Source organism: Bacteroides sp. D1 (assembly GCF_000157095.2).
Taxonomy (GTDB): Bacteria; Bacteroidota; Bacteroidia; order Bacteroidales; family Bacteroidaceae; genus Bacteroides; species Bacteroides xylanisolvens.
This window is the reverse complement of the sequence record NZ_JH114331.1, coordinates 245,954-303,624: the sequence shown is the minus strand read 5'-3', so window position 1 is coordinate 303,624 and position 57,671 is coordinate 245,954. Positions and strand designations below refer to the sequence as shown.

Genomic DNA, 57,671 nt, shown 5'->3' with positions numbered 1-57,671 from the left:
CTATATGACGGACGAACCCTGTACCGTCATACCGATGAAGAAGCCTCTCGTGAAGCAGGCTATGAAATACTGGAAGATACCAATAACTCTTCCTTGGACTTTTACGAAAGAGAAAAACAATCCCTGCATGAGTAATATGAAACGAATATATATAACCTGCCTTTTCTTGTACATGGCATCCACAGTCTCGGCACAATCTTACGATATTGTGGAACGGCGTAATCCTTGGAATGCCGGAGCAAACGTTACCGGAATAATGGTGGACAGTATCACCGTCTCCTATGCTGAATTATATGACAGGAATAATCATGGCGATTTCCACAATTATTACGAAGCTGATAAATTATGGAACGCAGGTGCGATAGCAAAGTCTATCACACATCTAAAAAACTATTCTCTGACAGGTTCATTTTCGTTTGATCACACTTCCGGTAGAAACATGAGTGGTTCTATGTTCATTCATCCGGGATTCTACCCTGTAGATATACTGGAATTTACTCCCGGCCGGAAAGATTTACAAACTTATGCTTTCATGGGAGGCATAGCCAAAGACATCGCTCCCTGCTGGCGTATAGGCGGAAAAATAGACTTTACCTCCTCCAACTACTCGAAACGCAAAGATCTGCGGCATACCAATTATAGACTGGACTTAAAAGTAGCTCCAAGTATAATGTATCATTCGGATGACTATGCCATAGGATTCTCTTACATTTTTGGCAAGAACAGTGAATCGGTCAAAGCAGAAGAAATCGGCACTGCTGCTACATCGTACTATGCCTTCTTGGACAAAGGACTAATGTACGGTGCGTATGAGACATGGGAAGGCAGCGGAATTCATCTGAATGAATCGGGTATTAATGGATTTCCTATTAAAGAACTATCTCACGGAGCAGCCGTCCAATTCCAATGGAAGGCTTTTTATGGAGAGGTGGAATACAGCCATTCGTCAGGTTCTGCTGGAGAAAAGGAAAGTATCTGGTTCAAATTCCCGACCAATCGGGTCACTTCACACTTGAGCTATCGTTTCTCAAAAGGAAATGCAGCACACTTCTTACGGTTGAATTTGACTTGGTCACGCCAGTTTAATAATGAAAATGTATTAGGTCAGGAAACCTCCAACGGAATAACGACTACTCATGTTTATGGTTCTAACCGCATTTTTGAAAGAAATGTCTTTTCTGTCCAACCCGAATATGAATTTATAAATTCCCGGAGAGAACTACGTTTTAGTGCGAATGTGTCATCATTCAAAAGTCTGACTACACAAATGTTCCCCTACTCCGTTTCACAGACTATGACATGTGGGCGTATCTACCTTGCCAGCACATTCCACACCAAACTGTTTGATCTGAAAACTTCCGGTGTTTTCTCTGTTGGAGATTATACGGAGAAGAGTAAAACAGTTAAAACTGAATCAGAGACGGGTGAACCTCCGTACCGATTGACAGACTATTATAATCTACAGAACGAATACGAAACAGCCCCCCGACTAACGCTTGAAGTTGGACTCCGCTACAAGTTTTATCGAAGAATGTATGCGGAAATCCAAACCGAATATACACATGGCTTCAACCTTAAATACATAGTAGGAGCGAATCGGTGGAGTGAAACCATCAAACTAGGATATACATTTTAAATGAATCAATATAATTATATAAACTAAATTTATCAGAACATGAAAAAGTACTTAATGTTTATGCTCGCAGCAGCACTCTTTGCATCTTGTAGTGATGATGACAAATTACCGAAAGAAGACGAAACACCAGGTGATACTAATTTCGAGGAACATGACGGATATTTCGTCTATTATGGAGAGACTTATAAAACAGTGAAACTTGCTAACGGAACGACTTGGATGGCAGAACCGTTACGTTATGTGCCGGAAGGATATACACCTTCAAGTGACCCGACAGCGGATGCACACATTTGGTATCCGTATCAACTTACCGGAGTTACAGATAAGGTCACTGCCGGTGGAGCGGAAGCCCTGACAGACGAAGCATCCATCAAAAAGTCAGGCTATCTTTATGACTTGTATGCAGCACTTGGCGGCAAAGAAGTAACAGAAGAAAATTGTTATGAATTTGAAGGTGCTCAAGGCATCTGTCCGGAAGGCTGGCACATCCCGACACGCCTGGAATTCGTCGGACTCTGCGGACTTTCAAATAAAGCAGTAGGAGAAACCGGCAACATGACCAAAAATGACGCTCTTTTCTATGATGAGACATATAGTGGAGGAAATATGAATAAATACAACGCTGCGGGCTGGAATTATGTTTTATCAGGTGTGAGAATGCAAAATAATTTTGCCGCTACACCTACATACCAGTTAACAACGTTCTATTCAGGTAATACAACATCAGAAACTTTAGAAAAATATAAAGGACAACCGGCTTTGACATATATTATGTCGTCTACCTGTTACGCGCCACTTTATCTAGACAAGACAGATCCAACAAAACTAACCAATATCCAGTTCTTCGCCCAAATGACAACATTTACCAAAAGATATCCCGAAGGACGCATCAACGTTCCTTACATCAGCATTAAATCAGGTCAGCAACTTCGCTGTGTAAAGGACCAAGCCGCTAATTAAAGGACTAATATCTGTTTCATGCCCTGAAACACTTTGTTTCTCGGTATGAAACGAATGATTTCCCGGCGTGAAACAAATAGTTTTTCAAGTAGGGTTAAAACTCATCACTCATAAAGATGACTATTATAAGCTATAAACAAACGAAAAACAGATTACAAACTATATAAAAACGAAGCAATAACAATGAAAACAAAAAAGCTAACAATCGCACTTGCCATCGTGGTAATGACTTTGATCGGAACTTCATGTGGTAACAAACAACAGAAAAGCGCATCAGAAGCAACTACAGAACAGGCTGCATCTTCCGCTTTGGAAATTGATTCTCTCCTTGCCAACGCCGAAAACCTTGCAGGACAAGAAGTGACCATTGAAGGCGTCTGCACACACGCCTGCAAACATGGTGCTAAGAAAATCTTCCTGATGGGCAGTGACGATACCCAAGTGATCCGTGTAGAAGCCGGGACATTGGGAGCCTTCGATCCTAAATGTGTGAACTCTATCGTCCGTGTTACCGGAACATTGAAAGAACAACGCATCGACGAAGCCTACCTCCAAAACTGGGAAGCACAACTCAAAGCACAAGCTGCCGAAAAACACGGAACCGGTGAAGCCGGATGCGATTCTGAAAAGAAAGCACGCGGCGAAACAGCCAACAGTCCCGAAGCCCGCATCGCAGACTTCCGCGCAAAAATAGCCGACCGCAAGGCAGAAACAGGAAAAGAGTATTTATCTTTCTATTTTATGGAAGCCAACTCGTATGAAGTGGAGTAGTACTGTCCGTAAATGGAGTCGGCTCATACACCGTGACCTGTCATTTTTCTTTTCCGGAATGGTATTGATATATGCCATTTCCGGAATTGTAATGAATCACCGTGACACGATTAATCCGAACTTCTCCATCACACGGAAAGAATATAAAATAGCGGAAAAGCTACCGGACAAAGCAGGAATGAGTAAAGAGAAAGTACTTACTCTACTGGAACCGTTGGGAGAAACCGGCAACTATACCAAATTTTACTTCCCGAAAACGGACGTAATGAAAGTCTTCCTGAAAGGTGGCTCCAACCTCCTGATAAACGTGAAGACAGGAGAAGCGGTATATGAATCCGTCACCCGTCGCCCGCTTATCGGAGCGATGTCCCGTTTACATTACAATCCGGGACAATGGTGGACTTACTTCGCGGATATTTTCGCTATCGCCCTTATTATCATTACTCTCTCCGGCATCATCATGCTGAAAGGGAACAAGGGCATTATCGGCAGAGGAGGAATAGAACTCATTGTTGGAATCTTAATTCCCATTCTTTTCCTTTTCTTCTTTTGAATCGAAATAACAGATAAAATCAAATGGAACAAATTATCGAATGTAACAACCTGACGCACTACTACGGTAAACGGTTGATTTACGAAAACCTTAGTTTCACAGTGCCCAAAGGACGTATCCTGGGACTATTGGGAAAGAACGGTACGGGCAAAACCACCACTATCAATATCTTGAGCGGTTACCTGAAACCCCGTTCGGGAGAATGTCGCATCTTCGGACAGGAGATACAGACCATGGCACCGGCTCTGCGCCGCCATATCGGACTGCTCATCGAAGGTCATGTGCAATACCAATTCATGACCATCACCGAAATAGAAAAATTCTACGCAGCCTTCTACCCCGGCCAGTGGAAAAAAGAAGCGTACTACGAACTGATGAATAAATTGAAAGTAGCTACCGGACAGCGCATCTCACGTATGTCCTGCGGACAGCGCTCTCAAGTAGCTCTCGGACTAATCCTCGCACAAAACCCGGAACTTCTGGTACTGGACGACTTCTCGCTCGGACTCGATCCCGGCTACCGCCGCCTGTTTGTGGACTATCTCCGCGACTATGCCCGTTCGGAAGGTAAAACCGTCTTTCTGACCTCGCATATCATTCAGGATATGGAACGTCTCGTTGACGACTGCATTATTATGGACTACGGAAAGATACTGATTCAGAAACCAATCGCCGAATTACTGGAAAAAGGACGCCGCTACACCTTCACCATTCCCGAAGGTTACGAGCTTCCTGCATCGGATGATTTCTACCATCCTTCCATCATGCGAAACCAGTTGGAGACTTTCTCCTTCCTGCAACCGGCAGAAACAGAAGCCAAACTGAAATCAATGTCAGTGCCCTACACAGACTTGCACTGTGAGCAAGTCAATTTAGAAGATGCCTTTATCGGCCTCACCGGGAAATACTGATTAAATTAAGAATAAGAGTTGGCAACTCGTAACCCATAAATCATCATTCATAAATCATAAATCCTCAAGAATGTACGCTATATTTTATAAAGAATGGATAAAGACACGGTGGTATTTTCTGCTTGCCGTGCTCGCCACACTTGGTTTTACAGGCTACTGTATGCTCCGTATCAACCGGGTGGTAGAAATGAAAGGGGCTGCCCATGTATGGGAAGTCATGCTGCAACGGGATGTCATCTTCATTGATATGTTGCAATATATTCCTCTGATTGCCGGAATCCTGATGGCAATCGTGCAATTTGTCCCCGAGATGCAACGCAAATGTTTGAAACTGACCCTCCATCTGCCTTATCCGGAACTGAAAATGACGGGCAATATGTTACTCTCCGGACTCATACCGCTTCTTGTCTGCTTCGCTTCCAATTTCCTGTTGATGGAGGTATATCTGAACGGAATACTTGCCCATGAGCTCAAAAACCACATACTGCTTACCGCTTTAACGTGGTATCTCGCCGGCATCTCCGGCTATCTGCTCGTCGCATGGATTTGCCTCGAACCGGCATGGAAACGCCGTATCCTGAATCTCATTATCGCAGTATTGTTACTCCGAATCTTCTTCCTGTTGCCTACGCCGGAAGCATACAACAAGTTTCTCCCTTATTTAGTGGTCTATACTTTGTTGACAGCCTCTTTCTCGTGGCTCTCTATCGTACGGTTCAAGGCCGGAAAACAGGATTAACCAATAAAAAAATTAAAGATTTAAAATTAAAAGATTGAGAAATGAGACGTTTCAGTACCATACTATTATATGTAACCATCGCTTTTCTGCTTCTTTGGCAGTTGCCCTGGTGTTACAATTTCTTTGTCGTAAAACCGGAAAAGACTCCCTTTACCCTGTATAGTTTCGTAATTGGCGATTTCGCCCAAATGGGACAAGAAGAAGGGAAAGGAACCGTGCGCCGCGACCTTGCAGGAAACATTTATTCGGAAGCTGCTTTCGACAGCATCCTGCCTATGTTTTATTTCCGTCAGTTGATGTCTGATGAACGTTTTCCGGATACCATTCAAGGAATCGCAGTAACTCCTAAAATGGTGCAGACAGAAAACTTCAACTTCCGCAGTGTGCCTTCGGATATAAACGCACCTTCTATCGGACTTTACCCGCTGATGGAATCTATGTCAGGACGTGTAGACCTGAAAATGCCGGATGACGTATTCCGTATCACCTCCAAAGGGATCGAATTTATCGACATGGCTACCAACAGCGTGAAGGAAGACAAAAGCCTTCAGTTTACCGAAGCTATGACTAAGAAGGATTTTCGTTTCCCGGCAACGGAAATCGTAGGAAATCCGACGGTGAAAAAGGAGTATGACGAAGGTTATCTTCTGTTGGGCGCCGACCGTCGTCTGTTTCATCTGAAACAAGTGAAAGGACGCCCGTATGTCCGTGCCATCACCTTGCCTGAAGGACTGACATTGGAACACCTGTATCTGACCGAGTTCAGAAATAAAAAGACGCTTGCTTTTATGACCGATGTCAACAAGGCTTTCTATGTGTTGCAGAACCGGACGTATGAAATCGTTAAAACAGGAATCCCGGCATTTGATCCGGAAACGGATGCGCTCACCATCATCGGTAATATGTTCGACTGGACAGTCCGTGTGACAACCCCGGCTTCAGATAACTATTACGCATTGGACGCCAACGACTATTCGCTGATAAAGAAGCTGGAGAACGAATCGAACGTTCATTCCATGCCAGGTATTACGTTCACATCTTACACAGATAAATATGTAATGCCACGCTTCGAATAATGTTTCAATATTGAATGTAACATCGGTAAGGGGTTATCAAAAGCCAATAAATTAAATGTGACTTTTGATAACCCCTCACTATTTCCTTTCCAGACATTTAGAGAAAACAAAAGGATTTACAATTATTTCTTCAACAAGTATGTTTTTTTCCAGCAGAAAGGTTTACCTTTGCCGACTCATTCAACTATTTAAACCGCAATTGCTTCTGCATTATACTCAAACAAATACGGTAAAACGAAATAACTCAAACTAAAAACCGTATGAAAGTTTACCAAGCATTTGCTTTCCTAAGTATCTTCATCATATTGTTCTATAATTGTTCGCTCCCCGCTGATGACGAAGAAAAGGGAGAGTTAGAAGGAGGAGAAGACACTTTCACACCCGAACTTCCCTGGGAAGGAGAGATGGACAAATTCACCATCAATTCTAAAGAAGGAATCCATCTGAATGATCCGCAGAAAGACGCCGGAACAGCTTATGTCACCATTCCTTCTACCTCTGTAAAAAACACCCGTTGGGAATTTGGAGTTCACCTCACCTTTAATCCCTCCGCCAACAATTATGCACGATTTTATCTGACTTCTTCCTCAAACATTCTTTCCGATAATTTAAACGGCTATTATATTCAGATAGGAGGAGCAAAAGATAATGTAACTCTTTATCGTCAGAACGGAGAGCAGTCTAAACTACTGGCTTCGGGAAGAGAACTGATGAAAGGAAACTCTTCACCGAAACTATATATAAAAGTAGAATGTGACAATAACGGTTACTGGACTTTTTGGACACGGCTTGAATCCGAGAATGAATACGTAAAAGAAAAACAGATAAAAGATACTGATATACAGACTTCCCGCTACTGCGGTATATACTGCATTTACACCAAAACCCGTTGTAAAGGATTCACGTTCCATCACATACAGTTGTCCAATGACGTAGAAACGAACACATCACCCGACGAAACACCCGATAACCCCGATACGGACCTACCGGACAATCCCGACACTCCCGAATTACCGGAAGATGTGAGAGGTATGCTTCTTTTCAACGAAATAATGTATGATAATGCTACTGACGGTGCAGAATATGTAGAAATCTATAATCCGGGTGAAAAGACTATTACCCTGCCAACTCTCTATCTATACAAAATGTATGAAAGTGGCACAGTATACAGTACTACCATTCTTTGTAACGAGAGTTCCTCCACTCCCCTCACCATTCTATCCAAAGGTTATCTTTGCTTCAGCAAATACACCAGCAAGGTCATTCGGAAACATAAAGTAAATGGAGAGAACCTGATAGAAATATCCAAATTCCCGACTCTTAATAACGACGGAGGCTATCTGGCACTCTCCTGTAGCGAGAAGCCGGAGAAAGGACAAACTTTTGATACTTGCCGTTTTAGAGATGAGATGCACGATTCTGACAACAAAAAGACAACCGGCATTTCGCTTGAAAAGAAATCTCCGGAGTTGTCCTCGCTCAACAAAAACTGGCGTTCGTCCAAGCACGCGACCGGAGGCACACCGGGAATAAAAAATAGGTAAGAGTATACATATCTATGATAAATTCCCTACTTTTGTAGACAAAGAAAAACTAATTCGGATCATTCATCCTCAAACGAATTTAAATAGCAGATATGAGTCCAGCCGTTATATCTATTACTATTGTGGCATACTTTATAATCCTGTTCACTATCTCTTATATAGCAGGACGCAAAGCTGACAATGAAGGGTTCTTCGTAGGAAACCGTAAATCAGCCTGGTATATCGTTGCCTTTGCCATGATTGGTTCCACCATTTCCGGAGTTACTTTTGTCTCCGTTCCGGGTATGGTACAGGCAAGTAGCTTTTCTTACCTGCAAATGGTGCTGGGATTCATAGTAGGACAAATTATCATTGCGTTTGTACTCGTTCCTCTCTTTTATCGTATGAACCTGGTTTCCATATATGAATATCTGGAGAACAGGTTCGGAAGCTCTTCCTACAAGACGGGAGCCTGGTTCTTTTTTATTTCAAAGATGCTAGGAGCTGCCGTTCGATTATTCCTGGTATGCCTGACGCTACAATTGCTGATCTTCGAACCTTTCCATCTTCCTTTCCTGTTGAATGTCATACTTACCGTATTTATAGTATGGCTCTATACATTCCGGGGAGGAGTAAAGTCGTTGATATGGACGGATGTTCTAAAAACATTCTGCCTGGTAGTGTCGGTTGTACTTTGCATCTATTATATTGCTTCCAGCTTGCATCTGAATTTCAGTGGTTTGGTTAGTACGATTTCAGACAGTGACTTTTCCAAGACATTCTTTTTTGACGATGTTAATGACAAACGATATTTCTTCAAGCAATTCCTGGCAGGAGTATTCACCGTTATTGCCATGAACGGGCTCGACCAGGATATGATGCAACGCAATCTTAGCTGCAAGAATTTCCGGGATTCACAGAAGAATATGATTACAAGCGGTATCTCACAATTCTTTGTCATTCTGCTTTTTCTGATGCTGGGAGTACTGTTATATACGTTTACAGCACAGCAAGGCATTGGGAATCCGGAAAAAAGCGACGAGTTGTTTCCGATGATTGCTACCGGAAATTATTTTCCCGGCATAGTCGGAATATTATTCATTATCGGACTGATAGCCTCCGCCTATTCTGCAGCCGGTTCTGCCTTGACGGCACTGACCACTTCCTTTACTGTAGATATTTTACATGCACAGAAAAAAGGAGAGGCGGCACTTAGCCAAATACGCAAACATGTACATATCGGTATGGCAGTTGTGATGGGAGCAGTCATTTTCGTATTCAATCTACTGAACAACACGAGTGTGATTGATGCGATTTACACATTGGCCAGTTATACGTATGGCCCTATCTTAGGACTGTTCGCTTTCGGCATCTTCACCAAGAAACAAGTTTATGATAAATATATTCCGTTGGTAGCTATCGCTTCTCCTATTCTTTGCTATATCCTGCAAAGAAATTCGGAAGCATGGCTCAACGGTTACCAAATTAGTTACGAGTTGTTGATAATCAATGCCCTGTTCACATTCCTTGGACTTTGTTTGTTCATCAAAAAACAAGACAAAGAAACATCTTACACAACTCATACTACAAAACAAGAAGTAAAATAATGAAAACAACAATCAACTGTTTTCTTCCTTTCAGCCGGTTGGAAGAAACTATGCAAACAGTTAAGGAGTTACGTGCATCGACGCTGGTAGACAAAATTTATTTATTAGCATCGCCAATTACCAATGTCTGTATTCCCGGATGCGAACTCATCTCTGTAGAGAAAATGCAGTCTACACAAGCGATGCGAGCTATTGCAGAACATTCTGATAAAACATATACCTTGCTCTATACCAAACACACTGCACTAAAAATAGGCATGTTCGCTCTTGAAAGAATGGTTCAAGTAATGGAAATGACCCAAGCTGGCATGGTATATGCAGACCATTACCAACAGATAGACAGTGTGCAAAAAACAGCTCCGGTCATTGATTACCAACCCGGTAGCCTGCGTGACGACTTCAATTTCGGCTCGGTTTTACTGTTCAATGCCAACGCATTCAAGGAAGTTATAGAAAATACGGAAGAGGAATATCAATATGCAGGCTTGTATGATTTAAGACTCAAAATATCCCAAAAGAGCAAACTGGTACACATCAACGAATATCTATATACCGAAGTAGAAAGTGACAAGCGGAAAAGCGGTGAGAAGCAGTTCGATTATGTAGACCCTAAAAACCGTCAGGTACAGATCGAAATGGAACAGGCATGCACCAACCATTTGCAGGAAATTGGCGGATATCTTTATCCAATCTTCCGTCCCGTAGACTTCTCTTCCCACACTTTTGAATATGAAGCTTCTGTCATTATACCCGTACGCAACCGTATTCGCACAGTCAAAGATGCCGTACGCTCGGCACTGAACCAGCAAACGACCTTTCCGTTCAATGTCATTGTCATCGACAATCATTCGACAGACGGAACCAGTGAAGTTCTCCGTGAACTTAGTTCGGACAAGCGCCTGATTCACGTCATTCCCGAAAGAGATGACCTCGGTATAGGCGGATGTTGGAACATAGGTATCCATCACGAGAAATGCGGAAAGTTTGCCGTCCAACTTGATAGCGATGACGTGTATAAAGACGAACATAGCCTGCAAATCATCATTGATACTTTCTATAAACAGAAATGTGCAATGGTAATCGGCACTTATATGATGACTAACTTTGATATGCAGGAAATTGCCCCCGGCATCATCGATCATAAGGAATGGACACCCGACAACGGACGAAATAATGCATTACGTATCAACGGTCTGGGAGCTCCCCGTGCATTCTACACGCCCATTCTTCGGGAAATCAAAGTCCCGAACACAAGCTATGGAGAAGATTATGCCCTTGGATTGAAAATTTCACACGATTATCAGATAGGCAGAATATACGACGTGATTTACCTTTGCCGCCGTTGGGAAGGCAACTCGGATGCTGCACTGCCTGTTGAGAAAATCAACCAGAATAATCTATATAAAGACCGACTTCGTACGTGGGAATTGGAACAGCGCATCCTGCAACAAGAAACGACATTAGAGAAAATTCAGCAAAAAATCGAACAGTTATTCCAAAAGCAAACTCTTTCTTGGGAACTAGCCAAAGAGAATTACCAAGCATTGGAACAGTATCGGTCACGAACAAAAGAAATATCCAAGTGGTTTGGTAACAATTGTTTAAGTGCGAAACTATTCTTTAATCCGAAACGTATTCTTTCAGCTACCGCACAGACAGATACTGCCTCCATTCACTCACGGCCTTGCTTCCTCTGCCAAACAAACCGACCGCAGGAACAAGAGTTCATCAGTTATAGGAATTATCAGATACTGGTTAATCCCTATCCCATATTTAAACACCACTTTACAATTGTAGATAAGGAACACAAGTCGCAATCCATCGTCGGGCGTTTTAAAGATATGATAGAATTCACCGACATAATGAGAGAATACTTCCTTATGTATAATGGACCGGAATGTGGAGCTTCCGCTCCCGATCATGCCCATTTTCAAGCTTGTAGTAAAGAGGAAAGTATGCAGGGATCATATTACGATCACATAGATTTAATAGATAACGACAAGGTGCAAATTAGTTATGAAGGTTTCCCGTACAGTTTCATCAGGATTCAGGCGAAAAATAAGAAAACAATGTCGAAAACCTTTCATCTGATTTACGACATTTTAGCTGCCAATAACAACGGAAAAGAACCAATGATGAATATTCTTGCCTGGTATGGTTTGGAACGCACCAAAGAGGATTTTAGAGAGCGCTACGAAGAAGAATTTGAATCAGTGGCCGAACACCCTTACAATTGTATTATCTTCTTACGCAGCAAACATCGTCCTGATTGCTATTACGCAAAAGGAGACGAACAAATTCTCATCAGTCCTGCTATTGCTGAAATGAACGGCATATTCCCTATAGTACGTGAAGAGGATATGGAGAAACTGACTCCTGAAAAAGTATATGATATCTATCGGGAAATATCTATATCCAAAGAAAAACTGCAAAAAATACTAGAACGTATTAAAGCTGTATTATGACTCAACCTCAAATAACAGTCGGTATCCTTTCCGGGAAAGAGATTGAATTCTCTTTCCCGGTGAAATTTAGTTCTTCTGTCGGAACGGAAATTTCCGGGACACAGAAAGTTATTTATCAGGATGGGAAGATTCATTGGCAAGGGAAAGAGTACGACGAATTATCCTTCATTCCTCCACAAAATGCACATGCTTTCTTTGAACTGAAAGATGTGACCATCGGAATCAACTTCCATTGGGAACGCAAAGAAGTCCAGAAATTCAAAGGGGAATTAAAGATCATCGTCGAAGGAGAACAACTAACCGCCATCAATGTGATTTCCATTGAAGAATATCTTACCAGTGTAATTTCATCCGAAATGAGCGCAACAGCTTCTTTAGAACTACTAAAGGCTCACGCCGTCATCTCCCGAAGCTGGCTACTCGAAAAAAATAAAGAATTAAGAATGAAGAATGAAGAATTTAAAAGAACTTTGCAAAAAGACAGCGCAGCCAATTCTTCATTCTTCATTCCTAATTCTTCATTTATTAAGTGGTATGACCATGAAGCACATAGAAATTTCGATGTATGTGCCGATGATCATTGCCAGCGTTATCAGGGAATTACACGAGCCTCAACACCACAAGCCATCGAAGCAGTCTCCGCCACGCAGGGGGAAGTGCTGATGTATAAAGGCGCGATTTGTGATGCCCGTTTCTCTAAATGTTGTGGCGGAGCTTTTGAAGAGTTCCAAAATTGTTGGGAAAACGTAAAGCATCCTTATCTAATCAGACAACGGGATAGCAAGACTGAAAAACAACTTCCCGATTTGAACATAGAGGCGGAAGCTGATAAATGGATACGTACCTCACCTGTTGCTTTTTGTAATACGCAGGATAAGAAAATTCTAAGCCAAGTACTAAACAACTACGATCAGGAAACAGCAGACTTCTATCGTTGGAAAATCAGTTATTCGCAGCAGGAGCTTTCAGAACTGATTCATCAACGTTCAGGGATTGATTTCGGACAAATCATTGATTTAATTCCTGTAGAACGGGGAACATCCGGACGTCTTGTCCGATTGAAAATTGTAGGAACCTTGCGAACGCTTATTATCGGGAAAGAACTGGAAATACGCCGTACCTTATCTACTTCTCATCTGTATAGTTCCGCTTTTGTAGTAGACAAGGAATATGAGGAAAAAGGACATAAAGAGGATAAAATCCCTTCACGATTCATCCTTACCGGAGCCGGATGGGGGCATGGAGTAGGACTTTGCCAGATTGGTGCTGCCGTAATGGGAGAGCAAGGTTACAAATATGAAGAAATACTGTCTCACTATTACCCCGGCAGTACGCTCGAGAAACAATATCAATAAAAAAGAATAATACCATGACAACATCCACTACAAAAAGAAATCCCTGGAGCTGGATACCCACCCTCTACTTCGCAGAAGGGCTGCCATACGTAGCGGTAATGACGATTGCTGTTATCATGTACAAGCGTTTGGGATTATCCAATACGGAAATAGCCTTATACACTTCCTGGCTCTACCTTCCCTGGACTATCAAACCGCTATGGAGTCCTTTCGTCGACTTGGTGAAAACGAAACGCGCCTGGATTATTGCCATGCAAGGTTTCATCGCTGCCGGATTTGCGGGGATAGCCTTCTTTATTCCGACTGCTCATTATGTACAGTTGACTCTCGCCTTTTTCTGGCTGTTGGCGTTCAGTTCCGCTACGCATGACATCGCAGCAGACGGTTTCTATATGCTCGGACTCAATAATAAGGAACAATCTTTCTTTGTCGGTATCCGGAATACTTTCTATCGGCTTGCCAATATTTTCGGGCAGGGAATTCTAGTCATGCTGGCAGGATGGCTGGAAACATCACAGAACAATATTCCCTTGGCATGGAGTATTACATTCTACCTCCTTGCCGGATTATTTCTGGCTCTTACTATCTATCATCGACTTATCCTCCCCCATCCTGATTCGGACATTAAACGTCCCGGCCTCACACCGGGTAAGTTGTTAGGAGATTTCCTTTTGACCTTTGTCACATTCTTTCAGAAAAAGAACCTCGGTCTCATGTTCTTTTTCCTCCTCACCTATCGGTTGGGAGAATCACAGTTAGCCAAAATAGCTTCTCCTTTCCTGCTGGATACGACCGATAAAGGTGGACTGGGTTTATCCACAGCAATTGTCGGAATGATCTACGGTACCATAGGTGTCATAGCTTTATTGCTCGGTGGAATCATTAGTGGTTTCCTCGTTTCCCGTGACGGATTCAAGAAATGGATATTACCCATGGCATTAGCCATCAACATTCCCGATCTATTATATGTATGGATGGCTGCCGCCACCCCGGACAATCCTATATTTATAGCCATTTGTGTAGCGATCGAACAGTTGGGGTATGGTTTCGGCTTTACCGCTTATATGCTATATCTGATTTATATAGCAGAAGGTGAACATAAAACGGCACACTATGCTATCGGAACCGGATTTATGGCACTGGGCATGATGATTCCCGGTATGCCTGCCGGATGGATACAGGAACATCTCGGATACACAAACTTCTTTATCTGGGTTTGTATTTGTACCCTGCCCGGTATCGTCGCCTCATTAATGATTCGCAACCGACTGGAGGATTCTTTCGGAAAGAAACAATAAAAAACTCAAAGATATGATACTCATTGCAGATAGTGGTTCTACCAAAACCGACTGGTGCATCGTTTTCAACGGCACCCCAATCAAACGAATGGGAACGAAGGGAATTAATCCCTTCTTCCAATCAGAAGAAGAAATTCAACAAGAGCTGACACATTCCCTTCTACCACAACTACCGGAAGGAACGATCAACTCCGTCTTTTTTTATGGTGCAGGATGCACTCCCGAAAAGGCTCCCGTCCTCCGGCGGGCTATTGCCGACAGCCTGCCCGTCATCGGGAATATCAAAGCCAACTCGGATATGCTTGCCGCTGCCCGCGGACTATGCGGACATGAAGCAGGGATTGCCTGCATCCTCGGCACAGGTTCCAATTCCTGTTTCTATAACGGTGAAGAGATTGTCAACAACATCTCCCCTCTTGGATTCATCCTGGGAGATGAAGGAAGCGGCGCAGTCTTAGGAAAACTACTGGTAGGCGATGTACTGAAAAATCAGCTTCCGCCTGCCATCAAAGAAGCTTTCTTAAAACAGTTCGACCTGACGGCTCCCGAAATCATCGACCGGGTTTATCGCCAGCCTTTCCCGAACCGTTTTCTGGCTAGTCTCTCCCCTTTCCTTGCACAGCACTTGGAAGAACCGGCTATCCGTTCACTAGTACTCAACAGCTTTATCGCTTTTCTCCGCAGAAACGTGATGCAATATGATTATAAGCAATATCCGGTACATTTTATTGGTTCCGTAGCTCACTGTTACAAGGAGATTTTGCAGGAAGCTGCGCAAACAACAGGTATTCAAATCGGTAAGATTCTTCAAAGTCCGATGGAAGGACTGATTCAATACCATCAACAATAATTCTTTTACCTATTGTAATTTATAACCAGTAATTATAAAAATGCAGATAACCGAACAACCGTCACTTTACGATCATCTGGAAAAGAAATCTGTGCGAGAGATCTTAGAAGATATCAACCAGGAAGATCAGAAAGTAGCATTAGCCGTACAAAAGGCTATTCCACAAATTGAAGAGCTCGTCAATCAGATTGTACCCCGCATGAAACAGGGCGGACGCATCTTTTATATGGGGGCCGGCACAAGCGGTCGCCTGGGAGTATTGGATGCTTCCGAAATCCCTCCTACTTTCGGAATGTCTCCCAACTGGATTATCGGACTGATTGCAGGAGGCGATACAGCCTTGCGCAATCCGGTAGAAGGAGCCGAAGATAATGAAAATCGAGGTTGGGAAGAACTCGTCGAACACCAGATCAACGAAAAAGACACCGTCATCGGCATTGCCGCTTCCGGCACTACCCCGTACGTAATCGGTGCTTTACGGGAAGCCCGTAGACACGGTGTCCTGACAGGTTGTATCACCAGTAATCCCGATTCTCCAATGGCGGCAGAAGCAGATGTCGCCATCGAAATGATTGTAGGGCCGGAATATGTGACAGGCAGTTCCCGGATGAAATCGGGTACCGGACAGAAAATGATTCTGAATATGATTAGTACCTCCGTCATGATTCAACTAGGACGGGTGAAAGGAAATAAGATGGTGAATATGCAGTTGACCAATCATAAACTTATAGAAAGAGGGACGCAGATGATTATGGATGAATTAGGACTGGACCATGACCGTGCGCAAAAACTCCTTTTACTTCATGGGTCAGTAAAAAAGGCTATTGATGCATATCAACATTCTTAGTATCTATATACTCACAATAAGCAAGATGTAACACCTCTAAAGCAATATGAAACGTACAGAATAACATTGTAACACCGGTTATATGGAATAGAAACATCTTCTTTGTACATTCTATTTTAAGATGTCCTACCTTTGTAAACAAGAAAATAAATTATGATTAACCATTTTATTTATTAACCATGAAGAAGGTATTTCTATTCTTGTATTTTTCAATAATCAGCCTTTTAATATCAGCAGCAGATACATTCGTTATTTTCACACCAGCTGACCACCATTTCCCATTAATAAAAAATGGAAAGCCTTGTTCTATTCTGATGGATATAAACGAAGACAAAGGAGTTAAAATGGCTATTGATAATCTACAACAGGATTTGTTGAATGTCTGCGGTAGCCAATCCGAAATCAACACAAAGGCTAGTGACAAGCAATGCCTGTTAATAGGTACCCTTCAAACTCCACTTATACAAAAATTAATAGCCTCCGGTAAAATAGATAGAAAAGAGCTGGAAGGCAAAAACGAAAAATATATCCTGCAAGTTGTTACCGCTCCTTTGGAAGGAGTGGATGAAGCACTTGTAATTACCGGAAGTGACAAACGGGGAACAATTTACGGTATTTACGAACTGTCCAAACAAATCGGAGTCTCGCCCTGGTATTGGTGGGCAGACGTACCCGTCAAGAAACAAACGGACATATACATCAAACCAGGTACATACACAGATGGAGAACCGAAAGTGGAATATCGGGGAATCTTCCTGAATGACGAGTGGCCTTGCCTGGGGAGCTGGTCTCAAGAAAAGTTCGGAGGATTCAACAGCCAATTTTATAAACATGTCTTCGAGTTGGTATTGCGTTTGAAAGGTAACTTTATGTGGCCTGCCATGTGGGCAAGCGCATTTTACGACGATGATCCACAAAATGGAGAATTAGCCAACACGATGGGAATTGTAATGGGCACCTCTCATCACGAACCGATGGCACTGGCACAACAAGACTGGAAACGTCGTGGAAAAGGTGAATGGGACTACAATCACAACGCTAAAGAACTTCGTAACTTTTGGACTTCCGGAATGGAACGTGTAAAAAATTGGGAAACCGTTGTTACCGTAGGTATGCGTGGTGACGGCGACGAGCCTATGAGTGAAGGCGCCAATATCTCACTACTGGAAAATATCGTCAAAGACCAACGAAAAATTATCGAAACCGTCACCAAGAAAAAAGCTAAAAACACCCCACAGGTATGGGCGCTCTACAAAGAAGTACAAGACTATTACGATAAAGGGATGCGAGTACCGGATGATATTACTCTACTCTTATGTGACGATAACTGGGGAAATGTGCGCAAGCTCCCTAACCTAAACGAAAAACCACGTTCGGGCGGATATGGCATGTATTATCATTTCGACTACGTAGGAGCTCCACGAAACTCCAAATGGATCAATATCAGTCCGATTCCACGTGTATGGGAACAAATGAATCTTACCTACGAATATGGAGTACGTAAACTATGGATTGTAAATGTAGGAGACTTGAAACCAATGGAATATCCTATTACATTCTTCTTGGATATGGCATGGAATCCGGAAAAATTCAATGCCCAAAACTTACAACGACATACAGAAGATTTCTGCGCCCAACAATTCGGTGAGAAATATGCGAAAGAAGCTGCCCGTATTCTTTCCCAATATGCTAAATACAATCGTCGTGTGACACCGGAACTCTTAAATGCCCAAACATACAGCTTTCATTATAACGAATGGGAACGGGTAGTAAATGAATATAATCTGTTGGCATTGGATGCACATAATCTAGGATTTCTAATGCCGGCCTCGTACAAAGACGCATACGACCAACTAATTTTATTTCCGGTACAAGCATGCGCCAACTTGTACAACATGTATTACGCACAGGCCCAAAACCAACGTCTTGCTGCCGAACAAAAGACGGAAGCTAACCGATGGGCCGACAAAGTTGTAGCCTGCTATGAGCGGGATTCTCTACTAACCCATTATTACCATAAAGTGATGTCTAAAGGGAAGTGGAACCACCTAATGGATCAAGTTCATATAGGTTATACTTCATGGAATAATCCTCCCAAACAAATAATGCCTAAGATCACACGAGTTCCGGAACAGGCGGGAACGTATACTTTCATAGAGACAAACGGATATATTTCTATCGAAGCAGAGCACTTCACACGAGCAATAGCAGAAGGTGAAACGACATGGAATCTTATCCCCGATTTTGGAAAGACATTATCAGGAGTAACGACTCTTCCCGTCACTAAAACTCCAGATAAAATGTGCTTGGAATATGATATTGAAATAGAAAAAGCAGGTAGCGTAGAAGTCACACTTTTACTCGCCCCTACCCTTAATTTCAACGATAATAAAGGATTAAGATATGCAATCTGCCTTGACGGAGATAAAGAACAAATTATTAATTTCAATGGGCATTATCAGGGCGAACTTGGCAAGTGGCAGGCAAATCCGATTATCGAATCCCGTTCTAATCATTTATTAGCAAAAGAAGGAAAACATACACTTCGCATCCGTCCGCTAGATCCGGGAATCGTATTTGAGAAAATCCAAATCAATACCGGCGGATTGCAACCGAGCTATCTGGGAGCACCGGAAACACTGAAATAATTCAAAACATATAATAAAACTGAGAATACATCTGGTTTGAGAATCAATGTTTCTATTATAAATAAGAATAAAATGATAAAACAAAAATTTCTTTTATTAAGTTGTGCGTTAGTATTGTTATTAACGCCTACTAACGCTCAGGAAAAATTATACAAAAATGAATTCCCTATAGCGGATGTGAAGTTACTTGACGGAGTATTCAAACATGCCCGTGAGTTAAATATTGAAGTCCTGCTCAAATATGACGTTGACCGTTTGCTGGCGCCTTACCGCAAAGAAGCAGGATTGACCGAGAGAAAGAAAACCTATCCCAACTGGGATGGTCTTGACGGCCATGTGGCAGGGCATTACCTTTCGGCTATGTCAATGAATTATGCTGCAACAGGCAATAAGGAATGTGGACGGCGTATGGAATATATGATTTCGGAGCTTCAACTATGCCTTGAAGCAAATGCCATTAACAATACAGAATGGGCAATTGGTTATATCGGTGGCTTTCCCAATAGTAAGAATCTGTGGTCGACTTTCAAAAAAGGTGATCTCCGTATCTATAATTCCGCATGGGCACCATTTTACAATTTGCATAAAATGTATGCCGGCCTCAGAGATGCCTGGCTTTATTGTAATAACAAACAAGCAAAAACGCTGTTTCTTAAGTTCTGCGACTGGGCCATTAGCATCACGGATGACCTGAATGAAGAACAAATGCAGACGGTACTTAAAATGGAATACGGTGGTATGAATGAGATTCTTGCCGATGCTTATCAGATTACCGGAAATAAAAAATATTTAGTCGCGGCTAAAAGGTATTCACAAAACATACTTCTTGATCCCTTATCACAAGGTATTGACAATCTTGACAACAAACACGCTAATACGCAAATACCCAAATTCATCGGTTTTGCCAGAATAGCAGAACTTAGTGGAGACACAAAATATACCAATGCCAGCCGCTTTTCGTGGGAAACGATCACAGGAAACCGTTCTTTAGCTTTTGGTGGTAACAGCCGGAGAGAACATTTTCCAAGCGTAACTTCGTGTAGTGATTATATCAATGACGTTGATGGCCCCGAATCGTGCAACTCTTACAATATGTTAAAATTGACTGAAGATTTATTTCGCATGCAACCATCAGCTCACTATGCAGATTATTACGAACGTACTGTTTTCAACCATATTTTATCTACCCAACATCCTGAACATGGTGGATACGTATATTTTACTTCTGCCCGTCCGCGCCACTACAGGGTATATTCTGCACCCAACGAAGCAATGTGGTGTTGTGTAGGTACCGGCATGGAAAACCACAGTAAATATAACCAGTTTATTTATACTCATTCGGATGATTCGTTATTCGTAAACTTGTTTATTGCATCAGAACTTAATTGGAAAAATAAGAAAATATCGCTCAGGCAGGAAACAAACTTTCCTTACGAAGAGCGCACAAAACTGACTGTGACAAAAGCATCATCCCCCTTTAAACTAATGATCAGATATCCCGGATGGGTGGATAAAGGTGCTTTAAAGGTATCTGTGAATGGAAAATCCATGAACTACTCTGCTCTTCCTTCATCATATATTTGTATTGACAGAAAATGGAATAAAGGTGATGTAGTGGAAGTGGAACTGCCTATGCGAAGTACCATTGAGCACTTGCCAAATGTTCCCAATTATATCGCATTTATGCATGGTCCCATATTGTTAGGAGCAAAAACCGGCACCGAGGATTTACGAGGGCTTATCGCAGGCGATGGACGTTGGGGGCAATATCCAAGTGGGAAATTGCTGCCTGTGGACCAAGCCCCCATTCTGATAGTTGATGATATGGAAAACATCACGAGCAAATTAGTTCCCATTAAGAATGAACCTTTACACTTTAAAGCAAATATCAAAGCGGCTAATTCTATTGATATAAAACTGGAACCTTTTGCAAATATCCATGACGCAAGGTACATGATGTACTGGCTAACCTTAACCAACAAAGGGTATCAGACATATATTGACTCTTTATCGACTATCGAAAAGGAAAAGATAATCCTCGAAAAACTGACAGTTGATTTTGTCGCTCCGGGCGAACAACAACCCGAAACCGACCACAAAATACTACAAGAAAAATCAAGAACAGGCAATGCAAACCAACAATTTTTCCGTGAAGCATCTTCGGAAGGTTACTTCAGCTACGAAATGAAAACTAATGCGGAAACTGAGTTGTCTTTAATGGTTCGTTATTGGGGTGCAGAATGGGGAGGACGCAAATTTGATATTTACATTGATGATGAAAAGCTTCTGACTGAGGATAATACAGGGCGATGGAATCAATCTAAATTTCAAGATATAAGATATAAGATACCTAGCTCAATGGTTCAAGGTAAAAATCATATAAGAGTTAAATTTCAATCCATTCCGGGAAATACTGCTGGAGCAGTTTATTTTATCCGTTTGGTTAAAAGAGTTGATGACCCGGCTATTAAGGACTAAGATAAAATGATACTCATAAATAAATGAAATTCAAATTATTCGTATTAACATAATATATCAGAGTAATCACACCAAAATTTGATTCATATCGGGTTCTAATGAACTAAATGATCATTTATTGGGGTGCCCTTTCAGGGCACCCCAATAAATATATAATTGTAAGGCTTTCAGCCTAACTGCTAAATTCCCATTTAACCAATAACTGCCTGGTTGGGAATCAATTGCCACAAATGATTTTATTAGTTATTTTTAAGCAAGAGAAAGAGATAAAAGCTGCATATTGACGAGTTATTGTCAGCGATAGTATTTTGGGTTATTTCCGTATAAAATAAAACAAAAATCACACCCCCATAAACCGACTAATAAAAGGCAAACAAATATAGAGAGCCGAATGCCAATATTCCCAAGTATGCCCTCCATCGCGCACACGAAACTGACAGGGGATATCAGCCTGCCTCATTGCACGATAAAATTCAATATTACGGTACGGTCGAGTAAGAAGTCATCGTCACCACAATCTACAAACCAAGCTACACTGCGCAGTTCATTCTTCCGTTCTTCATCTGCCCCGGTAACATATTTCACACAACTTTTTTCTATAACCGAACGAGTCAGAACAGCCAATTTACCATTCGGATCATTAAAGCGGGCGGCCCCTTCTTCCGGAATATCCATTAATGCACTCATTGCATAGACTGCACAAAAAAGTTCCGTATGGCGTTGCCCATAACAAGTAGCTCCGCCACCACCCATCGAAAGTCCTGCTACAGCCCGATTCCGTTTATCACCTATCACACGAAAACGTTTCTCTACATAGGGCAGAAACTCCGTAAAAAAGAATGTTTCATACGCCCAACCCGGCATATCGAAATACCCATTCTGAAATATATTCGGATCTCCTCCCCCCCGCATCGGGGCAGACAATAATCATTTCACAAGCTTCACCGCTGGCCGTAAGACAGTCCATCACGTCTTTTACGTGCCCGCGGTTCATCCATACATCATTTTTTTCCCACATACCATGCAACAGGTAGAGCACAGGATACATTTTCTTTTTATCCTGTTCGAAACTCTTAGGAAGATAAACAGTATACGCACGCTTTGCTTTTAATACGTCACTGTAGAGCGTATCTGTCATCACTCTACTCTGATAGTTTGTTTGTGCATATAACGACAAGCAACAAACTGATACAATAAAAAATAAAATCACCTTCTTCATATTACCAATTATCTGTTCTGAAAGGAGAAGCCAGCAATCCTTCTTTATTACAAAGATTAGCTTCTTCCGGATTATCACTCCAAGCATATCTGACAGCCACCGGTTTTGCTACGTCTTTGCTGCTAACGATTATCCTACCGCCTTTAATAACAGCATTCGCCCAAACAAACTTTCTGTCTTCGCCTGCAATGGCAAAGTGCTTTAACACTCCTTCCTTGCTGGTGAGCCCACTGCCTGTTTCCGTAAATGTCAGGATGATTTTATCACCTTCTATCTTCATCTCTTTATAAACAGGTCCCGAACTTACCAACTTTTCCCCATAAGCAACCTTACGAGCCCCCAAGAATAACCTGTGCGCTACAGCTTTCTTATTCAACGGGTGAATATCATTCCATTCTCCCACATCATAAGTTACCGCCAATGTAGTATGAGGCACATTCATAGCAATTTGCAACTGTGCTTCCCGGAGCCTTGCCCAACCACCATCCGAAGGCTGCATCTGCTTCTTCATAAAGTTAGGTAACTGAACCAATAAAAAAGGCATCTCCGGCATTTCCCAAAGTTCCCTCCAGTTAGTAATCAATGATTCCAACAATGTGGCATATCCCTGCGGATGTCCAGCGTTAGTTTCGCCCTGATACCAAATTGTTCCCTTGATTTTATAATCTTTAATCGGATAAATCATTCCATTATAAAGTCCCGACCCCGCAGACTTTAAGTTAGCCAGTCGTTTAACATACTTCCCTGCTTCATTCAGGTTCATGCCGACTCTATACTTCCAAGTACCGACCAAATTTATTTCCGCCTCATCGCCGACTATCTTATATGGTTTCTCTTCCACAAAACCACCGTTAGCCGAATTAGCCGTCAGTTTCACTGTTATATTATTCCTCCCTTCACGCAAAACGCCTGCCGGAATGTTATATTTGCGCGGTGGATACATATACGCTGTGGAACCGACAAAACATCCATTCACAAAAACAGAGTCGCTGTCTATAAGTGTCCCCATATACAACTTCGCATGCCTACCGACCATAGAAGCAGGGACCTCAAAGTCTTTTCTGTACCACACCACACCGTTTACATCCATTCCGTTTGTTCTCCAATTACCCGGAACCTGTATCGTCGACCAATCAGAATCATCAACATCGGTTGCCATCCATTTACCGGCTCCCTTATCTCTCCTGACTAATCGCAAACTATCCAATGCCTCTCTGTCAATGAGCAATTGTGGAAATTCTTTCAGATGTTCCTGGCTAATCCAACTTTCTATGGCGGAACCTCCAAGGCTAGAAACAAGCATCCCCACAGGAACTCTATATTTTTGATACGCTTCCTGCGCAAAGAAATAGGCTAATGCAGTCCAGTTCATCACTTCAGAAGCAATAGCCGAATGCCATACAGCGTTACCGGCAATCGTTTCCTTTAAATCTTCTACTGAGTTTTGAGTAGGTACTTTATAATGACGGATCATATGGTTATTCGACACATTAATCTCGGGAAACATATCTGTCAGGCGCGAAATAGGCGTCTCCTGATTTGATTGCCCGGAACATAGCCAAACATCTCCCACCAAAATATCACGAATAATGAGCTCGTTCACTTCCATCACAAAAGGACCTCCCGCCTTTTGAGGAGGCAACATTACCGACCATTCACCTTTCTGATTCGCCTCCGTATCATAATGCTTGCCTTGAAAACGTACAGTGACCTTCTCACCGGAATCCGCCCACCCCCAGATTTTCAATTCCGTATCACGTTGCAACACCATTTTGTCACTGACTAATCGAGGAAGCCGTATAACAGCAGAAAGAGGTTGCGCAATCAATGTGACTGCCAACACCATCAATAGTATGAATGCATTTTTTACAGTAATCATAATTATCATAATGTGTTTTATCAGTTATGTAAGACACCCGTTTAATACTTCCACTTTTCAAACAGATATTGCAAAAGTACGTTGCTCTCGCACAAAAAGCAAAAAAATTCCTTCCCCAATAAGCCGTATGTAACATACATCATAGTATTGGTAACACAAACACAGGAAGAGGCAACCTACGGACAAAAAATCGGATACATATTTTATCTTTCGTAACAAATAAATAATCTATCTTTGCAACAAATACATCCAACCGATTTGAACAAAGGCTTTCGAATCATGAGAAACCCATATTAATTCCTATACAAATACTATAATATGAATAGAAACACACTCTTCCTGTTACTCCTGTTAACTAGCAATTTAGTTTCAGGACAAGATTTGAAACTTTGGTACAGCCAACCGGCAAAGAACTGGTCGGAAGCTCTTCCTATCGGCAATTCCCGCCTTGGGGCGATGGTATATGGAGGAACCGAGCGTGAAGAACTGCAACTGAATGAAGAAACTTTTTGGGCAGGCTCTCCTTATAACAATAATAACCCGAATGCAGTACATGTCCTGCCTATTGTGCGCAAACTGATATTTGAAGGAAGAAACAAGGAAGCACAAAGGCTCATTGATGCCAACTTTCTAACCCGGCAACACGGAATGAGCTATCTGACATTGGGAAATCTATACCTGGAGTTCCCCGGACATAAGGATGCCGACGACTTCTACCGCGACTTGAATCTGGAAAATGCAACAACTACTACCCGCTATCAAGTGAATGGTATAAACTACACCCGCACTACTTTCGCCTCATTCACGGATAATGTCATCATCATGCACATCAAGGCGAGTCAACCTAATGCACTAAATTTCAATGTGTCATACAACTGTCCGCTGAAAAATGAGGTCAATGTTCAAAATGACAAACTGATTATCACCTGTCAAGGAAAAGAACAGGAAGGCATGAAAGCCGCGCTACGGGCAGAGTGTCAAGTACAAGTAAAAACAGATGGCATTATCCACCCGGCAGGCAATATTCTTCAGATAAACGGTGGTACAGAAGCAACTCTTTACATATCGGCGGCAACAAACTATGTAAATTACCAGAATGTGAGCGCAGATGAATCCCGACGGACTACTGATTATTTGGAAGAAGCAATACTTATTCCTTATGAAAAAGCTCTTAAAGAGCATATCGCCTTCTATAAAAAACAATTCGACCGTGTCCAACTTCATTTGCCGTCAAGTGAAGCATCTCAAATAGAAACTCCCCGACGAATTGAAAACTTCGGGCAAGGCAATGACATGGCAATGGCAGCCTTGCTTTTCCAATACGGACGTTACTTGCTGATTTCTTCTTCACAACCGGGAGGACAACCTGCCAATTTGCAAGGAATATGGAACAACAGTACTCATGCACCTTGGGATAGCAAATACACCATCAATATCAATACAGAAATGAACTATTGGCCGGCAGAAGTCACTAATTTAAGTGAAACACATAGTCCGTTATTCTCTATGTTGAAAGATTTATCCGTCACAGGAGCAGAAACAGCCCGAACCATGTATGATTGTTGGGGATGGGTGGCACATCATAACACTGACTTATGGAGAATCTGTGGTGTAGTCGATTTTGCAGCAGCCGGCATGTGGCCTAGCGGCGGCGCATGGTTAGCTCAACATATCTGGCAACATTACCTCTTTACAGGAAATAAAGAGTTCCTGAAAGAGTATTATCCCATCCTGAAAGGAACAGCGCAGTTCTACATGGATTTCTTGGTAGAACATCCTACCTATAAATGGCTGGTGGTGTCGCCTTCTGTGTCGCCAGAACACGGTCCCATCACGGCCGGTTGCACAATGGACAATCAGATTGCCTTTGATGCACTGCATAATACCTTATTGGCTTCATACATCGCAGGTGAAGCCCCCTCTTTCCAAGACTCCCTCAAACAAACACTAGAGAAGTTACCACCTATGCAAATAGGAAAACATAACCAACTACAAGAATGGCTTGAAGATATTGACAATCCCAAGGACGAGCACCGTCATATTTCACATTTGTACGGGCTATATCCGAGTAATCAAATTTCTCCATACTCAAATCCCGAGTTATTCCAGGCAGCAAGAAACACATTGCTTCAACGCGGTGATAAGGCTACCGGTTGGAGTATCGGCTGGAAAGTCAACTTCTGGGCACGTATGCTGGATGGAAACCATGCCTTCCAAATCATCAAAAATATGATTCAACTATTGCCCAACGATCACTTGGCTAAAGAATATCCGAACGGGCGTACCTATCCCAATATGCTGGATGCCCATCCGCCTTTCCAGATTGACGGTAATTTCGGTTATACAGCCGGAGTAGCGGAAATGTTGCTCCAAAGTCATGACGGTGCCGTGCATTTATTGCCAGCATTGCCTGATGCATGGGAAGAAGGAAGTGTGAAGGGGCTGGTGGCACGTGGAAACTTTACTGTCGATATGGACTGGAAAAACAATGTGTTAAATAAAGCGATCATCCGATCGAATATAGGCGGTACGCTCCGCATCCGGTCTTATGTCCCACTGAAAGGGAAAGGCTTAAAACAAGTAAACGGGAAAGAGTGCTCAAATAGATTATTCGCCACCACTCCTATCAAACGACCTCTTGTAGCCAAAGGGATAAGTGCGCAATCTCCCAAACTGCAGAAGGTTTATGAATATGACATCGAAACAAAGGCGGGTAAAACCTATATTGTAAATACAATCGAAGGAAAACAATAATACAGAAGAAGGGATAAATCTTTTCCCATGTTACATTATTTACAAACGATGTTACAACATCCGATTGTACCCCCGAAGCCTAATGAAAATATTCATTTTTTATTAGGTTATATTTAGGTTTTTAGTTTTCTTTGTACAACAAACAACGATCTATAACTATGAAAAATGTATTCACTTTTCTATTATTATTGTTTTCTTTGTTATGCAACGGACAATCTCCTAAGTTATTCACTACTGACAAAGAGCTCTCCAGTAGTCTGATTAATCAAATATATCAAGACCGGAACGGTTTCATTTGGATTGCAACAGAAGATGGTCTGAACCGTTATGACGGTGCTAAATTTACCATATACAAACATGAGCCCAATAATGAACATTCGTTAGCCCACAATTTTGTTCGTACTGTTTTTGAGGACAGCAAAGGTCATTTGTTTATCGGTACATATATGGGAATTCAAATGTATGATCCGGCCACAGACAATTTTACCCCACTTGCAATAAGGGAAGACAATGGAGAAATATTTGAAAGCAATATTGTTTCCTTTATCGAAAGGAGAAATGGAGAAATATGGGTATCCGGAAATATGTTGTGCAGGTTGAATATCAAAGATTACCTGTTGACTGTTCAAAAAATTGATATCCCCATGACATCAACAGGATTTATGATTGAAGACAAGAAACAGAATGTCTGGATAGCAAAAGGCGAAGAAGGAGTATATCGTCTTGATTCTAATAACCAACTTACTTTGTATTTATCTAAAGACAACGGATATGTCAAAAGTATATGTGAAGATTCACGTGGGAATATTTATGTAGGAAGTATGAGAAAAGGACTATTCGTCTATAACAAAAGACAAGACTCCTTTATACCTATTGATTTTAAAGAAAAGAGAGAACTTCCTATCTGTTTCCTCTATTCCGGACCGCAAAATGAATTATATATCGGAACTGACGGTAAAGGTATGAGTGTCTACAATAACCAAACTCATGAAATCTCCGAATACAATTTTGACAACAACTATTTTGATTCAAAAAATTCAAAAATACATTCTATCCTAAAAGACAATTCCGGTAACTTATGGTTGGCTGCTTATCAGAAAGGAGTCATGCAGATACCTGCCCGAACAAACAGTTTCAAGTATATAGGACATAAATCCATGGATAAAAACATAATCGGTTCCAGTTGTATAACCTCATTCTGCAAAGACAACAACGGTATGTTATGGGTGGGAACGGATAACGACGGTATTTATGCCCTTACAGAAAAATTGGAGCCGGCAAAACATTTCTCACACACCACCCATCCTCATTCAGTACCCTCAACTGTTATTAAATTGTATGAAGACTCCGAACACAATATGTGGATTGGTTCATTTATCAACGGTATGGGAAAACTGAACAAACAGACAGGATTATGCGATTACCAGTACAAACTGGTAGATAAGAACAACAACTATATACAACGTGTATATGATTTCGCAGAAGATAAAAACAAGCGTCTTTGGATTGCGACAATGGGATTCGGTTTGTTCTACTATGACCTGAAAACGAAAGAATTTACATCCGTACAATCTCAGACATCTCTAATCAACGAATGGATAGGTTGCCTCCATTATTCCGATGATAATAAGCTGTATGTCGGAACTTATGACGGCGTCAACTGTATAGACCTTGACAGTCCTGATTTTCAAAGTCATAAGATACTCTCACAAAATGTTATTTATTCAATCTTTGAAGATGCCGACGGAGTTGTCTGGTTGGGCAGTTCCGAAGGATTATCCGGTTGGAATAAAAAAACGAAAGAACTAACCACTTATACGACTGCAGACGGATTGCCCAGTAATACAATATATGCCATACAAGGAGACGGAAAAGATTTTCTTTGGATAAGCACCAATGCCGGAATTTCCCAATTCCAAAAGAAAAACGACAAATTTATCAATTATTATGTCAGCGACGGATTACAGGGAAATGAGTTCTACAAGAATGCCTCCTTCAAAGATAAACAAGGTATTATCTGGTTTGGCGGAATGAATGGTATCACCTATTTCAATCCGCAAGACATTATCAATCCGGCAAAAACATGGAATATCCGGATTACCGACTTTTTCCTGCATAACAATCCGGTTAGAAAAGGAATGAAATCCGGTATTCACAATATTATCAACTGCCCTGTATTCAACGCTAAAGAGTTTTATCTATCCCATAAAGACAATGTGTTCAGTATCGAGTTTGCCACTCTGGAATTAAATGCCCCCGAACACATCAACTACCTTTATTCTATCAACGATGAAAAATGGATTAGTTTGCCCAAAGGTGTAAACCGTATCTCATTCAGCAATCTGAAACCCGGTACCTATAACTTTAAAATCAGAGCAAAAGACAACACTGTGTATTCAAATATAAAAGAAATTACCATCTTTATATCTCCTGCATGGTATGCTTCATGGTGGGCCAAAGTTATCTACTCCTTATTATTACTGACCATTATATTTATCATTATTCTTCAGATCAGACATCGGTACAGAATGCATCAGGAAATGCTGCAACATATCCATGCCGAACAAATCAATGAAGCAAAATTGCAGTTCTTTATCAACATCTCTCATGAAATACGCACTCCGATGTCTCTAATCATCAGTCCTCTACAGAAACTGATTAAGAATGAGGAGAACAATGAACGCCTGAAAATATATCATATTATCTACAGAAATGCGGAACGTATTCTGAATCTTGTCAATCAACTAATGGATATTCGGAAAATTGATAAAGGACAAATGTTCCTGATGTTCCGGGAGACCAACATTATTCCTTTTATTGAGGATTTATGTACCACTTTCGGTCAACAGGCAAATACAAAAAATATCCAACTACAACTTCACAGTACACTCCGGGAACTGAATGTATGGGTAGACACAGGTAATTTTGATAAGATTATCCTGAATATTCTGTCTAATGCCTTCAAGTTTACTCCTGAAAAAGGAAACATAGATATTACCATCCGTACGGGAGAAGACAATACACTGCCCGATCCCTTGAAACAATATGCCGAAATAATTATCGCGGATACCGGAACAGGCATCGATGAACAGGAAAAAGAACATATCTTCGAACGTTTCTATCAGATCCGTAACAGCCAACAGAATCCGAAAGGCGGAACAGGAATAGGATTACATCTGACTCGTTCATTAGTGGAATTACATCATGGAATTATCTATGTAGAAAATAATAAAGAACAACCGGGTTGCCGTTTTATTATCCGATTACCGTTGGGTAACAAGCATCTACGACCTGAAGAAGTTGACAACAATGAGCAAAAGGTAACAGTAACCGTACCAACTGTTCCTGTCATCTCTCCCATTATAGAAAATGAGGAAGAAAAGAAAGTCAGGGTAAAAACTAAATATCGCGTATTAGTTGTAGAAGACGACGAAGAAATCCGAAATTATATAGCGAAGGAGTTCGGGGACAAATTTCATATCATGGAAAGCCGTAATGGTAAAGAAGCATTAGAGCAAATATTTAAAAAGACTCCGGATTTAGTCATTAGTGACATCATGATGCCCGAAATGGACGGACTTACCTTATGCCGGAAGATCAAGCAGAATGTAAATCTCAATCATATCCCAGTCATTTTGCTTACTGCGAAAACGAGGGAAGAAGACAACCTTGAAGGTCTGAATACAGGAGCCGACGCCTATATCATGAAGCCATTCAATATCGAAATTCTGCAAAAGACGGTAGAAAATCTGATTAATACACGGCAGCAGTTACGCAAAGTATTTACAGGACAGCAAAATCTGGAAAACAAGGTTCAGAAACTGGAAGTGAAATCACCCGATGAGAAATTGATGGAACGTATTATGAAAGTGATCAATGAAAACATCGGTAACCCTAACTTGACAATAGAGACAATCACCACCGAAGTAGGTATCAGCCGCGTACATCTTCACAGGAAACTCAAGGAGCTCACCAACCAGACAACCCGTGACTTTATACGTAATATACGTTTAAAAGAAGCCGCTCGTCTATTGTCCGAAAAACAGCATACCATATCCGAGATAGCCATGTTAACAGGATTCACTGATCCTAATAATTTCTCGACAACATTCAAAGAATTGTATGGAATGCCGCCTTCAATGTATATGAAAGAGCAGTTGAGCAAAAAAGAAGAGTAACCCAACTGCTCTCTAGCATGTTTATCTGTTAAACTTGTACCAATCAAAGTTAAACAGTTTGCAGCCTTTACGTCCTTTGAATACAAAATAAATATCTTGTATTCCTGTGACCGGTTTTACAATATCAGCCTGCAATGTTTTCCAGCATTCCCAACCTCCCGTTGAAGGAATAGTCAGTTCCGCAATTAATGGTCCGCTTATACTGTCTGTACGTACTTCAAGTGTCCCGCCACGAAGGGCACTGGCAACGGTAGCAGTGAACCGTTTGGGGGATTTATTGCCGAAATCCACTTCACGTACCTTTATATAATCTCCATTATGAATTTCAGATATATATATACCGGTTTTCGCATTGGGTTCGGACTTCACACCTTCAGAAAAAGCGATTGTTTCAGCTTCCACCCTTTCGTAAGGATTGAGCGTACCTACCGGTGACACCCCTTCCCGGGTAGCATTAATAATCGGGAAAGTGCCGTCAGCGTTATACTTAAATTGCTCCACCGCCGCACTTCGCCCGAAGCCTCCACCACCCGGCAGCTTACCCGTATGATAGAAGAAATAAGAATTGCCTTTATAGTCTATCACTCCACAATGGTTAGTAAACGAGCCCGTATCTTGTAAAGGCATGATTTCTCCCATATACTTCCACGGCCCAAGAGGTCCGTCACTCATGGAATAGGCAATATGTTCGGGTACACCTCCGGCAGCATAAAGAAGATAATATTTTCCTTCCCGTTTATGAAGCCATGGACCTTCTGTATAAGTATCTTTATACTTAACATCTTTGACACGTTTTTCCGGATTGGGTGCACCAAAGCTCTCAACAGTCTGTTCCAGTTTGCCCACTTCACCTTTCAAGGAAATCATGTCGTCATTCAGTTCTGCATAATAGATATTCGGATTTCCCCAATACAGATAAGCACGACCGTCATCATCAATGAAGACCGTAGGATCAATATAGTCCCAGCTTCCGTCATGAAGCGGTTTGCCGATGGCATCTTTAAAAGGACCGACAGGCGAATCGCCTACCGCCACACCGATTGCCATCGTATTGGAAAGTTTGGAATGCAGGCAGACATACCAATAAAACTTACCATTACGCTCTACACATTGTGCTGCCCAGGCACGGTCGTCCGCCCAGTCGAATGATTCGATGGCAAGAGGAGAGCCGTGATCGGTCCAGTTCACCATATCTTTGGTAGAATACACACGCCATTCCTGCATCCAGAAAAAATCCGCTTTGTCTTCATCGTGTCCCGTATACACATACAAGGTGCCGTCGTGCACCATAGGAGCAGGGTCTGTAGTAAAGCAAGTTTGCACAATCGGGTTCTGTGCCGACAGTCCTCCTTCGGTCATAACCGAAACGAGCAACAATGTGGCTGCGATAAATGTAGATTTCATTTTCATGCTATTTTCAGTGTTTAAATAAATGTGGTACAAATTCTTTCAGGCAACGTCTCCACGTGAGCCATTCATGCGCTGTGCCTTGCGATTCGTAATAATCAACCTCGATACCCAGTTTCCGGAGTGAATCCACCATCTTCTTTGTTCCCATTTGTTCCTCCGTGCCACAGCCGAGAAAGAAATAATTCACTTTCTTATTGAACTTGTCCGCATCCGCAAACACTCCGTTAAAACAAGTCTTCATATCCAGACCGAAAATCGCCCCGCTGAAACTTCCGATATAAGAAAACTTATCGAGATGAGGCAGAACCGTATTGAAAGTCTGATGTCCTCCCCACGAGAGTCCTGCCATAGCACGGTGTTCGCGGTCGGTTTTCGTACGGAATGTCCGGTCTATCATAGGAATCAGGTCTTTCAGAATAACGTCATAAAAGGTGGCGCCATACAAAGCCCGCTCCTCGTTCACATCTTTTCCCGGACGCGGCCGGAACGGAGCTTCCACATCACCGCTATCCATCACCACGAGCATCGGCACACACTGACCGGATGCAATCAGGTTGTCCATAATATGATTCATCTTTCCCTGCGTGCTCCAGCCGGTTTCATCTTCACCCATGCCATGTTGCAGATACAATACCGGATAGCGCTTCTTCGGATGAGTTTCATACTCTGCCGGCGTATATACCATACACAGACGGAACTCTTTCTGCGTTTCGGAGTAATACGTACAGGAACGAACCTGCCCGTGAGGTACCTGTTGAGGACGATAATAATCCCCCTCCTCACCTTCAGGGATTTCGATGCCACTTGCCATACGGCAACAACCGAAGAACGTATAACTGGAAGGATCTGTTACCGACACCCCGTCTGCAATCAGGAAATAATAATGGAATCCTACAGGCAGAGGGTTGGTCGTTGCCGTCCAGAGTCCTCCGGCATCTTTCCACATATCATACTTCTTTCCGCAACAATCCACTTGTAGCCTGTTAGCCTGCGGAGCATAGAAACGAAAATGAGCACGCCCCTCTTTATCCACCCGGGGATAGTCATATCCCGGAATATTAGTGGATGCCGGTTCGGTAGTAATCCCGGAGTTTGGTTCCTTCTCCAACAAAAGGAGTCGTTTCTCGGCATACCGCACTCCCAATTTCCTGTATCCTTCTGCCGTGAAATGCAAATTATCTTCTGCGGCAGGACAGCCCGAAGAAGGAATCACGTATGCGGTCAGAATCACTTGCGGCAGCGTATTGATTATCTCATTCATGCTTGCACATCTGCCATTCTGGTCGGCATGCACCACTTCTCCCGCCAACAAGGGAACATCTTTTGCCTGAAGATTCAAATCCCTCAACAAATTCTCATAGACTCTCTTTACTTTTTGAGGCCACTCTTTATCACCGGTATTAGACTCGCCTTGATGCAAGAGGATACCTTTAATCACACCGGCTTTCTGTGCTTCTACAGCCAATTCTTTTAGTCTACGGTAAGGATTATTACCATACGCTTTCGCGGTATTTTTCAGCCATTCCGGTTGAGAGGCAATATGCTCTTCGCAATTCTCCTCATCAAACAGTTCAATCCTGCAACCACCTACAGCTACATTGATGACACCTACCTTAATATTATCAGGCAGCCTTTCCACTAACGTACGTCCGAAATAATCGGCCGGTGTTAACCCTGTATGGCAACGTACCAACGGAGGAACAGCCTTATACCACTGTCCTTTGACACGTCCCAAAGACGGACAATCAACAGCCGCCATCATCAGAAAGCGTTCATTGACATTGCACGTATCCTGGGCCTCGATCTTTGCATTCCCTTCCATATTGGATTGTCCTAGACAAAGATAAATATGGAAATTCGGGTCTTGTGCAAAGGCAAATATGCCTGCACATAATAAACAACATAAGACAATAATCTTCTTCATTTGCGTATCTATATCATAAATATTAATTAATGCGTAACCTTGCGATAAGGACTTTCCTGAAGATTCAATCGACTGACTTCATCACTACCACAATCAATTATAATTTTATGCAATACAATAGCAGGGCTTAACGGACGAATAATTAATGCATGTATTCCTTCTTTCAGATTAACATTGGAAAAATCCACCACCGACTCTATCAACCGCGCAGCACCGGCGGGATACATCTTCGTATAACAATTAGCCCAAGTCATCTCTGAATTGTAATTTACTATTTGTTCTTTACCACCATCCAAACTGATAGCATAACTATGTCCTCCTTTTATAAAAGGCAAAGTACTATCCAAGATTAATCTTACACGTATATTTTTCATCTCAGAATTAAGCTTCATGCGATATGTCAATGAAGCTCCTGTTACAGGTTGTGTATAGGGCATCAACGACAAACCAGAAAGAGTACGTCCCAAGTCAGGAATAACTGTCCACTCCGTCTTATTCCCTTGTGTACATTCTGCAAAACGTTCCGCTTCCATTACTACCACCCCACCTTTCTCCTTATACTCATATCCTCCCGGCTTATATGCAGAGACATCCACTCTTATGATTTCGGGCATTATATTTCCTCCTTTAGGCTCATCCCAGCTTGTATAACCGATGTGCGTCTGATCCATTAAATGATTCCATTTTCCATCAGCTATATTGTTATTATAGTCATAGCAAAGTTCCGCATCATACCTGAAACAATACTCCACTCTATCTGCCCATTCATTGGCACGTGGATCACCCTCAGATGCTAACTTATGATTCATAGCAACCGCATAATACATCTCATAAAGGTTTGCCATGGCCTGAACAGGAAAAAGAATGAGTTCTTTATATGTATCCTTCAATTCTTCCGGTAAAGTCATAAACTGACGATAGGCATGCGCCTCCAAAGCAAGAAATTCATCTGTTACAGCCTTAAATTCTCCACTGGAAAGATTATAAGTTTGGCTATCCAACATTTCTGCAGTTACGCGAGCAGCATATTTACAATACAGATTTAAGATGCGAGCGGCTTCTACTGCATAGTTATCCCCAAACTGTTGTTTACAGAAACTACAAGTATATTCCTGTAAATTATCAGCCGTAAGGTGTCCAGGATTCCATGCCATATTCAAGAAAAAATCAACAGGAAATTCATTCGGTTTCAAGTCCCCCACATTTAGAATCCACATTTTATCCACACCATAAGAATAAGTCAAATATAATTGTTCCCACATATGCTGGATCTGTGTCATATTCAGCCATTGATAGGCACGTGGTGCTCCATGTAAATCTACATGATAATACATACCATATCCACCAGGATGCCGTTTATCCTTTAAATCTGGTAAACGACGTACATTCCCCCAATTATCATCACAAAGCAAAATCATGACATCATCAGGTATTTTCATTCCCTTATCATAATATTCCAGTACTTCACTATAAAGTGCCCACAATTGTGGAGTCTTACAAGCAGGTTTACCTGTTACATCTGCTATTATTTTACGCTGTCCTTTTACGATTTCCTCCAATAGATGCGTATCTGTATCGGGTCCCATCGGAGCATCACCGTCACCACGCATAGCGATAGTAATTACTTCTTCCTTTCCATTCATTCGCTTGATACCCTCACGGAAAAAACGTTCTACTCCCTCTTTATTCCTCTGATAGTTCCACTCACCATACAACTTACGATTACGGGCATATTCCTGGTGATTACGTGCCATCGGTTCGTGATGGGAAGTCCCGATTATAATCCCCATTTCATCAGCTAAAGGACTATTCATCGGATCATCTGCATAAAATGCTGCACTCCACATGGCCGGCCATAGAAAATTAGCTTTCAAACGGAGGAGAAGTTCGTAGACATGCACATACATCTTACTGTTAAATCCTCCGAACTTTTCAGTTGTCCAACCTCCCATACAAGGCCATTCATCATTAATGAAAATGCCACGGTATTTTACAGCCGGTTCACCATCAGTATAAACACCTTCTTTAATATAAATAGCCTGATGCTTTACCGGCGGAACATCAAGCCACCAGTACCAAGGAGAAATCCCTATTTGTTTTGACAATTCATAAATACCATAAATCGTTCCACGCTTATCACTTCCAGCAATCAGCAGCACATCTCCCTGTAAACCTTCCAAAGGAGCATGAAGAGTGGTGATTATATATTTTTCATTCTTACCTCTCAATTCTTTACCATCCAGTTTTCCTGTTTTTACTAATTGACGTATAAGTGGGCTTTTGTCAAACGAACCTATGATAATACGCACTTCTTTTCCCGCAATATTCGATAATTCGGGTTTTACAGTAGTCACTTTTTCAAAATCCGTTTGTAAATTACGCACCGCTAACAGCACCCCACGATGTTCTGCATCATCACACCAAATAGAGAACGATCTGTTTTGTGGTGTAACCAAAGGTAACTTGGCATCCGCTGATATAAAAGTGACAAATGGTTCCGCAGCATTCAAAACAGATACACATAAGAATAGAAATATAATTATTATCCGACTCAAAAACATGTTCTTCATTATTTTCTAGTTACATACTGTCCTAAAAACAATTATCCGCAAGATACTACTTGTAAAATGCGGATAATCGAATTTAAGAGAATTCTTATTTTCTTTCGATAACAATGTTGTCGAGATACAAGTCACCGGCACCTGATGAATTGGCTTTCAATTCAAACGTATTTGCCCCTTTTCGTAAGGAAACCGACATTAAGGCTGTATTCCATACAGTATTGTCATTATCAGTTTGTGCAAACTCCGGAGTACCTACTTTGGTATTGTTTATATACATATCTACGGTATTGACTGTAGCCGACGGAGCACGGTAGCGAATACGGATTGTATATACACCATCTTCCAGTGCAGTAACAGCATCACGTACGGCAGCTGCAGAACTAGCACCAAAATTTATATATCCCTGTGCTGTGTAGTTACGTATCGGCTCCGAATCTCCTTTTGTCACTCTCTTAGTCACATTTTTAAAATCAAAGCATTCAGCCTCATACTGATAAGCGCCCTGATAAATTTGTGGAGAAGCGGGAATCTGGATAGATGCTGCAGTAGATACAGTTAAACGATCGGTGGCTTTTCCTGAACAATTGACCGTCAAATCCAATGGTCCGTTATGAGTGACAGTCAGCGTATATACATCTTCTTTCCAATTCTCGGAAACTTGTGCAGTACCATTGGCTCTGGAAGACACAGAATGAGTTGGTTTGGATGTACATCCATATATCTTGATTACCTCCGTCTTGCTCGAACCACTAGGGTCATAGTTATTCATGTAGAAGGTGAGCTTATTGGCATATTCTTTTATAACACTTACAGTATATTTGGAGTAAGCCAATTCCATCTTGTCACATGTATTGTATTTAAACGGAATTGCAGCATTCCGTATTCCGGCAAGTCCGTTATAAACCACCCAACCATTTTCTATACGTCCTGCATAAAGTTCTCCCGTATACTCTTGCGGGAACCAACGGTTGAATTTTCCAACTTTAGTATTTACATCGCTCCAAGATCCTTCGAAAGTTGATTGGTTGATTTTATACTGGAATGAATTAGCTACATCGTCACACAATTCGAACGCAACAGGAATCGTAGGATAACGGCCCGTTTTCTTAAAGTAACAATGATTATCCCAAAGATTACCATCATCATCGCGAAGGTAAAGCCCTTCATGCAAATTCTTCGGGCTGCTGTATTTAGCATTATCATCACCGGAATAGACATCTTGAAGAATCACCACTTTCGTGCGGTCAATAACTTCTTTCCGGGAAGGAATACGAATTGTTTTATCAATAATCTTACGGAACATATCTATATTGATATTGACAAATTGCGGAAAACATTCCCAATTACGGCTCTGATAACCATCACCTACACTGACTGCATTCGTCTCCTTAAAACATTGCTGCCATATAAGTTCAGGTCCGTCAATAACAGTCTGACCTGTCAGCATCACATGCTCTATAATAGGCAGCGCACCGGCAGCCGGCGGGAAATCCTTATCGCCATTCTGTCCTTTCTCCTCTGTCCAGCCGCATTGGTCGAAACGGATGCCGTACTGACCTGCAAAACCGGAGAGCCACGTGCCTAAACAAATTCCTTCGACATTGAAGAAGCCACTTTGCGTGGTGTATTTTTCACACATAATGAAATTTTCAGAGTACAACTTGGCAGTTTGGGCAAAATCAGAATTACGCTTCACAAGAGCAATAGGATTAATATTAGCCGACCAAGTATTACCACAGAAACTAACTACCAGATATCCTCCATATTTATGAGTAAGTTTCAAAAGTTGATTCCAGTGAGCCACTCGTTGTAACCACGATACAGAGAACTGGTCATCATACCCCCAAAACTGCTCACAATAATTGAAACCAAGAAAGTTGGGATATTCTCTGAAAAACTCATCATATACCCGAACCTTATCGTCACTTTCAAATTGACTATATAAGCTGACATCCTTAAAATGACTAAAACCGCCGCTTGAAGGCTGCACCATCGCCCACACATTATTTTCAGCACACGTCCTCAACCACGACTTTGCTATCTCATAACCATACTCGCTTACATTATAGATCCCAGTAGCCTCATCATGGCTTACAGACAACGAGATATTAAAAATGGTAAACGGACGAATATCTGCAGGGATAAGGTCTATGATTTTCTGAGGATCGGCATAATTCCATGAATCGATATGAACAAACCATGCCGGTTGTTCAGGAGAAATAGGACGGCGTAACGCCCCCGTTACCGGAGGAATTTCGGGATTATCTCCTTTAAAAAGATTCAGTTCGATGACAGGTGTCCGGTCGGTAAAAGTGAAACTGACAGATTCGTCACCAATAGCACTCACTTGTTTAAACTGACTGGTAAGTTTGCCGCTCACCGCCTTGTCAAGGGTACGAGACTTAGCTCCGTATTTTACAGTCCAATAGCCGTCAGTGTTGATATCTACTATCGGTGCAACTGTATTGTTTTCATCCAACACCTTGACTTTTTCATCATTCTCAAACGTTAGCCAGGCATCATCAAGAGTCCAATAATATTCATCATGTTCTACTTTGGCACCTACTTTTGGAGAATAAACTACATCCTCTCCTCCGCCTTCCAATGCTGCTATCTGAGCATACATACTGAAGCTTGTACCATCCGACAACTCAATCGTATAACTCGCGCCATTATTCACCGGATTGTATGTCTTTACAGCCAGGTCCTGTTGTTTGGCCTCAATAAGCTTACGTAATGCCTTGACATTAGTATTAATATTCTCGACAGCCGTACCGGGTTTCGGTACGGAAGGAGCGTCAGGATCAATGACATCGTCATCTTTACAGGAACCAAGAATACATGCACAGCATACTATTCCGAGAAAAAGTAGGTATGATAGCTTACTTTTCGTATTTAACAAATTCATCATATTCCAACTAGTTATTATTATCATTTAAATGTCAATCTGACTGAAGTTATACTGTTAGCAGATAACAACACCGTTATACCTTCAGCAGATTCCATCAAACCAGTATCAATCACTTCCATATTTTTTGTTTCGTTCGTTTCAACGGCACTTGCTTTTTTTATTCCTGCTAATGGTATTTCCAGCCATTGAGAAGCACCATTCAGATTCAATAATACGATGGTCACTTCACCGGTCTTTTCATCCCAATAGGCAGTAGCACATACTTCTTCATTATTTGTAACTGCCTTAATACGAGTTGTTTCTGTTGCATATTGAGCATAATGAGCCATAATATAACCATTCTTTGTGATTTCTCCTTCACTCGTCGGACTCCGTTTGTCCGTATCGCCCATCAAACCATAAAAGCGCTTCAAATACCAATATATATAAGCACTGCAATACCCCTCCATACACATGTGAATCTCTTTACCAAGATGATTGAGACTGTATTGCCATTTCAGGAATTCCCATTTCGAAGAATCATCAGAATTCTCACCGTCATTAAAAAGATGTTCTGTCATCCACCATGTCTTTCCTTGAATACGTGAATACACACCACAGATGTAATCGTGGCGGTTCTTAACATATCCGCTACTCAAATCTGTAAACCCTTGATAGAGATGTCCGGCTAGAATATCCGTTTGAGCAAATGCTTCGGCGTTGTTGATAATAGGATCAGTATATTCAGGCTGCATACCACAGGCTTCCGGTGACATCAGTTTCACTCCTGTTTCCCGTATCCTTGCTCCGTATTGTTTTACAAAATCCACTACTTCAGAAGGAGTCCAGTACGTAAATTCCATATCCGGTTCGTTCTGGACAGAAATCGCATAGAGGTTCACCCCTTTTTCCTTCATAAATGTAACATAACGGATAAGATGGTTTGCATACGCTTCATAGTTTTCTTTTTTAAGGTGTTTCATTTCCTTTCCATTCACCGTGATTTTATCTGCAAGCGCATCTGTACAATCCCATGGACATGCAAAGATAATTGCTCCGTTAGCTTGTGCTGCCTTTGCTGCTTCTACATCTGCACTCCAATCTGATTCGTTGGGATAAATCATCAAGCGAAGGATAGAATACCCCAATCCGCCGGCACCATACATTTTATCTAATTGTGGTGCAGAAATAAGATTGTCACCACACCAGATCTTCGGATTGTACATGCCGCCAAATCCTACAACCGGCTGATATTTCACCATAGGATCAACAGTTAGTGTAACCGACTTGAATGGCGGTTCTTGTTCTACCAGCAAATCAACAGTTGTTTCATTAGTTTTATCGAACAAGTGAATGGTTTGCGTACGCTTTTTCATCGTACTGTTTGCCCCACAAGATACACGAACCTTCGTGTACTGTTTTTCCCCACTACTATTCCCACCTGATGTAGGAGTAACGCTTTTTACGATCTCTCCTTCACCGATAGTTATCTCCCAAGAAGTCTTCGCCCATTCCACCACAACATCCGTCTGACTTTCCCCAGTACTCACAGTAATGGATTTTTTAAGAAAGAGCGCATACGCGCCCTTTCCTTCATCCATTTCTTTTTTTTCATCTTCCCCTCCCGAACAAGCCCCCAAGAGGATATTCGCAAGAAAGAGACAAAATAATAATGTAATATTCTTCATATATAAATAGTCCTTTTAATCCAGAGGAGAGGATTATTTCAATCCGTCCACTATACCTTCATACATTTCATTACGGTTATAGTCCGATGTCCAAGGACACAGTTTATAACCAGTATTGGTCTCTGTAATACCCGATATAGAGATTCCGTATTGCTTGTCTGCAGGAATAAGTCTTCGATACTCCTGCATGATAAAAGCCATATAAGAAGCAGCGGCAGCTCTATCTTCTTCTGTTAATTTATTAATCGCAATAAAGTTGCCATCCAGTTCTTCAACCATCATGCTAAGATCGGATACCCGTATCAGTTTACCAGTCTTACCTAATTTATCAAACAGATTGGTGATCATCGTTTTATTGCCTTCCTGGAAAACAACATCTTTGGAATAAATTGCATTGAGAAGAATATTGTACCCGTCAATTTTGGTAACGTTGTCTGCTTCCCAAGCATCAACTAAAGATATGAGTTCATCAGCCATATTCCCCATTTCATCATATTGACCAAATGTGTTGCTGACAAAAAGCTCAAGATCTACATTGGCATTCTTCACTGTATCACGGGCAATCTTCACGGCGGTACGTGCATAGTCTACTTCACCCAAATATTCACCCCAGTTAAATGTATTATCATTAACAGTCTTATCCAAAGGATTACCAATTATATTCCAAGCTTTTACACTCTTCGTTTCATTCACACCTGCATACACCATACCACCAATCCATTTTTCCATTTCTTTAGTGAAGATTTCCTTTTTCTCTTCTGGAGTCTTTTCGATATGTTGCGGCTTGGCTTCCCATGTAAAAATCAAATTATCGATGTATGCTGTCCAGTTAGTAGAACTGGATCCAATTGAAAATTCTATCTCATTCAGGTCTTTCATTGCATCGGGTATTTCAATTATAGTAGCTGGAACTTCATCCTTCTTCGGGTAAGTACCTTCCTTTACAAAGGTCACATAGATGCCTCCACGTTTCCACGTATTATTGTCATCACAACCATATGCTAACGCATTCTGCTTAAGAGGGAAAGTTTGACCATTTATTACCACACTCATTCCACCACCATATTTACCTGCAATGAGGCGCATATCCATAGACATACCGCTATAATCTCCTAGTGTCTTACCTTCGCTTAGTTTTACTGTAAATTTCGGGAATGAATAGGCTGCATGATCAATAAAAAGTACCTTACCACTCTCGTTGGCTGGATCCTGTACTACAGTGGCTGTTGCACCATTAGTCATAGGATAGGTTTTATTTAGTTCATCCCCTTCAAAATTGATAACCGTGGTACCTTTTCCTGATACTTCATAGTCCATAGAAATATTATCTATATAAAATTGTGCACTAGTGGATGCAGAACCTATCGCTAAATCAAATTCTGTCAGACTTCCAAAACTTTCGGGTACTACCAATCCGGGAGCAGTAGCATCTTTCAGATTAATTGTTCCTTCACGTTTCCATTTATCACCTCCGTCACAGAAATCATTTCCATTTTTTCCTACATTAAACTCCGTTCCATTGATCAAGACTCGTAAACCTTGTCCCCAAATCCCATCAGTTCCTACAAAACGCAAATCTACATTCAATCTAACGTAATCTCCGAGTTTTCTTCCTGCAGGCAAAACTACGTGAAATTTAGGATAGGAATAAGCAGCTTTCACATCATTTGTTCCCACATGTAAAACATGACCGCTTTCACCGGCAGGGTCTTCCTCAACTATAGCCGAGCTATTACCTGTCATCGGATAAGTCGTACCAATAGCATCATTTTCGAAATTAAATAATTTCGTTGTTCCTTTCTGAACTTCTACCGGAATATCTATCGGCTCGATAAGCTTATTATAATATGCGGCACGCTGTCCTTGGTTTGAACAAAGTACCCCTCCATAAAGAGTCACGCCAGCCTCCGCTGCTACATCGGCAGCCGTTTGCATGCCACCAAAATTGTAAGTACCGTCCTCCTTTAGTGTATTTAACGGATCGTAAGAACCGTTCATATCCACTGCATCAAAATTGGTAAACACTGTACTGAATGCAATTTCTTTCTTTACAAATTCGCTTCCCGGTACATTTACAGCTAACTGAAAAGGTGTGCCACTACGGTCAATATACGACTTCAGCAGGTCAAATTGAGCTAAATATTCGTTGATAGCTGCATTCTGTGGTTTCTCTACTTGAAGCTGGCAATTATATTCGTCTGTACACGACATTATCGACGCAGCGATCAGTGTAAAAGCAATTATCTTGTTATTGATGTATTTCATATACTCTTGATTTTAACGTTCATATCAAAACATCATTTTCTCACTACTTCGAGTGACTTACCACCATACACATTACGTGTACGTAACACCAAAGTGTCTTTTGTTGCAAGCTGAATGTTATTGTCTGTCAAATTGACTGTATAGTCAAGATAAATGGCATTCCTGTCTTTTCCGCCAAGACTATTTTTCTCACCTTTGCTGACAAACTTGCCACTACCGCTTACCACTACATTCTGCGAACCAGAGTGTACAGTGCACGAACCATCTTCTGCAAATGACAAACGAACAGTATAGCTAATATCCTTACCACTTTCATCCTTGGTTTTCAATGTCAAAAGATTGTCTTTCATACTTTTAGTAGAAATATTCACAACTTCATCATTTTCCACAAACTGTTCATGGCGAATAATATCTTTTGATGTACCTGCTACAGTAGCATGATCAATACCACGACGCAAGTACTCTCCGTGCCAAGGATTCACATACTTCACTGCATACAAGACAAAATTCTGCGGCAATATGCTCCAATCACCGGCATTAGTTAACACCGGATTTTCAACAACTGGCTTCCCTTGCAAAATAGAATCCGCCCCCTGAACATTAGTCATCAACAAAGGAATGACATAATTCTCACTGATCGATTTTTCATCAGCAAAAAAATCATCCGTCAACTGCACTTCTACTCCCGCCATTATTTGCCCTTTAGGAATCGCAATTCGATCGGAAGCCAACGTGTAATAAGAAGCCGGCATAGGGACAAGAGGCTGATCTGTATCTTTAAAATAAAGATTGTCACACAAGGACTCATCCACTTTAAAGTTTATCACCACATTGTTTCTATTAGTATATCCTCCACCCCAAGCAGCTTTTATTACCATTTTATGCTGATTGTCAAGAGTATTATCCACAAATTCACTCTCACCAAGCTCAATGGTACGAAGTCCGTATTGGTTGGCAAAATATACTGTCTGGTAATCGAAATCAGGAAATTCATTGTCACTACTTTCGCATGACGTCCAAGTAAGGATCAATAAAACCAGTCCGATATATGCTAAGTTCTTTTTCATAACGTACTTTTAATTAAATATAATTCTATAATTATTTCCACCCTCTATTTTGTACAAGGTTGCTGAACTTGAGTATTTCAGAATTTGGAATCGGGCAATAATACATGTAATCTTCATAATTACGTTCTTCGACAACGAATTCATTAAAAGAATGTCCATCTCTGTCCCAGTCGATACCACGTACCGGCTCGTTCAAGTTTTCTTTCCAACGACGTATATCCCAGAAACGGAAACCTTCAAAACAGAGTTCCAGACGACGTTCATTACGGATAAGATTAGCCATTTTGTCTCTATCGCCCGCACATTGTTCCAGATAAGGATCAGAAGTACCGCCTATACCGGCACGCTTACGAATAGCCTTGATTACATCATAAGCCGAATAACCATTTCCATTATCTCCTTTAGGTCCCCACGCTTCATTAGCCGCTTCAGCATAAGCCAAATACATCTCTGTATAACGAATACGTGGAATATAATGCTGCTGATTCGTAACCGATCCGAGCGCACGATTTACATCCATACGCAGTCTTTTCTTCATATAATAACCGGTACGTGTAGATCTCTGCTCTTTCACATCTATACCGTCATCAGTGCCCGATTTACGCCCTGTATATATAGGTACATCGCCTACTCCAGCTATACTTCCGTTATAGATAATATATTTTGCCAAACGAGGATCACGTCCATTATAAGGATTATTCTTATCATAGTTACTGTTAACAATGTCCGAGATAGGATACCCATTAGCCATAGGGAACGCATCAACAAGGTTTTGTGACGGATTCATATTGCCACTACCATTCAAAGAAGGCGGAAAGTTATTTGCCTCCTGTGAATTGGCAGCCTCACTATTACTAACATTTTCACGCCAAATAATCTCTTTAGGATTAATGCCTTTTTGCAAGTTCTCTACTACCTCTTTTGAATAATATTCCACTCCTTTATCATCCAATCCGCCCAATCCTCCATTGTAGTTGAGTACAGCGGCAGCCGCATTAGCAGCATCGGCCCATGAAGCAGGATTAGAGGCATCCTGAAAAGCCGGACTAGCAGCCAAAAGAGCTGTACGAACACGATAAGCACGTGCAATCAGACCATTGAATAACTGACGGGACTTCTCTCCCATTACAGTATTATATTTACCTTTATCCTGAGTAATACTCTGAAAATCGGCAGGTACCTCATTCACATCATTATACTCCCAAGGAAGTAATTCTTCGGCTTTTTCCAAGTCACTATATATCTGCTGTACACAATCAGCAAACGAAGCACGAGGTAAATTAAGGTCCGAGTTTATAGTAAGATACTCTGTCAAACGAGGTACACCGAGCAATTCTCCGTTTTCTCCAAATCCAGCATGTGCACGAAGCAAATAGTATAAAAACATACCGCGAAGTCCATAAGCTTCCCCCTTGGTACGACGAGCAAACAATTGTGCTTTCTCTGCATCATCCGACCACCTTACCTTATCCACATTTTCCAGGAAAAGATTGATATACTGGATAGAACTGAACGAATTGGTCCATTGATTGATAGGCGTCCATAGCCGGGAAGTCCAACCACCGGTAGCCATCGTGAGAAATGCATTGTTCTTCTGATTAATGACAGCATCATCTGTTGCATATTCACTATTATCATAGTATCCCGGAACGCAACGGTACACATTCACCAGGAAGCCTTGTGCATATTGAGCATCGTCGTACATCTGTTCCACATCCTTGAAGTTCTCGATGGCCGGCTCGAAAAGGTCATCGCAACTATTCAGCATCAAGGCAGCAGCTACCAAAAATATTATTTTCTTTTTCATATTATGTACTATCTTTTTTAGTTAGATTTAGAATGCGGCCTTAAAGCCTAGATAGAAATTCCGGTATTGGGGAGCCCCCAAACTCATCTCCATATACTCACGTTCTTTTGCTATTGTAAGTAAGTTGCTTCCACCACAATACAAGCTAAGTCCACGTATGAAAGTTCCGTTGAAAGTATCTGTAGGAAAATCATAAGTAAGCTGCACATTACTCAAACGGAAAACATTATTCTTGTACATCCAGAAAGTAGAATTACGGAAGTTATTATCACCATTGCTGGTAGAAAGACGAGGATAAGTAGCTGTTTCTTTCGTTTCTTCAGTCCAACGTCCCATAACGATTTCTGAGAACTTGCTCGTACCTCTGTTCCAGTAATAAGAATTATTTTTAAAAGCCACCGCACCGGTTTGTCCCGATCCCATTGCAAAAAGAGTAAAGTTCTTGTATTTCAATGTCAAATTCAAACCAAAAGTAAATGGTGATGTAGACCACCCGCCTGCACCCAGATCAATCTGGTCATCACTATTGATTACACCATCACCATTGATATCCTTATACTTCAGGTCACCGGGACGAACTGTGCCGAATGTCTGCTTGGCATGTTTCTCGATATCAGCCTGATCTTGAAAGAAACCTTCGCAAACATATCCATAAGTTGCATCAAGTGCACGCCCCTGGCGCAACAAATAAGACTCATTCGCCACTTCATCACGAATAGAAGCTTTTGAAGAAAATACCATTCCATTAAACCCGAGAGTCACGTCGAAATCACCTATCTTTTTATTTGCACTTAGTGAAAAATCAAAACCAGTACGTTTGTCTTCATTATAATTGATCCAAGGTAAAAATGAAAGATCTGTACCTAAATCGAAAAACGAAGGATAAATAGTAGAAGCACCTTGAGTTAGAAGTCCACTAGTCTTCTGAGTAAAATAGTTCGCATTAATTCTCAACAGTCTATTGAATAAAGTGGCGTCTATACCTGCACGAACTTCCTCACGAGTGATAAAGTCAAGATTCGGATTGTCACCTCGTTTTGAACCGGTCGTATTACCACCCACCGTTCCGTCATACCATTGAAACCAACCGCCTTTGTCAGAAAAATAGCCCTTATACATATAGTAATCAGAAATATCAAGATCCTGATGCAACTTGGCATAAGAAGCCGTAATCTTCAGATCGTCCACAAAGCCTACACTTTCCATAAACTTCTCTTTACTGAGTCTCCATCCCAAAGTGACCGATGGAGAAAAAGCGTTGCGATTTCCTTCCGGCAGCTTAGCTGAATGTACCAAAGCACCACTAAAGTCTGCATAATATTTATGTTCGTAATTATAAGAAGCACGCAATCCCAGATTTACGTTGCTGGTACGATGATAATCACTACTCTCATGACCTTCATCAGCCGAACTTTGTGTCTGGTATCCCCATCCCAACAAGGTCGCAGATACATTATGGAATGTCTTAAATGTACGGTTATAATCAAACTGTGCACTGAAAGTCATGGTCTGGTCGTAAGTCGATTTACCTACATATTCGTTAGTTGATTTTGTATCATCATTGAATTTGGTAAGTCCGATAATCATATCCTTACCATTCACATTAGACCATTTAGGCTCATAAATAGCATACTTTTCAGCATAAGCTTCTGAATAATAAGAAGTGTAATCTACGCTATAAGCAGTTTTGAAAGATAAACCCTTTAACAAGCCTCCAAGATCCGCCATCACCGCCACATCAAACATAAATCTACGTGCTTTTTCCTTCGTATATCCAGCAGCAAGCAATTCGGAAAACGGGTTTGTCGTGTCTGCCGAAGTACCTCCTAACAGATACTTACCGTCTATAAGATGATTGCTGTTAGTTATATATTCCTGTATATATGCAACATTAGGATCCATCATATCAATGGGTAATAATGGTGCAAACCAGTTGGGGCGCAATGTAGAAGCCGCTCCCCAAAAGTCACCACGGCCTTGATAACTATTGTCAAAGATAATAGCAGCATTAGTAGTTGCTTTAAGCCATGAAGCCAGTGCCATATCCACATTACCACGTACATTAAAACTCATATCATAAGCTTTCTTTGACTCACCGTATTTCAACAGGCTATTAGCATAATTCATACCGAAGTTCAAGTAATAATGAGTCTTTTCATTACCTCCATACACTTCACCCGTAACATCAGAATTAGTATAGAACTTTCTTAAATAATCTGAACTATAAAAGTCTATGTCCGGATAACGATAAGGATTAGTACCCATTGCCGTGTTATAAATAGTACCGGCATCATACCTTTCTGCTATACCGTCATTACGACAGGCTTCATTGTACATGGTCATATAACAATCTGCATCCAAGTACTTAGGATAAGCCTTCGGGACATTCACCCCTACATTGGCACGAACATCGATATGCATGGGTGAATCTTTGCCTCGCTTGGTAGTGATAAGAATTACTCCTTTCGCGGCACGGCTACCATAGAGTACCACGGCTGCCGCATCTTTCAGCATAGATATACTTTCCACTTCCGAAGCCTTTACACTTGATGCACTACGAGGCACACCGTCTACCAGTACCAACGGTCCTTGTCCCCAAAGAGATGATCCATTGTAACCACCGACAAAACTTTCAAGGCCCACAAGGCTATTATTGTTAGCAGTCTTCTTTGTCAGCTCTGACGTGTTGACAGTAGAAATGGCATGAGTCAAATCTTCCTGAGCAACTTTGCCGAAAGCCACATTCACTAAGCTGTCCTTGCTTTCCTCCTGTGCCTGCACACCTGTCATGCTAAGCAATGACATGGCAAAAACAGTACAGCCGATATATATAAACTTTCTATTCATATTTCGCGTCATTATTAGTTAATACGTCATGATTACCATCCCGGATTCTGGCCAAAGCCTTCATACAAGTAAACATCTGCTTTGGGTAATGGCAGCCAATAGTGTCTGTCGGTATACTTTCTCTCCACTAGTACCACTTCTTTCAAGTTCATGATTTCATTCTCCTCCGGATGCTCTTTGTTATAGCTTGCGGTAGGTACACGGTCAAACTCAATCTTTGTCTTCAAGGTATAAGGACTCTTATCAAGAAGCATCCAACGACGGAGATCCATAAAGCGAAAGCCCTCAAAAGCAAGTTCTACGGCACGCTCGCGGCGAATCTCACCAAGAAAGTCTGTCGTATTTCCAGTAAATCGATCAAGTACGTGAGCCACACCGGCACGATCACGAATCTCATTGATAGCATCCTCAGCCGTCATATAGAAGCTAGAAGCTTTACTTTGCGGAGAGCCATAACCTACAGCCGTTGCCTCCGAGTACATCAGATAAACATCCGCTAAACGCATCAAACTTAAAACAGCGTAGTGAGCACCTCTGACGTTAGCATTATTCACTATTTTTAGACAGAGTTTACTATTCATATAACCTGTAAAACACCCTTTCTGCGGATCTTTCTCTTCACTGTCCGCTCCATTCGTATACAACTGGCAATATTGTCCGTTTCCAGTTTCTCCGCACCATTCACCGTCAAATATGATGTCTTTATAAAAACGCGGATCACGATTTTTCCAAGGATACTTAGGATCATATCCTGATTCTGCATCGGCTTTTGTCATATCTTTGATCGGATAGCCATTAGCCATACCAAAATAATTTACATAATTAGCAGTCGGATAACATTTAATACCAGCATTGATATGAGAACGCGGACGAAAATCCGTATTCATGTTATAGTTCCAACGACCATCATACTGCACTAAATTTTCGCGGAAGATAGCTTCTTTCACCCCGTTAAGCTTACCGCCGGAATTGTATACGACAAACAGGTCGTTATAATTTTCCATATCTGCTAATTCATAGCGTTTAGTATCCTCAACAATCTTCAAAGCTTCGCCAAAAGCTTCAGCTGCACGCTTACAACGTCCCGCATCATACTCTTTGTCACCTCCGGAAGCCCAGTTCATTAGCGGACTACCCGCCCAAAGCAATGTCTTCCCTTTATAGGCCAAGGCCATAATTTTATTAATACGAGTATCATTCAAACCAAGAGTAGCTCTACCGGCTGTGGTTTGGTCCCAGTCAACGGGAAGCAAAGGAATAGCATGGTCAAAATCAGCCACACATTTTTCAGCACACTCTTGCCAGGTAAGTCTGGATAATGCAGGAGCAACATCCGGCGGTAATACTTGGTCAACATAAGGCATTCCACCCCACCATTCCATCAACATAAAATGAAACCATCCACGGAAAAAATAAAGTTGTCCTTCAATAAGATTACGTTCTTCTTCTGTAGCACTTACCAAATTACCAAGATTAGCTATACCAATGTTAGCCTTACGGATACCATACCAGCAAAGTTTCCACAAATTACCCTTATCACTGCGTTCCTGTGAATTAGCCTTTCCACCACGTATAGAAGAAGGATAAGAATAATAACAGGTAGTCCATCCCCAGAAATCACCATAGTCAATATTACGGGCAAAGAGGCGAAGCTCCTGTGGCTCCCAATAATCTTCCTCACCAAAATTAAAACTAGTATGATACTCACTGTTTGATACAACAGGTATACAGTTATAGAGTTCCTCGGTAAATCCCTGGAAATTCTTGAAATTCTTATATGGATCATTCTCTTCAATGTCACTATATGGAGATTTGTCCAAATAGTCAGTACAAGAAGTAGCTCCCAACATACCGGCCAAAGTGATGACCGACGTAAGGAATATTTTATTAATATACTTATTCATAGTCTTTACTTAGTATTTATAAAGTAATGTCGATACCAAGATTGAAACGGCGCATTGTCGGATAAGCACCATCAGAAGAACTATATCCGGTATTAGATTCGCGATCATCCGGCATTTTAGTCCACATATAAAGATTATCACCGTTCAGATATATACGGCAGTTTTTGATCCCCATCTTCTTCAACCAGTTTGATTTTTGGAAAGTATAGGACAATTCAACATTTTTCAAACGCAAATAAGAACCATCGTACCAATATCTAGTGCCTGATGCTGCTTGATCAATAGTGGTTCCCCAACGCGGTGCGGGCAGAGTAGCACTCCCATCGGGAGTCCAATAATCACCTTCAGCATAAGCTACATGGGCAGTGCTACGGAACGTCGGGAAATTGACTTCACGAGTCACATTGTTTACTCCATAGAACTGTGCAAAAATGCTAAATCCCTTCCATTCAGCTCCAATTGAAGCATTGTAAGTATTCTGAGGCATCGTAGAATACTGATAGGGAGCACGGTCATCAGCATCAATTACACCGTCGCCATTAAAATCGACAATGTTATAATCCCCAGGAAGTTTTGCATCATTACCCGTTGTCCAAACCGGACTTCCAATCACGTCATCCCATGTAGCAAGATTACCATGATCAATATAAGAATATACCTGATTAATGGCATGTCCCGCCCCTTTCTGGTAATCAGGTTTCAAAGGTGCATCATCACGGAATTTCACTTTGTTGACGGCATGAGTCATGCTAGTATTGAGCCAAGCACGAATACCATTATTAAAAGTATGGTTCAATCTCAACTCCAACTCATAACCATGACTGCTCACTTTACCGAGATTAGCATAAGGAGCATCAGTTCCAAAATAAGAAGCTATCGCTCTATCGCTTCCCTTCACCAAAATATCAGTACGAGTGTCATTGAATATATCCACCGAACCGGCAACCGCCCCTCCTAAAAAAGCATAATCAATACCTAAATTTCTCTTTTCTACAGTTTCCCATGAGATATTAGGATTCCCCAGTCGACTGATTGTGTAGTAAGTATAAGGAGTATTAGCAGGCTTAATATTACCCATTAGTGTGTTACCTCCATAATCCAACTGATTTTTATATAAGAAACGACCATCTGTAAATCTTTGCCAAGGCTGAACCACCGCATCATCTCCCACTCTACCCCAAGAAGCTCGTAACTTCAACATATCGAGAAATTTCAGATTGTTCTTAACAATTTTTTCCTCGCTAATCATCCATCCTAATGAAAAAGAAGGGAAAAAAGCAAAACGGTAATCAGGACCGAACTTCTCTGAACCATTATAGGCACCATTAGTTTCGAAGAAGTAGCGCATAGCATAATTATAAGTTAAACGAAACACCCAATCTTCACGATAAATAGGGAACACACTGCCCGACGCTTCTTTCAAACGACTGAAAAGAGCAAGAGCAGTCACTTCATGTTTACCGAAATTTCGTGCATAATCCATTTGCATGGAATAATAAAGCTTACGATAAGTAGCACCAGTATTCACGCTACCAGCCTGATGTTCCCAATAGATAGGATTGATAATAGCATCCAAACCGGTACCAAGCTCCGGTTGTTCCAAAATAATTTCTCCAGTATCAGGTCTAACCCACATACGCTGAGAATTATGATACATATCATTGACACCACGTTTATTTTCAACAAATGTATAGTCCATTGAGAAATTAGCTTTGAATTTCAGCCCTTTGGTAAGCATATGCAAATCTTGCTCAAGGATAAAATCTGAAGTCATCTTTGTAGTCGTACGTTTCTCCGACCCTGCTACAGCCAGTTTGTATACGGAGTTAGGCACATCGGCATCACGAGGTTGATACCATCCCCACATACCGTTAGAATAAATCGGACGCATGGCATCAGGAGCACTTTTATAGGCTGCTGCCCAAAAAGTTGCATCTTGGTCATTATAGTCCCATGGTACGGTACGCTGAGCATTCGATCCAAATAGATTGGTAGAAAACTTTGTAGTTTTAGTCAATTGGAAATCCAAATTACTACGCACATTAATACGATTATAGCCAAAGCCATAATCATAGCCACGACGGTTATCATATACTTTAAACAAGTCACCCTCACTTACAAAATCAGCCGCTGCAAAATAACTGACAATTTTTGTACCTCCGGAAACATTGACACTGGTATTGTAAGACATGGCTGTACTATTAAACAGTGCTTTTTCCCAATCAGTATTAGGATAACGATCCCATTCTTCCGCATTGGCAGGATGACGATACTTATCAATAATGGAAGTCGGAGTATAGTCATTCCAGCCATTAGGATTAAGACAAGCCTCGCGTTCAATAGAGTTATTCAACAGATAAAAAGTATCGTATGCATCATACTTCTCCGGTAGTTTGGATGCCACCTTTGCTGTTACATTAGCTTTGATTTGCACACTAGCTTTTCCTTCCTTACCACGTTTGGTAGTTATAAGAATTACACCATTGGCACCCTTCACACCATAAACAGCCGTAGCAGAGGCGTCTTTTAGCACTGAAATATTCTCTACAGACGAGATATCTACCGAACTCATCTCACGTTCAATACCATCCACCAATATTAAAGGTTCACTATTATTCCACGAGCTCTGTGTACGAATGATAATCTGAGGATCTTCTGCACCAGGCATACCAGAAGAAGCAGAAGTAATAACTCCCGGCAAAGACCCTGTCAATGCTGAACCAAGACTAGTTACACCACCGGCACGTTCCAGTGTCTTGCCACTTGTCTGCGTGATAGCACCTACCACTGACGCTTTCTTCTGTTGTCCGTAACCTACAACTACTACTTCTTCCAGTTGTTTGGTATCATCTTCCAACGTCACTTTTATCATCCCTTTGGAAGATACTTTCACTTCCTGTGGTTTCATTCCTACATACGAAACAATAAGGACGGACTTCTCACTGGGCACAGTCAACACAAAATTGCCATCTATATCTGAGATCGTACCTACTGAATTATTACCTTTTAAAGTTACCGAGGCTCCAATGATTGTCTCACCATTACTGTCAAGAACCGTTCCCCTCACCGTTATCCCTTTCTGTGCTGATGCTGTTACAAAACTAAACAACATAAGGAGAAACAGGTAAGGAATTTTTTGAATTTTCTTCGTTACATTTTTCATTACCATTAGTTTAAGATGTTAATTAACTACATTGTTTTCTAATCATCATTCTTTTTTTAATTGCATTAGCTATCATTATAAATATCACTCATAGTTACTAGTATTAGATTTATATAAAAAAAATAATTATTTGCAAGTAGCGTATAATCCAATTGTAGTACCGGTAAATCCACCAGCCGTTGTAGTAGAGAGATAACTGGGATCTACATCTTTACAAAGCAGTTTCCAGCTTTTTTCACCATCAATAGAATAATAGAAATCGTAACCAATTCCTTGAGATACTAATTTCAAATATACTTCATTTGTATCTGCGTCTATTTCATCTGAAGCCAATGTCTGTTCCTTTTCACCGATTTGTTTCAGAGAAATATTTTTATTCTCACCCACTTTATTCAAGCAGAAGAAATATTGATGTGTCTCATCTTTAAACAACAGCATTCCGGCTGTTTCCTTATCGTTAGAAGGATTGAACAACATACGTGTAGCACATTCAAATTTATGATGTTGTAACCGACGACAAACAAATGCCGGAGTTTTCTTTTCGGTAGCGCTAATATCTACACACTTCAAGGTCAGGTATCCGGGTGTTTCCGTCAACGAATATAAATCGGAAGCAGAAGCTCTCAAAGTCATCCAAGTCATATCAAGTACAGGAGAATCAAAGTTCGCTATTAACTCGAAGTTACCATAAGTAACTGTCGTATCGCGTTTCGCACCTTCACGTTTTACAATCATAGGTACTAAATCATCGCCTTGTGTCATGTACGGGAATCCATCTTCACTCCATTTCACCGGCATCATAAATGTTTCACGTCCCAAATTCTCAAACTGATTATTAATAGGGCGACAAGCCAGAAAAACAGCCCACCAATCTCCCTCTTTTGTTTGAATCAAGTCTGCATGACCAGCACAGGTTACCGAATTAGGACGGCCAGAATTCAAATGTCTTTGCGTCAGAATCGGATTGTTTTTCCATGGAAGAAATTTACCCATCGGAGAATCACCACGGAAAATCACTTCCGAATGCCAGTTACCCGTTCCACCTTCGGCGGACATCAAGAAATACTTTCCATTTATTTTATATAAATGAGGACCTTCTATCCAAATTGGTTTGTCTGCCGGTTGAGCTCCTTTGTTTACAAGAATCTTACGAGGACCGATCGTCTTATCTGTTTTCACATCAAACTCTTGTATGCGTATAGTACGGTGGCCGCTATATTCAGGTTTATTATCCGGAGCCTCATCATTATTAACAATATATGCCTTACCATCTTCATCAAAAAAGAAAGAAGGATCAATACCTCCGACCTCCGGCAACATGACGGGTTCCGACCATTCACCAAACGGGTCTTGCGTCTTAACAAAGAAATTTCCGGCTCCGACATTGGTTGTTACCATATAATATGTCTTGTTATACGGATTATAAGAAATAGCCGGAGCAAAAATACCGCCACTCACTTTCTGTCCTTCCATATTCACTAATTGCGAAGCACGGTTCAACACATGCCCTATCTGTTTCCAATTCACCAAGTCTTTGCTGTGAAAAATAGGAACACCGGGGAAATAAGTGAATGTAGATGTTACTAGGAAATAATCACCTTCTCCATTTGTACAAACACTAGGATCAGAATACCATCCCGGCAAAATAGGATTATAGAAATAGTCTTCATCTGACAGAGGATTGGAAATATAAAAATCATCATTTCCTTTATAAGAAAAATAGTCAAAGAGAGCCACAGATTTTCCAATAGCCGGTAATTGTTGTTCTTTCTTTGAGTTACATGACATCATTGTTATCCCCAACATAAATATGGAGAGCCGGACGATTGACATTAATTGTATTACCTGTGTATTCTTCATAATACCTCTTATTTTCTTTATAATCAAATATGAATTACTGATCTTTTTCTGCAAAGATATGCCAGCTTATAAAACTACAAACATAATTATGTTACGGGCTTCTTTTCCTAAATAACATCTTCATTTTCAATGTTACATCTATCTTTCCCCTTGTAGCACACCCAAATAATTACACTGATTATAAGCACATTACAATCTTATTTTTTTTGAATAAAAGCTATTCAAATTCCCAAGGTTCTTCGTCAAATTTGGTGGTAATCTCTTTTTTATTTCGACGGTTTCCCTCTTCTTCTTTCTTAATCCTATAAAAAGTTGTAGATATGTTTGCTTTTTAGTAACTTTAAAGACACCACATCATTAAGAGTTACAATGCAACAAGCCATATCTACAACGTACAAATATACATCAAAAAAAGAAAATACTCCTACAAATAGGGGATTATTCCATGATTTCAGATTCAGTCTTGGCTACGATAATCTGCAACAAGATGGTATCTCTGAAGCTGTTGGCTCATTGACGGTCTTTTTACATACGG

Annotated in this window: 34 protein-coding genes and 1 pseudogene (1 of these 35 cut by a window edge); 20 read left to right on the top strand and 15 right to left on the bottom strand. The window is 41.3% G+C overall.

Annotation, left to right across the window (positions count from 1 at the left end; translation table 11 throughout):
- The 18 genes and pseudogenes from BSAG_RS20325 to BSAG_RS26135 form a co-directional block, all read left to right on the top strand.
- Nucleotides 1–135 carry the final stretch of a DUF4876 domain-containing protein gene (locus BSAG_RS20325; protein ID WP_004314886.1) on the top strand. The gene continues 1,098 nt to the left of window position 1, outside the view, so the window shows 135 of its 1,233 coding nt (coding positions 1,099–1,233); its start codon lies beyond the left edge, outside the window; its stop codon occupies nucleotides 133–135.
- Nucleotides 128–1,636, top strand: a complete 1,509-nt coding sequence (locus BSAG_RS20330; RefSeq protein ID WP_004314887.1) for a DUF6850 family outer membrane beta-barrel protein — start codon at nucleotides 128–130, stop codon at nucleotides 1,634–1,636. Before BSAG_RS20325 ends, BSAG_RS20330 begins: the two co-directional genes overlap by 8 nt.
- A gap of 39 nt (nucleotides 1,637–1,675) precedes the next feature.
- Nucleotides 1,676–2,596 carry an FISUMP domain-containing protein gene (locus BSAG_RS20335; RefSeq protein ID WP_008770372.1) on the top strand — a complete coding sequence of 307 codons (921 nt, stop codon included), beginning with the start codon at nucleotides 1,676–1,678 and terminating at the stop codon, nucleotides 2,594–2,596.
- A gap of 183 nt (nucleotides 2,597–2,779) precedes the next feature.
- The gene (locus BSAG_RS20340) at nucleotides 2,780–3,367 is read left to right on the top strand and encodes a hypothetical protein (protein WP_004314889.1); all 588 of its coding nucleotides are present in this window, start codon (nucleotides 2,780–2,782) and stop codon (nucleotides 3,365–3,367) included.
- Nucleotides 3,354–3,920 carry a PepSY-associated TM helix domain-containing protein gene (locus BSAG_RS20345; RefSeq protein ID WP_008770373.1) on the top strand — a complete coding sequence of 189 codons (567 nt, stop codon included), beginning with the start codon at nucleotides 3,354–3,356 and terminating at the stop codon, nucleotides 3,918–3,920. The genes BSAG_RS20340 and BSAG_RS20345 overlap by 14 nt, the downstream gene beginning before the upstream one ends.
- 23 nt (nucleotides 3,921–3,943) lie before the next feature.
- The gene (locus BSAG_RS20350; RefSeq protein WP_004314891.1) at nucleotides 3,944–4,831 is read left to right on the top strand and encodes an ABC transporter ATP-binding protein; all 888 of its coding nucleotides are present in this window, start codon (nucleotides 3,944–3,946) and stop codon (nucleotides 4,829–4,831) included.
- 70 nt (nucleotides 4,832–4,901) lie between these two features.
- The gene (locus tag BSAG_RS20355; RefSeq protein WP_004314892.1) at nucleotides 4,902–5,570 is read left to right on the top strand and encodes a hypothetical protein; all 669 of its coding nucleotides are present in this window, start codon (nucleotides 4,902–4,904) and stop codon (nucleotides 5,568–5,570) included.
- A 41-nt stretch (nucleotides 5,571–5,611) separates the two neighbouring features.
- On the top strand, nucleotides 5,612–6,646 hold the full coding sequence (locus tag BSAG_RS20360) for a DUF4857 domain-containing protein (RefSeq protein ID WP_004314893.1): 1,035 nt from the start codon (nucleotides 5,612–5,614) through the stop codon (nucleotides 6,644–6,646).
- 260 nt (nucleotides 6,647–6,906) lie between these two features.
- Nucleotides 6,907–8,190, top strand: coding sequence for a lamin tail domain-containing protein (locus tag BSAG_RS20365; RefSeq protein ID WP_004314894.1), 1,284 nt, complete (start codon nucleotides 6,907–6,909; stop codon nucleotides 8,188–8,190).
- A gap of 92 nt (nucleotides 8,191–8,282) precedes the next feature.
- Nucleotides 8,283–9,776 (top strand): sodium:solute symporter, encoded by a 1,494-nt coding sequence (locus BSAG_RS20370; protein WP_008016221.1) that lies wholly within the window; start codon nucleotides 8,283–8,285, stop codon nucleotides 9,774–9,776.
- On the top strand, nucleotides 9,776–12,241 hold the full coding sequence (locus tag BSAG_RS20375; protein WP_004314897.1) for a DUF4922 domain-containing protein: 2,466 nt from the start codon (nucleotides 9,776–9,778) through the stop codon (nucleotides 12,239–12,241). The genes BSAG_RS20370 and BSAG_RS20375 overlap by 1 nt, the downstream gene beginning before the upstream one ends.
- Entirely contained in the window at nucleotides 12,238–13,596 is a 1,359-nt protein-coding gene (locus tag BSAG_RS20380) for a SpoIID/LytB domain-containing protein (RefSeq protein ID WP_008016220.1), read from the top strand. The genes BSAG_RS20375 and BSAG_RS20380 overlap by 4 nt, the downstream gene beginning before the upstream one ends.
- 14 nt (nucleotides 13,597–13,610) lie before the next feature.
- On the top strand, nucleotides 13,611–14,894 hold the full coding sequence (locus tag BSAG_RS20385; RefSeq protein ID WP_004316120.1) for an MFS transporter: 1,284 nt from the start codon (nucleotides 13,611–13,613) through the stop codon (nucleotides 14,892–14,894).
- A 13-nt stretch (nucleotides 14,895–14,907) separates the two neighbouring features.
- The gene (locus BSAG_RS20390) at nucleotides 14,908–15,744 is read left to right on the top strand and encodes an ATPase (RefSeq protein WP_004316121.1); all 837 of its coding nucleotides are present in this window, start codon (nucleotides 14,908–14,910) and stop codon (nucleotides 15,742–15,744) included.
- 40 nt (nucleotides 15,745–15,784) lie between these two features.
- Nucleotides 15,785–16,591, top strand: a complete 807-nt coding sequence (murQ, locus tag BSAG_RS20395) for an N-acetylmuramic acid 6-phosphate etherase (protein WP_004316122.1) — start codon at nucleotides 15,785–15,787, stop codon at nucleotides 16,589–16,591.
- A 179-nt stretch (nucleotides 16,592–16,770) separates the two neighbouring features.
- A complete protein-coding gene (locus BSAG_RS20400; RefSeq protein WP_004316123.1) occupies nucleotides 16,771–19,239 on the top strand; it encodes a glycosyl hydrolase 115 family protein in 2,469 nt (822 codons plus the stop codon).
- Nucleotides 19,240–19,311: 72 nt separating this feature from the next.
- Nucleotides 19,312–21,192 (top strand): annotated as a pseudogene (locus BSAG_RS20405) (glycoside hydrolase family 127 protein); the annotation flags it as partial.
- Nucleotides 21,193–21,717 (top strand): DUF6805 domain-containing protein, encoded by a 525-nt coding sequence (locus BSAG_RS26135; RefSeq protein WP_371825049.1) that lies wholly within the window; start codon nucleotides 21,193–21,195, stop codon nucleotides 21,715–21,717.
- Nucleotides 21,718–22,173: 456 nt separating this feature from the next.
- Here the strand turns inward: BSAG_RS26135 and BSAG_RS25895 are convergent, their stop codons facing one another.
- From BSAG_RS25895 to BSAG_RS20410, 3 genes are read right to left on the bottom strand one after another with little or no spacing between them, the layout of a single operon-like run.
- On the bottom strand, nucleotides 22,174–22,581 hold the full coding sequence (locus BSAG_RS25895) for an alpha/beta hydrolase (protein WP_004316125.1): 408 nt from the start codon (nucleotides 22,579–22,581) through the stop codon (nucleotides 22,174–22,176).
- Nucleotides 22,562–22,936, bottom strand: coding sequence for an alpha/beta hydrolase (locus BSAG_RS25890; protein WP_004316126.1), 375 nt, complete (start codon nucleotides 22,934–22,936; stop codon nucleotides 22,562–22,564). Before BSAG_RS25890 ends, BSAG_RS25895 begins: the two co-directional genes overlap by 20 nt.
- Nucleotide 22,937: 1 nt before the next feature.
- Nucleotides 22,938–24,815, bottom strand: a complete 1,878-nt coding sequence (locus BSAG_RS20410) for a sialate O-acetylesterase (protein ID WP_004316127.1) — start codon at nucleotides 24,813–24,815, stop codon at nucleotides 22,938–22,940.
- A gap of 318 nt (nucleotides 24,816–25,133) precedes the next feature.
- Between BSAG_RS20410 and BSAG_RS20415 the strand changes: the two genes are divergently transcribed.
- A complete protein-coding gene (locus tag BSAG_RS20415; protein ID WP_004316128.1) occupies nucleotides 25,134–27,569 on the top strand; it encodes a glycosyl hydrolase family 95 catalytic domain-containing protein in 2,436 nt (811 codons plus the stop codon).
- Nucleotides 27,570–27,727: 158 nt separating this feature from the next.
- Complete coding sequence (locus tag BSAG_RS20420; RefSeq protein WP_004316129.1) at nucleotides 27,728–31,747, top strand: two-component regulator propeller domain-containing protein; 4,020 nt, start codon at nucleotides 27,728–27,730, stop codon at nucleotides 31,745–31,747.
- A 21-nt stretch (nucleotides 31,748–31,768) separates the two neighbouring features.
- Here BSAG_RS20420 and BSAG_RS20425 read toward each other — a convergent pair whose 3' ends face one another.
- The 12 genes from BSAG_RS20425 to BSAG_RS20480 form a co-directional block, all read right to left on the bottom strand.
- On the bottom strand, nucleotides 31,769–33,157 hold the full coding sequence (locus BSAG_RS20425) for a glycoside hydrolase family 43 protein (protein ID WP_008770379.1): 1,389 nt from the start codon (nucleotides 33,155–33,157) through the stop codon (nucleotides 31,769–31,771).
- A gap of 7 nt (nucleotides 33,158–33,164) precedes the next feature.
- Entirely contained in the window at nucleotides 33,165–35,081 is a 1,917-nt protein-coding gene (locus BSAG_RS20430; RefSeq protein WP_004316131.1) for a sialate O-acetylesterase, read from the bottom strand.
- A gap of 26 nt (nucleotides 35,082–35,107) precedes the next feature.
- Nucleotides 35,108–37,651, bottom strand: a complete 2,544-nt coding sequence (locus tag BSAG_RS20435) for a glycosyl hydrolase 115 family protein (protein ID WP_004316132.1) — start codon at nucleotides 37,649–37,651, stop codon at nucleotides 35,108–35,110.
- Nucleotides 37,652–37,736: 85 nt separating this feature from the next.
- Nucleotides 37,737–40,556 carry a glycoside hydrolase family 98 domain-containing protein gene (locus BSAG_RS20440; protein ID WP_008016210.1) on the bottom strand — a complete coding sequence of 940 codons (2,820 nt, stop codon included), beginning with the start codon at nucleotides 40,554–40,556 and terminating at the stop codon, nucleotides 37,737–37,739.
- A gap of 20 nt (nucleotides 40,557–40,576) precedes the next feature.
- Nucleotides 40,577–42,223 (bottom strand): glycosyl hydrolase, encoded by a 1,647-nt coding sequence (locus BSAG_RS20445; protein ID WP_008016208.1) that lies wholly within the window; start codon nucleotides 42,221–42,223, stop codon nucleotides 40,577–40,579.
- Nucleotides 42,224–42,256: 33 nt separating this feature from the next.
- Entirely contained in the window at nucleotides 42,257–44,488 is a 2,232-nt protein-coding gene (locus BSAG_RS20450; protein WP_004316137.1) for an endo-1,4-beta-xylanase, read from the bottom strand.
- Nucleotides 44,489–44,520: 32 nt separating this feature from the next.
- The gene (locus BSAG_RS20455) at nucleotides 44,521–45,555 is read right to left on the bottom strand and encodes a DUF5627 domain-containing protein (protein ID WP_004299668.1); all 1,035 of its coding nucleotides are present in this window, start codon (nucleotides 45,553–45,555) and stop codon (nucleotides 44,521–44,523) included.
- 31 nt (nucleotides 45,556–45,586) lie between these two features.
- Nucleotides 45,587–47,362 carry a RagB/SusD family nutrient uptake outer membrane protein gene (locus tag BSAG_RS20460; RefSeq protein WP_004299667.1) on the bottom strand — a complete coding sequence of 592 codons (1,776 nt, stop codon included), beginning with the start codon at nucleotides 47,360–47,362 and terminating at the stop codon, nucleotides 45,587–45,589.
- Nucleotides 47,363–47,389: 27 nt separating this feature from the next.
- Complete coding sequence (locus tag BSAG_RS20465) at nucleotides 47,390–50,209, bottom strand: SusC/RagA family TonB-linked outer membrane protein (protein ID WP_004316138.1); 2,820 nt, start codon at nucleotides 50,207–50,209, stop codon at nucleotides 47,390–47,392.
- Between the two features lie 32 nt (nucleotides 50,210–50,241).
- A complete protein-coding gene (locus BSAG_RS20470) occupies nucleotides 50,242–52,113 on the bottom strand; it encodes a RagB/SusD family nutrient uptake outer membrane protein (protein WP_004299665.1) in 1,872 nt (623 codons plus the stop codon).
- A 16-nt stretch (nucleotides 52,114–52,129) separates the two neighbouring features.
- Nucleotides 52,130–55,282, bottom strand: a complete 3,153-nt coding sequence (locus BSAG_RS20475; RefSeq protein WP_004316139.1) for a SusC/RagA family TonB-linked outer membrane protein — start codon at nucleotides 55,280–55,282, stop codon at nucleotides 52,130–52,132.
- A gap of 120 nt (nucleotides 55,283–55,402) precedes the next feature.
- Nucleotides 55,403–57,136 (bottom strand): glycoside hydrolase family 43 protein, encoded by a 1,734-nt coding sequence (locus BSAG_RS20480; RefSeq protein WP_004316140.1) that lies wholly within the window; start codon nucleotides 57,134–57,136, stop codon nucleotides 55,403–55,405.
- Nucleotides 57,137–57,671 lie beyond the last annotated feature (535 nt).

Excerpts from the sequence above, each read along its gene's own strand:
- BSAG_RS20365 (WP_004314894.1), top strand. The coding sequence starts at position 6,907 with ATGAAAGTTTACCAAGCATTTGCTTTCCTAAGTATCTTCATCATATTG.
- BSAG_RS20440 (WP_008016210.1), bottom strand. The coding sequence starts at position 40,556 with ATGATGAATTTGTTAAATACGAAAAGTAAGCTATCATACCTACTTTTT.
- BSAG_RS20355 (WP_004314892.1), top strand. The coding sequence starts at position 4,902 with ATGTACGCTATATTTTATAAAGAATGGATAAAGACACGGTGGTATTTT.
- BSAG_RS20410 (WP_004316127.1), bottom strand. The coding sequence starts at position 24,815 with ATGATTACTGTAAAAAATGCATTCATACTATTGATGGTGTTGGCAGTC.
- BSAG_RS20385 (WP_004316120.1), top strand. The coding sequence starts at position 13,611 with ATGACAACATCCACTACAAAAAGAAATCCCTGGAGCTGGATACCCACC.
- BSAG_RS25895 (WP_004316125.1), bottom strand. The coding sequence starts at position 22,581 with ATGCCGGGTTGGGCGTATGAAACATTCTTTTTTACGGAGTTTCTGCCC.
- BSAG_RS20475 (WP_004316139.1), bottom strand. The coding sequence starts at position 55,282 with ATGGTAATGAAAAATGTAACGAAGAAAATTCAAAAAATTCCTTACCTG.
- BSAG_RS20345 (WP_008770373.1), top strand. The coding sequence starts at position 3,354 with ATGAAGTGGAGTAGTACTGTCCGTAAATGGAGTCGGCTCATACACCGT.
- BSAG_RS20470 (WP_004299665.1), bottom strand. The coding sequence starts at position 52,113 with ATGAATAAGTATATTAATAAAATATTCCTTACGTCGGTCATCACTTTG.
- BSAG_RS20460 (WP_004299667.1), bottom strand. The coding sequence starts at position 47,362 with ATGAAAAAGAAAATAATATTTTTGGTAGCTGCTGCCTTGATGCTGAAT.
- BSAG_RS20445 (WP_008016208.1), bottom strand. The coding sequence starts at position 42,223 with ATGAAGAATATTACATTATTATTTTGTCTCTTTCTTGCGAATATCCTC.
- BSAG_RS20425 (WP_008770379.1), bottom strand. The coding sequence starts at position 33,157 with ATGAAAATGAAATCTACATTTATCGCAGCCACATTGTTGCTCGTTTCG.
- BSAG_RS20465 (WP_004316138.1), bottom strand. The coding sequence starts at position 50,209 with ATGAATAGAAAGTTTATATATATCGGCTGTACTGTTTTTGCCATGTCA.
- BSAG_RS20420 (WP_004316129.1), top strand. The coding sequence starts at position 27,728 with ATGAAAAATGTATTCACTTTTCTATTATTATTGTTTTCTTTGTTATGC.
- murQ (WP_004316122.1), top strand. The coding sequence starts at position 15,785 with ATGCAGATAACCGAACAACCGTCACTTTACGATCATCTGGAAAAGAAA.
- BSAG_RS20450 (WP_004316137.1), bottom strand. The coding sequence starts at position 44,488 with ATGAAATACATCAATAACAAGATAATTGCTTTTACACTGATCGCTGCG.
- BSAG_RS20340 (WP_004314889.1), top strand. The coding sequence starts at position 2,780 with ATGAAAACAAAAAAGCTAACAATCGCACTTGCCATCGTGGTAATGACT.
- BSAG_RS20360 (WP_004314893.1), top strand. The coding sequence starts at position 5,612 with ATGAGACGTTTCAGTACCATACTATTATATGTAACCATCGCTTTTCTG.
- BSAG_RS26135 (WP_371825049.1), top strand. The coding sequence starts at position 21,193 with ATGATGTACTGGCTAACCTTAACCAACAAAGGGTATCAGACATATATT.
- BSAG_RS20375 (WP_004314897.1), top strand. The coding sequence starts at position 9,776 with ATGAAAACAACAATCAACTGTTTTCTTCCTTTCAGCCGGTTGGAAGAA.
- BSAG_RS20435 (WP_004316132.1), bottom strand. The coding sequence starts at position 37,651 with ATGAAGAACATGTTTTTGAGTCGGATAATAATTATATTTCTATTCTTA.
- BSAG_RS20400 (WP_004316123.1), top strand. The coding sequence starts at position 16,771 with ATGAAGAAGGTATTTCTATTCTTGTATTTTTCAATAATCAGCCTTTTA.
- BSAG_RS20415 (WP_004316128.1), top strand. The coding sequence starts at position 25,134 with ATGAATAGAAACACACTCTTCCTGTTACTCCTGTTAACTAGCAATTTA.
- BSAG_RS20350 (WP_004314891.1), top strand. The coding sequence starts at position 3,944 with ATGGAACAAATTATCGAATGTAACAACCTGACGCACTACTACGGTAAA.
- BSAG_RS20430 (WP_004316131.1), bottom strand. The coding sequence starts at position 35,081 with ATGAAGAAGATTATTGTCTTATGTTGTTTATTATGTGCAGGCATATTT.
- BSAG_RS20370 (WP_008016221.1), top strand. The coding sequence starts at position 8,283 with ATGAGTCCAGCCGTTATATCTATTACTATTGTGGCATACTTTATAATC.
- BSAG_RS20390 (WP_004316121.1), top strand. The coding sequence starts at position 14,908 with ATGATACTCATTGCAGATAGTGGTTCTACCAAAACCGACTGGTGCATC.
- BSAG_RS25890 (WP_004316126.1), bottom strand. The coding sequence starts at position 22,936 with ATGAAGAAGGTGATTTTATTTTTTATTGTATCAGTTTGTTGCTTGTCG.
- BSAG_RS20380 (WP_008016220.1), top strand. The coding sequence starts at position 12,238 with ATGACTCAACCTCAAATAACAGTCGGTATCCTTTCCGGGAAAGAGATT.
- BSAG_RS20480 (WP_004316140.1), bottom strand. The coding sequence starts at position 57,136 with ATGAAGAATACACAGGTAATACAATTAATGTCAATCGTCCGGCTCTCC.
- BSAG_RS20330 (WP_004314887.1), top strand. The coding sequence starts at position 128 with ATGAGTAATATGAAACGAATATATATAACCTGCCTTTTCTTGTACATG.
- BSAG_RS20335 (WP_008770372.1), top strand. The coding sequence starts at position 1,676 with ATGAAAAAGTACTTAATGTTTATGCTCGCAGCAGCACTCTTTGCATCT.
- BSAG_RS20455 (WP_004299668.1), bottom strand. The coding sequence starts at position 45,555 with ATGAAAAAGAACTTAGCATATATCGGACTGGTTTTATTGATCCTTACT.